This is a genomic window from Arthrobacter sp. NPDC058192 (genome assembly GCF_042883665.1).
Classification (GTDB): domain Bacteria; phylum Actinomycetota; class Actinomycetes; order Actinomycetales; family Micrococcaceae; genus Arthrobacter.
This window is the reverse complement of sequence record NZ_JBHVVJ010000018.1, coordinates 1-56,021: the sequence shown is the minus strand read 5'-3', so window position 1 is coordinate 56,021 and position 56,021 is coordinate 1. Positions and strand designations below refer to the sequence as shown.

The 56,021-nt window shown below is 65.1% G+C and carries 55 protein-coding genes and 2 pseudogenes (1 of these 57 running past the window's edge); 39 read left to right on the top strand and 18 right to left on the bottom strand.

Translation table 11 applies throughout. The features are described 5' to 3' along the window. Window positions 1–32: pseudogene (locus tag ACFVVK_RS17315) on the top strand (LysR family transcriptional regulator); it begins 966 nt to the left of the window's first position. A gap of 87 nt (window positions 33–119) precedes the next feature. Here the strand turns inward: ACFVVK_RS17315 and ACFVVK_RS17310 are convergent. Next, window positions 120–1,175 carry a nitronate monooxygenase gene (locus tag ACFVVK_RS17310; protein ID WP_390269623.1) on the bottom strand — a complete coding sequence of 352 codons (1,056 nt, stop codon included), beginning with the start codon at window positions 1,173–1,175 and terminating at the stop codon, window positions 120–122. A 36-nt stretch (window positions 1,176–1,211) separates the two neighbouring features. Here ACFVVK_RS17310 and ACFVVK_RS17305 point away from each other — a divergent pair, with 36 nt between their 5' ends. The 9 genes from ACFVVK_RS17305 (at window position 1,212) to ACFVVK_RS17265 (ending at window position 10,365) form a co-directional block, all read left to right on the top strand. Beyond that, window positions 1,212–2,234: an N-acetylglucosamine kinase gene (locus tag ACFVVK_RS17305; RefSeq protein WP_390269620.1), complete on the top strand. Its 1,023-nt coding sequence runs from the start codon at window positions 1,212–1,214 to the stop codon at window positions 2,232–2,234. Between the two features lie 29 nt (window positions 2,235–2,263). Then, the gene (locus ACFVVK_RS17300; protein ID WP_390269618.1) at window positions 2,264–2,719 is read left to right on the top strand and encodes an NUDIX hydrolase; all 456 of its coding nucleotides are present in this window, start codon (window positions 2,264–2,266) and stop codon (window positions 2,717–2,719) included. Window positions 2,720–3,039: 320 nt separating this feature from the next. Continuing rightward, window positions 3,040–4,332, top strand: coding sequence for a ribosome small subunit-dependent GTPase A (rsgA, locus tag ACFVVK_RS17295; RefSeq protein ID WP_390269615.1), 1,293 nt, complete (start codon window positions 3,040–3,042; stop codon window positions 4,330–4,332). 216 nt (window positions 4,333–4,548) lie between these two features. After that, window positions 4,549–5,640, top strand: coding sequence for an ABC transporter ATP-binding protein (locus tag ACFVVK_RS17290; RefSeq protein WP_390269612.1), 1,092 nt, complete (start codon window positions 4,549–4,551; stop codon window positions 5,638–5,640). Further along, window positions 5,640–6,404 (top strand): ABC transporter permease, encoded by a 765-nt coding sequence (locus tag ACFVVK_RS17285; RefSeq protein ID WP_390269609.1) that lies wholly within the window; start codon window positions 5,640–5,642, stop codon window positions 6,402–6,404. Before ACFVVK_RS17290 ends, ACFVVK_RS17285 begins: the two co-directional genes overlap by 1 nt. Continuing rightward, window positions 6,401–7,147, top strand: coding sequence for an ABC transporter permease (locus tag ACFVVK_RS17280; RefSeq protein ID WP_390269606.1), 747 nt, complete (start codon window positions 6,401–6,403; stop codon window positions 7,145–7,147). Before ACFVVK_RS17285 ends, ACFVVK_RS17280 begins: the two co-directional genes overlap by 4 nt. Further along, window positions 7,144–8,106, top strand: coding sequence for an ABC transporter substrate-binding protein (locus tag ACFVVK_RS17275; protein WP_390269603.1), 963 nt, complete (start codon window positions 7,144–7,146; stop codon window positions 8,104–8,106). Before ACFVVK_RS17280 ends, ACFVVK_RS17275 begins: the two co-directional genes overlap by 4 nt. A gap of 114 nt (window positions 8,107–8,220) precedes the next feature. Then, on the top strand, window positions 8,221–9,441 hold the full coding sequence (locus tag ACFVVK_RS17270; RefSeq protein ID WP_390269600.1) for a pyridoxal phosphate-dependent aminotransferase: 1,221 nt from the start codon (window positions 8,221–8,223) through the stop codon (window positions 9,439–9,441). 69 nt (window positions 9,442–9,510) lie between these two features. Next, window positions 9,511–10,365 carry a polyphosphate kinase 2 family protein gene (locus tag ACFVVK_RS17265; protein ID WP_390269597.1) on the top strand — a complete coding sequence of 285 codons (855 nt, stop codon included), beginning with the start codon at window positions 9,511–9,513 and terminating at the stop codon, window positions 10,363–10,365. Window positions 10,366–10,416: 51 nt separating this feature from the next. Here ACFVVK_RS17265 and ACFVVK_RS17260 read toward each other — a convergent pair whose 3' ends face one another. Both ACFVVK_RS17260 and xseA read right to left on the bottom strand, forming a co-directional pair. Further along, window positions 10,417–10,647, bottom strand: a complete 231-nt coding sequence (locus ACFVVK_RS17260; protein ID WP_390269594.1) for an exodeoxyribonuclease VII small subunit — start codon at window positions 10,645–10,647, stop codon at window positions 10,417–10,419. Between the two features lie 59 nt (window positions 10,648–10,706). After that, window positions 10,707–12,005 carry an exodeoxyribonuclease VII large subunit gene (gene xseA / locus ACFVVK_RS17255; protein WP_390269591.1) on the bottom strand — a complete coding sequence of 433 codons (1,299 nt, stop codon included), beginning with the start codon at window positions 12,003–12,005 and terminating at the stop codon, window positions 10,707–10,709. A 251-nt stretch (window positions 12,006–12,256) separates the two neighbouring features. On the opposite strand from xseA, the gene ACFVVK_RS17250 reads away from it, so the two are divergent. Further along, window positions 12,257–13,129 (top strand): hypothetical protein, encoded by an 873-nt coding sequence (locus tag ACFVVK_RS17250; RefSeq protein WP_390269588.1) that lies wholly within the window; start codon window positions 12,257–12,259, stop codon window positions 13,127–13,129. After that, a complete protein-coding gene (locus ACFVVK_RS17245) occupies window positions 13,126–14,214 on the top strand; it encodes a 4-hydroxy-3-methylbut-2-enyl diphosphate reductase (RefSeq protein ID WP_390269585.1) in 1,089 nt (362 codons plus the stop codon). The genes ACFVVK_RS17250 and ACFVVK_RS17245 overlap by 4 nt, the downstream gene beginning before the upstream one ends. Window positions 14,215–14,257: 43 nt before the next feature. Here the strand turns inward: ACFVVK_RS17245 and ACFVVK_RS17240 are convergent, their stop codons facing one another. Continuing rightward, the gene (locus ACFVVK_RS17240; RefSeq protein WP_390269582.1) at window positions 14,258–15,556 is read right to left on the bottom strand and encodes a DNA recombination protein RmuC; all 1,299 of its coding nucleotides are present in this window, start codon (window positions 15,554–15,556) and stop codon (window positions 14,258–14,260) included. A gap of 129 nt (window positions 15,557–15,685) precedes the next feature. Here ACFVVK_RS17240 and ychF point away from each other — a divergent pair, with 129 nt between their 5' ends. The 3 genes from ychF to ACFVVK_RS17225 all read left to right on the top strand — a co-directional run bounded on the left by ychF (window position 15,686) and on the right by ACFVVK_RS17225 (window position 18,872). Next, window positions 15,686–16,771 (top strand): redox-regulated ATPase YchF, encoded by a 1,086-nt coding sequence (gene ychF, locus ACFVVK_RS17235; protein ID WP_390269579.1) that lies wholly within the window; start codon window positions 15,686–15,688, stop codon window positions 16,769–16,771. Window positions 16,772–18,230: 1,459 nt separating this feature from the next. Further along, on the top strand, window positions 18,231–18,587 hold the full coding sequence (locus ACFVVK_RS17230) for a hypothetical protein (RefSeq protein ID WP_390269576.1): 357 nt from the start codon (window positions 18,231–18,233) through the stop codon (window positions 18,585–18,587). Window positions 18,588–18,653: 66 nt separating this feature from the next. Continuing rightward, entirely contained in the window at window positions 18,654–18,872 is a 219-nt protein-coding gene (locus ACFVVK_RS17225) for a hypothetical protein (RefSeq protein ID WP_390269573.1), read from the top strand. Between the two features lie 275 nt (window positions 18,873–19,147). On the opposite strand, the gene ACFVVK_RS17220 is transcribed toward ACFVVK_RS17225, so the two are convergent. Next, window positions 19,148–19,510, bottom strand: coding sequence for a hypothetical protein (locus ACFVVK_RS17220; protein WP_390269570.1), 363 nt, complete (start codon window positions 19,508–19,510; stop codon window positions 19,148–19,150). A 315-nt stretch (window positions 19,511–19,825) separates the two neighbouring features. Here ACFVVK_RS17220 and ACFVVK_RS17215 point away from each other — a divergent pair, with 315 nt between their 5' ends. From ACFVVK_RS17215 to ACFVVK_RS17200, 4 genes are all read left to right on the top strand, one after another. After that, window positions 19,826–20,422, top strand: coding sequence for a hypothetical protein (locus ACFVVK_RS17215; RefSeq protein WP_390269567.1), 597 nt, complete (start codon window positions 19,826–19,828; stop codon window positions 20,420–20,422). Between the two features lie 480 nt (window positions 20,423–20,902). Further along, complete coding sequence (locus tag ACFVVK_RS17210; RefSeq protein WP_390269565.1) at window positions 20,903–21,244, top strand: class I SAM-dependent methyltransferase; 342 nt, start codon at window positions 20,903–20,905, stop codon at window positions 21,242–21,244. A 37-nt stretch (window positions 21,245–21,281) separates the two neighbouring features. Further along, window positions 21,282–21,605 carry a hypothetical protein gene (locus tag ACFVVK_RS17205; RefSeq protein WP_390269563.1) on the top strand — a complete coding sequence of 108 codons (324 nt, stop codon included), beginning with the start codon at window positions 21,282–21,284 and terminating at the stop codon, window positions 21,603–21,605. A gap of 220 nt (window positions 21,606–21,825) precedes the next feature. Then, the gene (locus tag ACFVVK_RS17200; protein WP_390269560.1) at window positions 21,826–22,122 is read left to right on the top strand and encodes a hypothetical protein; all 297 of its coding nucleotides are present in this window, start codon (window positions 21,826–21,828) and stop codon (window positions 22,120–22,122) included. Between the two features lie 163 nt (window positions 22,123–22,285). Here ACFVVK_RS17200 and ACFVVK_RS17195 read toward each other — a convergent pair whose 3' ends face one another. Continuing rightward, entirely contained in the window at window positions 22,286–22,552 is a 267-nt protein-coding gene (locus ACFVVK_RS17195; protein WP_390269557.1) for a YciI family protein, read from the bottom strand. Between the two features lie 112 nt (window positions 22,553–22,664). Beyond that, window positions 22,665–22,997 (bottom strand): hypothetical protein, encoded by a 333-nt coding sequence (locus ACFVVK_RS17190; protein ID WP_390269554.1) that lies wholly within the window; start codon window positions 22,995–22,997, stop codon window positions 22,665–22,667. 177 nt (window positions 22,998–23,174) lie between these two features. Here ACFVVK_RS17190 and ACFVVK_RS17185 point away from each other — a divergent pair, with 177 nt between their 5' ends. Beyond that, complete coding sequence (locus ACFVVK_RS17185; RefSeq protein WP_390269551.1) at window positions 23,175–23,825, top strand: hypothetical protein; 651 nt, start codon at window positions 23,175–23,177, stop codon at window positions 23,823–23,825. 439 nt (window positions 23,826–24,264) lie between these two features. On the opposite strand, the gene ACFVVK_RS17180 is transcribed toward ACFVVK_RS17185, so the two are convergent. Genes ACFVVK_RS17180 through ACFVVK_RS17170 form a run of 3 tightly spaced genes read right to left on the bottom strand, consistent with a single transcriptional unit; the run spans window position 24,265 to window position 26,303 of the window. Continuing rightward, entirely contained in the window at window positions 24,265–25,032 is a 768-nt protein-coding gene (locus tag ACFVVK_RS17180; protein ID WP_390269549.1) for an SCO1664 family protein, read from the bottom strand. After that, a complete protein-coding gene (locus tag ACFVVK_RS17175; protein WP_390269547.1) occupies window positions 25,032–25,586 on the bottom strand; it encodes a DUF3090 domain-containing protein in 555 nt (184 codons plus the stop codon). Before ACFVVK_RS17175 ends, ACFVVK_RS17180 begins: the two co-directional genes overlap by 1 nt. A gap of 24 nt (window positions 25,587–25,610) precedes the next feature. After that, entirely contained in the window at window positions 25,611–26,303 is a 693-nt protein-coding gene (locus ACFVVK_RS17170) for a histidine phosphatase family protein (RefSeq protein WP_390269544.1), read from the bottom strand. Between the two features lie 139 nt (window positions 26,304–26,442). Between ACFVVK_RS17170 and ACFVVK_RS17165 the strand changes: the two are divergent. Together ACFVVK_RS17165 and ACFVVK_RS17160 are read left to right on the top strand one after the other, a co-directional pair. Continuing rightward, a pseudogene (locus ACFVVK_RS17165) lies at window positions 26,443–26,802 on the top strand (DUF6278 family protein); the annotation flags it as partial. A 427-nt stretch (window positions 26,803–27,229) separates the two neighbouring features. Continuing rightward, window positions 27,230–29,158: a glycoside hydrolase family 15 protein gene (locus ACFVVK_RS17160; RefSeq protein ID WP_390269542.1), complete on the top strand. Its 1,929-nt coding sequence runs from the start codon at window positions 27,230–27,232 to the stop codon at window positions 29,156–29,158. Between the two features lie 189 nt (window positions 29,159–29,347). Here ACFVVK_RS17160 and ACFVVK_RS17155 read toward each other — a convergent pair whose 3' ends face one another. Both ACFVVK_RS17155 and ACFVVK_RS17150 read right to left on the bottom strand, forming a co-directional pair. Continuing rightward, window positions 29,348–29,575 (bottom strand): DUF2188 domain-containing protein, encoded by a 228-nt coding sequence (locus ACFVVK_RS17155; RefSeq protein ID WP_390269790.1) that lies wholly within the window; start codon window positions 29,573–29,575, stop codon window positions 29,348–29,350. A gap of 237 nt (window positions 29,576–29,812) precedes the next feature. Then, window positions 29,813–30,109, bottom strand: coding sequence for a hypothetical protein (locus tag ACFVVK_RS17150; protein WP_390269539.1), 297 nt, complete (start codon window positions 30,107–30,109; stop codon window positions 29,813–29,815). Window positions 30,110–30,423: 314 nt separating this feature from the next. On the opposite strand from ACFVVK_RS17150, the gene ACFVVK_RS17145 reads away from it, so the two are divergent. Next, entirely contained in the window at window positions 30,424–30,804 is a 381-nt protein-coding gene (locus ACFVVK_RS17145; protein WP_390269536.1) for a hypothetical protein, read from the top strand. A 157-nt stretch (window positions 30,805–30,961) separates the two neighbouring features. Here the strand turns inward: ACFVVK_RS17145 and ACFVVK_RS17140 are convergent, their stop codons facing one another. Then, window positions 30,962–31,129: a hypothetical protein gene (locus ACFVVK_RS17140; RefSeq protein ID WP_390269533.1), complete on the bottom strand. Its 168-nt coding sequence runs from the start codon at window positions 31,127–31,129 to the stop codon at window positions 30,962–30,964. 661 nt (window positions 31,130–31,790) lie between these two features. Here ACFVVK_RS17140 and ACFVVK_RS17135 point away from each other — a divergent pair. Next, entirely contained in the window at window positions 31,791–32,132 is a 342-nt protein-coding gene (locus ACFVVK_RS17135; protein ID WP_390269531.1) for a hypothetical protein, read from the top strand. 219 nt (window positions 32,133–32,351) lie between these two features. Here ACFVVK_RS17135 and ACFVVK_RS17130 read toward each other — a convergent pair whose 3' ends face one another. After that, window positions 32,352–33,194, bottom strand: a complete 843-nt coding sequence (locus tag ACFVVK_RS17130; RefSeq protein ID WP_390269528.1) for a hypothetical protein — start codon at window positions 33,192–33,194, stop codon at window positions 32,352–32,354. Window positions 33,195–33,499: 305 nt separating this feature from the next. Between ACFVVK_RS17130 and ACFVVK_RS17125 the strand changes: the two genes are divergently transcribed. After that, window positions 33,500–33,979, top strand: a complete 480-nt coding sequence (locus tag ACFVVK_RS17125) for a hypothetical protein (protein ID WP_390269526.1) — start codon at window positions 33,500–33,502, stop codon at window positions 33,977–33,979. A 179-nt stretch (window positions 33,980–34,158) separates the two neighbouring features. Here ACFVVK_RS17125 and ACFVVK_RS17120 read toward each other — a convergent pair whose 3' ends face one another. Then, a complete protein-coding gene (locus ACFVVK_RS17120; RefSeq protein WP_390269523.1) occupies window positions 34,159–34,818 on the bottom strand; it encodes a Type 1 glutamine amidotransferase-like domain-containing protein in 660 nt (219 codons plus the stop codon). 521 nt (window positions 34,819–35,339) lie between these two features. Here ACFVVK_RS17120 and ACFVVK_RS17115 point away from each other — a divergent pair. Continuing rightward, window positions 35,340–35,885: a hypothetical protein gene (locus tag ACFVVK_RS17115; RefSeq protein ID WP_390269520.1), complete on the top strand. Its 546-nt coding sequence runs from the start codon at window positions 35,340–35,342 to the stop codon at window positions 35,883–35,885. Between the two features lie 8 nt (window positions 35,886–35,893). On the opposite strand, the gene ACFVVK_RS17110 is transcribed toward ACFVVK_RS17115, so the two are convergent. Then, the gene (locus ACFVVK_RS17110; RefSeq protein ID WP_390269518.1) at window positions 35,894–36,832 is read right to left on the bottom strand and encodes an aminoglycoside phosphotransferase family protein; all 939 of its coding nucleotides are present in this window, start codon (window positions 36,830–36,832) and stop codon (window positions 35,894–35,896) included. 85 nt (window positions 36,833–36,917) lie between these two features. Between ACFVVK_RS17110 and ACFVVK_RS17105 the strand changes: the two genes are divergently transcribed. The 5 genes from ACFVVK_RS17105 to ACFVVK_RS17085 all read left to right on the top strand — a co-directional run bounded on the left by ACFVVK_RS17105 (window position 36,918) and on the right by ACFVVK_RS17085 (window position 42,637). Beyond that, entirely contained in the window at window positions 36,918–37,439 is a 522-nt protein-coding gene (locus ACFVVK_RS17105) for a class I SAM-dependent methyltransferase (RefSeq protein WP_390269515.1), read from the top strand. Continuing rightward, window positions 37,375–37,602, top strand: a complete 228-nt coding sequence (locus ACFVVK_RS17100; protein ID WP_390269804.1) for a hypothetical protein — start codon at window positions 37,375–37,377, stop codon at window positions 37,600–37,602. Before ACFVVK_RS17105 ends, ACFVVK_RS17100 begins: the two co-directional genes overlap by 65 nt. A gap of 375 nt (window positions 37,603–37,977) precedes the next feature. Next, complete coding sequence (locus ACFVVK_RS17095; RefSeq protein WP_390269512.1) at window positions 37,978–39,759, top strand: ABC transporter family substrate-binding protein; 1,782 nt, start codon at window positions 37,978–37,980, stop codon at window positions 39,757–39,759. A gap of 179 nt (window positions 39,760–39,938) precedes the next feature. After that, entirely contained in the window at window positions 39,939–41,480 is a 1,542-nt protein-coding gene (locus tag ACFVVK_RS17090; protein ID WP_390269509.1) for an ABC transporter permease, read from the top strand. Between the two features lie 26 nt (window positions 41,481–41,506). Further along, window positions 41,507–42,637, top strand: a complete 1,131-nt coding sequence (locus ACFVVK_RS17085) for an ABC transporter permease (RefSeq protein ID WP_390269787.1) — start codon at window positions 41,507–41,509, stop codon at window positions 42,635–42,637. Between the two features lie 24 nt (window positions 42,638–42,661). Here ACFVVK_RS17085 and ACFVVK_RS17080 read toward each other — a convergent pair whose 3' ends face one another. Then, window positions 42,662–43,291 (bottom strand): PH domain-containing protein, encoded by a 630-nt coding sequence (locus tag ACFVVK_RS17080; protein WP_390269506.1) that lies wholly within the window; start codon window positions 43,289–43,291, stop codon window positions 42,662–42,664. Window positions 43,292–43,369: 78 nt separating this feature from the next. Here ACFVVK_RS17080 and ACFVVK_RS17075 point away from each other — a divergent pair, with 78 nt between their 5' ends. From ACFVVK_RS17075 to ACFVVK_RS17055, 5 genes are all read left to right on the top strand, one after another. Then, window positions 43,370–45,196, top strand: a complete 1,827-nt coding sequence (locus ACFVVK_RS17075) for an ABC transporter ATP-binding protein (RefSeq protein ID WP_390269503.1) — start codon at window positions 43,370–43,372, stop codon at window positions 45,194–45,196. A 291-nt stretch (window positions 45,197–45,487) separates the two neighbouring features. Beyond that, the gene (locus ACFVVK_RS17070) at window positions 45,488–47,128 is read left to right on the top strand and encodes an ABC transporter substrate-binding protein (RefSeq protein ID WP_390269500.1); all 1,641 of its coding nucleotides are present in this window, start codon (window positions 45,488–45,490) and stop codon (window positions 47,126–47,128) included. Window positions 47,129–47,345: 217 nt separating this feature from the next. Beyond that, window positions 47,346–48,275: an ABC transporter permease gene (locus tag ACFVVK_RS17065; protein WP_390269497.1), complete on the top strand. Its 930-nt coding sequence runs from the start codon at window positions 47,346–47,348 to the stop codon at window positions 48,273–48,275. Then, entirely contained in the window at window positions 48,265–49,260 is a 996-nt protein-coding gene (locus ACFVVK_RS17060; protein ID WP_390269494.1) for an ABC transporter permease, read from the top strand. Before ACFVVK_RS17065 ends, ACFVVK_RS17060 begins: the two co-directional genes overlap by 11 nt. An 11-nt stretch (window positions 49,261–49,271) precedes the next feature. Next, on the top strand, window positions 49,272–50,987 hold the full coding sequence (locus ACFVVK_RS17055) for an ABC transporter ATP-binding protein (RefSeq protein WP_390269491.1): 1,716 nt from the start codon (window positions 49,272–49,274) through the stop codon (window positions 50,985–50,987). Window positions 50,988–51,129: 142 nt separating this feature from the next. Here ACFVVK_RS17055 and ACFVVK_RS17050 read toward each other — a convergent pair whose 3' ends face one another. Beyond that, window positions 51,130–52,023: an SGNH/GDSL hydrolase family protein gene (locus tag ACFVVK_RS17050; RefSeq protein WP_390269488.1), complete on the bottom strand. Its 894-nt coding sequence runs from the start codon at window positions 52,021–52,023 to the stop codon at window positions 51,130–51,132. A gap of 292 nt (window positions 52,024–52,315) precedes the next feature. On the opposite strand from ACFVVK_RS17050, the gene typA reads away from it, so the two are divergent. The 3 genes from typA (at window position 52,316) to ACFVVK_RS17035 (ending at window position 55,744) form a co-directional block, all read left to right on the top strand. Beyond that, the gene (typA, locus tag ACFVVK_RS17045; protein ID WP_390269485.1) at window positions 52,316–54,244 is read left to right on the top strand and encodes a translational GTPase TypA; all 1,929 of its coding nucleotides are present in this window, start codon (window positions 52,316–52,318) and stop codon (window positions 54,242–54,244) included. Window positions 54,245–54,293: 49 nt separating this feature from the next. Further along, a complete protein-coding gene (locus tag ACFVVK_RS17040) occupies window positions 54,294–54,650 on the top strand; it encodes a hypothetical protein (protein WP_390269483.1) in 357 nt (118 codons plus the stop codon). Between the two features lie 284 nt (window positions 54,651–54,934). Then, window positions 54,935–55,744: a type IV toxin-antitoxin system AbiEi family antitoxin domain-containing protein gene (locus ACFVVK_RS17035; RefSeq protein ID WP_390269480.1), complete on the top strand. Its 810-nt coding sequence runs from the start codon at window positions 54,935–54,937 to the stop codon at window positions 55,742–55,744. Window positions 55,745–56,021: the final 277 nt, after the last annotated feature.

Sequence of the window (56,021 nt, the reverse complement as noted above, 5' to 3'; positions counted from 1 at the left end):
CTGGCTTCGTCCGGGAACGCGCGGGAAGCTGAACGACGGCGGCGTGGCGCGCGTCCCGGGTCCCCGCGCGGCGCGTCGCCCGTCCCGGGGGCGGCGGGCGAGGCACAACGCTGGCCCGCTCAGCCCAGAAGCCGCGCCACGATGTCCGCCGCCGGGCCGGACTGTGCCTGCTGCCAGCCCGCGCCAGCCCACAGGTTTAGTCGCTCGGCGTCCCCGGCGGCGGCAGCGGCGGCCCGAATCGGAGCCGTCAGGTGGTGGATGGCAGGGTAGGCCTCCGGCGCCTCGGGATGGTCCCGGACAAATTCGTTCTCCAGGGCTCTGGCCTGCCGCCCGGTGAAGGCACGGGTCAGGCGGGTCCGGGTAAAGTGCGGGTCTGCCAGGGCATCCTTGTGCAACTGCCGGGCCCCGCTTTCATCCGCGCGCACAAAGGCAGTGCCCAGCTGGGCTGCCGCGGCCCCCGCGCGTAGCACGGCGTCGAGCCCGGCGGCGTCCATCACCCCGCCGGCGGCCACGAGCGGGAGGTCGACGGCGGCCCGCACCTCGGCGAGTAACTCCGCCGTCGTGCCGCCCGGCTGGGACCTGCCCTGCTGCGGCCCGGCCGGCCGCACTTCCGGCACGGGAAGGAAGGCCCCGCTGTGCGCGCCGGCGCTGGCGTGCTGCACCACCAGCGCGTTCACGCGTTGTTCGGCCGCCTGCCGGGCCTCGGCCGCGGTGGTGACAGTGGCCAGCACCGCCGACCCAGCCCGCTGCAGGGCGCGGACGACGTCGTGGCCCGGGAGGCCGAAGGTGAAACTGACCAGCTCCACGGGATCCGCCAGCAGGGCATCGACCTTGCCCTGCCACTCGTCATCGTCATCCAGCCGGAACTCGGGGAGCTCCACACCGTAGCGCCGGGCGTCGGACTGCAGCTGCTGGCGGTACGCGCCGAGCTCGGCCAGCAGGGCTGTGGTGGGCGCCAGCTGGGCCGGGTCGGGGACGAAGACATTCATTCCGAACCGGGCACCGGATTCCCGGGTGGTGCGGATTTCCGCCTGCATGGCCGCGACGGTCTTGTAGCCGGCCGCGAGGAAGCCAAGCCCGCCGGCGCGGTGCACGGCCTCGACGAGCGCCGGCGTGGAAGTGCCGCCGGCCATGGGCGCCGCGATGACGGGAGTGCCGAAAACGTCGTGGGGCATTGCAGGCTCCTTGCAGCGATTCAGTAATCTGTTCGGGTGACTAACACTGACAACCCGCCGGCGGCGGACTCCGTTCCATCTTCCACCACCTCGACCGGCGCGGTGGAGGGGGTGGCCGCCCCGGCCGCGGGCGATGCCGCCGCCGATGCGGCCCCGGTCAGGCCCGCATCAGCGGCGAAGGACGCAGTGATCGGGCTGGACATCGGCGGCACCAAGACCCGCGGTGTCCGGTTTGAAGGCGGCGTGCCTGTGGCCGACGAATCGGTGGGCAGCGCCAACGTCCAGAATGTCAGCCCCGAGGAGGCGGCCTTCAACCTGGCGGAGCTCTTCGCCCGGATCGGCGGGGGAGCCGTAGCCCAGGTCTACGCCGGAGCCGGCGGCATCGACACCGACGACGACGCCGCGGCGCTCGCCGCGCTGATTGCCCCCCACGTGCCCGGCGCCCGGATCACCGTGGTCCATGACTCCCGGCTGCTGCTTGCTGCCGGCGGGGCCAGCACCGGCGTCGCCGTGATCGCCGGTACCGGCTCGGCCGCGTGGGGCAGGAACGGCCGCGGCGAGGAAGCCCGGGCCGGGGGATGGGGCTACCTGCTTGGCGACGAAGGCAGCGGCTACTGGCTGGGCCGGGAGGCGGTCCGGCACAGTCTGCGGCGGATGAACCAGGGGCTCGAACCGGACGCCCTCACCACGGCCCTGTTGGCATCCTGCGGCGTGGACCACCCCAACAAGCTGATCGCGCTGTTCCACTCGGCCGGGACCGGACGCCGCTTCTGGGCCCAGCAGGCGCGGCTCGTGGTGGAGGCAGCGGACGCCGGCCACGCACCGAGCCAGGCCCTTGTGGACCAAGCGGCGCGCGACCTGGCGGCCTTGGCCGAGCAGACCGTGCGGCAGCTCGGCATCGAAGGCCCGGTCATCCTGGGGAGCGGCCTCGGCATGAACGTAGTGCGGTTGCAGGACTCGTTCCGCGCGGCACTGGCCGCAGCCGGGATCACCGATGTCCGGGTCCTCCAGCAGGAACCGGTGTTCGGCGTACTCCAGCTGGTGGCTGAACAGGAGTAGCCCGGGAACCCGGCTACTACGCTGAAGGGATGAGCATGCGATTCGACACCCGGCCCGCCGCCTACGCCGTCATCATCCGCAACGCCGAGATCCTCCTGGCGTACTGGAAGCAGGACGGACGTGAAGGCTGGACGCTGCCCGGCGGCGGCCTGGACCTGGCCGAACACCCGGTGGACGGGTGCCGCCGCGAGATCCACGAGGAGACCGGTTACGACGCCGAGGTCGGCCCCATGCTGGGGATCGACGTCGGGCACTGGCCCGCCGAGGTCCGGCTCGACGGCGGCGAGCGGGACTTCCAGTCGCTGCGGCTGGTCTACGAGGCGACGATCACCGGCGGGGAACTGCGCCACGAGATCAACGGGAGCACCACGCACGCGGCCTGGATCCCGCTGGAGGAGGTCGCGGACCTGAACCGGGTCTCGCTGGTGGACGCGGGACTGCGCCTGTACCGCGAGAGGCCGCTCAACGGAAAGCTTTCCGGATAATTCCCTAGCCAGGCGTGAGCCCCTTGGCTATCCTGTAGGAACTGCGGGTCCAGCCCGCAGCCAGGCCCCTCGCCGGGGCAACCGAGCATGCCGGCAAACTCAGCCGGAAAACGACGGGAGGTGGAAGCAATGAATGCGATATTCCTGAGCGCGCAGCGCACCGATACCAGCCATGTCATTACTCCTGCCCCCTCCCGCAGCGCAGCCTAGCCCCTCCGAACACGGCCTAGCCTCCCAACGCCAGGCAGCACACATCCGCGGCAGCACTCGCCGCATCACCCCCCTGCGCCGCACCCCGGGGCCCCATCAAAGGGTTTCCGTTGACCATTAATGCTGCACCCTCGGGCGCCCAGGGCGCCTTTGATACCACTTCACCTAGCACCACTCCTTCACCTAGCACCACTCCGTCGGGTCCCGCCCAGTCCCGCGGACCCGGTCCCGCTGGGAACAACGACAACTGCGGCGCCACCGCTGTGGGTCCGGTCCGCTACGGCTACACCGCAGAGGTCGCGGAGCGCTTCGCGGCCCACCCGTTGGCGGGAGGCCACCGGCCCGGGCGCGTCACCCGGGTGGACCGCAACCTGGTCCTGGTGGCCGACGCCGACGGCTCCGCCCACCTGCCCTACCCCCGCGGCGGGGAGCTTCCAGCCACCGGGGACTGGGTATGGGTCGGCCGGAACGCGGCACGGGAGCCCGCCATCGTGGGCATCCTGCCGCGCCGGTCGGAACTGAGCCGCAAACGTGCCTTTGAGGCGTCCTCCGAGGCGCAGGTGCTTGGCGCCAACGTGGACGTGGTCGGCGTCGTCGTTCCGGTGGACCGTCCGCTGACGCATAACCGGCTGGAACGGACCCTGGTCGCCGCGTGGGACTCGGGCGCCACTCCGCTGGTGATCATCACCAAGGCCGACCTCACGAACGTGGCGGACGACGTCGTCGGAACTGTCGTGCGCCAGGCGGCCGGCGTCGCCGTCGTCACCACCTCGGCAGAGCATGGCGACGGCCTCGATGAACTGCTCCGGCATGTGCCGACCGGCGGCACCCTGGTGCTGCTGGGTCCGTCGGGCGCCGGCAAATCGACACTCATCAACGCCTTGGCCGGCGTTGCCGCCCAGGAGACCGGGGCCGTGCGCGCCGGCGACGGCAAGGGCCGGCACACCACCACCTCCCGCGAGCTCGTGCCGCTGCCCGGCGGCGCCGTCCTGATGGACACGCCCGGAGTGCGGGGCTTCGGGATCTTCGACGCTGAGGACGGCATGGAGGAGATGTTCGGCGACCTCGAGGAGCTCTTCGGGCAGTGCCGCTTCTCCGACTGCGCGCACAACCGCGAGCCCGGCTGCGCCATCCAAGCCGCGGTCGCCGACGGCGTCCTCGAGGAGCGCCGCTGGGCCAGCTACCTGAAGCTGCAGCGCGAACTCGCCGCCCTGGCCCGCCGCCATGACGCTGCAGCACGGCGGGCCTACCAACGCGAATGGCACCAGAAAATCGCGGTGGAGGGCAAGAGCCAGCGCTCAGCCGAACGGGACAGCCACGAAAACGCGCAAGAACGCGTCAGGGGGAACCGTCACGGCAAGGGGGACCGCAGCGGCAGGAAGGGCCGGGGGAGGCCCCGCTGAGGCCCGGTGCGGCTCGGCACCGTCCGGCGGGAAGCCTCTCCGGCGTCCTACCCATCCGAAATCGTTGTGTTTCCGAAGCCTTACAGGAGCCACGGCGCCGCTGACATTGTCATGGGTGCTGGTTAGTCTAGGTGCTAACTGCTTTATGGCCAGTCCACTGCCGATCAGTGGGCCGGTCCCACCGATGTTGCCGCCAACAGTTAGGTAAGCCCGGAAATGGCCGAAGCCATGATCGAGTTCCAGAACGTCACGAAGCAGTACCAGGGCGGCCAGGCCGCCGTTGACGGGCTGACCATGTCCATCGACAAGGGCGCCATCACGGTCTTCGTCGGACCCTCCGGCTGTGGAAAGACTACCTCCCTGCGGATGATCAACCGCATGGTCGAGCCCACGTCCGGCACCATCACTGTTGGCGGGGCCGACGTCACCTCGATGCCGGCGGCGCAGTTGCGGCGGTCCATGGGCTACGTCATGCAGTCATCCGGTTTGATGCCGCACCGCTCCGTGCTGGACAACATCGCCACCGTGCCCCGGCTTAACGGCGTGTCCAAGGCGGATGCCCGCAAGCGCGCGCAGGAGCTGCTCGACGTCGTCGGGCTGGACTCATCGCTTGGGAGGCGTTACCCGTCCCAGCTGTCCGGGGGCCAGCAGCAGCGCGTCGGCGTCGCCCGGGCGCTCGCGGCCGATCCGCCCGTCCTGCTGATGGACGAGCCCTTCAGCGCCGTGGACCCCGTGGTCCGCGATGAACTCCAAAAGGAGCTGCTCCGGCTCCAGCACGACTTGGCCAAGACGATTGTCTTCGTCACCCACGACATTGACGAGGCCACCGTCCTGGGCGACAAAGTGGCCGTGTTCGGCCTCGGCGGCAAACTGGCGCAGTACGCCGCCCCCCAGGACATCCTGCGGGCACCGGCGAGCGAATTCGTCGCCTCCTTCGTGGGCCGCGACCGCGGGTTCCGGCACCTTGCCTTCAGTCCGTCCGACGGCGTCACCATCCACCCCGTCTCCACGGTCACGCCCGGACAGCTCCAGACCGAAGGCGGCTCCGGGGAGTGGCAGCTGGTGGTCGACGACGCGCTCCGTCCGCTGGGCTGGGCCGGCCCCGGCAAAGGCGCGGAAATCGTTCCCGGCGGCTCCCTCTTCCGCAAGGGGGACACGCTCCGACGGGCCCTGGACGCGGCCCTGTCCTCCCCGTCGGGCCTGGGCGTCGCCGTCGATGACGAGGGACGGACGGCAGGGGTCATTGCCGCGGCCGAGGTCTTCGCCGTGATCGAATCGGACCGCAGCGTCCGGCACGGGGGGCTCTGATGGAATGGTTCCTGGCCAACAGCGGGTATGTCTTCACCCTTGCCGGCCAGCATCTTGTCCTCGCCGTCCTGCCGATGGTCCTGGGCCTGGTGATCTCCATCCCGCTGGCACAGTTCGCCCGGCAGGGCCGTGCCCGACGCTCCGCCGTGCTCACCGGGTCCTCGCTGTTGTACACAATTCCGTCGCTGGCGCTTTTCATCATCCTGCCGACCATCCTCGCAACCCGGATATTGGATCCCGTCAACGTGGTGGTCGCCCTGACCATTTACGCTGTGGCGCTGCTGGTCCGCGCTGCCCTGGACGCCTTCGATTCGGTGGATGAGGACCTCCGCCAGGCCGCGGCCGCCATGGGCTTCAAACCATTCGCCAGGTTCGTCCAGATTGACCTGCCGCTGTCCCTCCCGGTGATGTTCGCCGGGCTGCGGGTGGTCTCCGTCAGCAACATTTCGCTGGTCAGCGTCGCGGCCCTGCTGGGGATCGGGAACCTCGGGATGCTCTTCACTTCGGGCCTGCAGCGGGACTTCGTCACTGAAGTAGTGGTGGGCATCATCGCGATCCTGATTCTCGCGCTCTTCATGGACGCCGTCCTGGTGCTGCTGGAACGTCTGCTGACGCCGTGGACTCGGGCGTCCCGGCCGGCCGGGACCACGAAACCCGGTGCAGGGGACGAGGCGTCCGGTCACGGCGTGTCCGGTGATGGGGCGCCCGGTCCGCTGGGCGCCGCGGGGCTCCCCTCCGCGGCCAAGGCAGGGGGCGCGGCATGAACAACGTCGTCACGGACACCTTCGCCTGGCTCACAGATCCGGAAAACTGGAGCGGCAGCAGCGGGATTCCGGTCCGGCTGGCCGAGCATCTGGCGTACACGGGGCTCGTTATGGTGATTGCCTTGGCTATCGCGGTGCCGGTGGGACTCTACGTGGGCCACACGGGCCGCGGGCGGGTCGCCGTCGTGGCGTTCGCCGGCGCACTGCGTGCCCTACCCACCCTGGGCCTGCTCACCCTGTTCGTCCTGCTGGCGGGGATCGGGCTGATGCCGCCGATCTGGGCGCTCGTCATCCTGACGGTCCCGCCCCTGCTCGCCGGCACGTACGCGGGGATTTCCAGCGTCGATAAGAACGTGGTGGACGCCGCCCGCGCCATGGGCATGACCGAATGGCAGGTGCTGTTCCGCGCAGAGTTCCCGAACGCCCTGCCCGTGATGTACGGCGGGTTCCGGACGGGGGTGCTGCAGGTGATCGCCACCGTCTCGGTGGTGGCATACATCAACCTCGGCGGCCTGGGCCGCTACCTGTTTGACGGCCTGGTACTGTCCGACTTCCCGCAGATGCTCGGCGGCTCCCTGCTGATCGCGGCTCTGGCCATCGCCGTCGACCTTGTCCTTGCCCTCATCCAGAGGCTGTTCCTGTCACGGGGCGCCTCTGCCCAGTCGAACCGCCGCCAGCAGGCTGCGGTTGATCTCACAGACTCCGTCTACACGGAGACTGCCGTTCAAGGAGGTACGTCATGAAGGAATCCCGCCAACGAACCCTTGGCAGGCGCGCATTCGGCGGCCTGGCCGCCGGCGTCGGCCTGGCCATGGCCCTGTCCGCCTGCGGGGGCTCATCCAACCCGCTGAGCTCGGCACCCGCGAGCAGCGGCGCCCCAGCTTCCGGCGGCGCCCTGGTGATCGGCTCCGCAGACTTCCCCGAGAGCCAGATCCTGGCCGAGGTCTATGCCGGCGCCCTGAATGGCGCGGGTGTCACCGCCAGCACCAAGCCGAATATCGGCTCCCGCGAGGTCTACTTCAAGGCCGTCCAGGACGGGTCGGTCGACGTCGTTCCCGACTACAGCGGCAACCTGCTGCTGTACGTGAACAAGGACGCCACCGAGGTCTCCGCCGACGACATCGCGAAGGCGCTCCCGACCAAACTTCCGCAGGGCCTGGCCGTGCTGGACGCTTCCAAGGCCGAGGACAAGGACGCCATGGTGGTCACCAAGGCCACGGCCGAAAAGAACCAACTGAAGTCCATCGAAGACATGGCGAAGGTCTGCAGCGAGATGGTCCTCGGCGCCCCGGCGACCTTCGCCGAACGCGCCTACGGGCTGCCCGGCCTGAAGAAGAACTACAACTGCGTGCCGAAGAAACTCGAGCCGTTCAGCGACGGCGGCGGCGCCGTCACGCTCAAGGCCCTGCTCTCGGACCAGGTCCAGGTGGCGGACATCTACACCACCACCCCGTCCATCCCGGACAACGACCTTGTGGTGCTGGAGGACCCGAAGAACAACTTCATCGCCCAGCAGGTACTCCCGCTCTACAACACGGCCAAGATGACGGACAAGGCGAAGGAAACCCTCAACGCCGTGTCCAAGGTCCTCACCACGGAAGACCTCATCAACCTCAACCGTGCCGTCAGCGGCAGCCAGAAGCAGAACCCGAAAGACGCCGCTGATGCGTGGCTGAAGGAGAAGGGTCTGGTCAAGCAGTAGCCGCGAGCCGGCGGCCGGGCCGCGGGCCCGGCCGCCGGCGTCGTTGTCAATGCGAAGCCCGCTTGTGAGCCATGTCTCAACGGGAGAACATCCTTCATATGGCATATTTGATGAATGGCAGAATTCAAGCAGTCCACCAAGCTACATAATGTCCTTTACGACATCCGTGGACCGATTCTTCAGGCCGCCCAGCAGATGGAGGCGGAGGGTCACCGCATCCTCAAACTGAACATCGGAAACCCGGCCCCTTTCGGGTTTGAAGCACCGGACGCGATCCTGGTGGACATGATCCGCCACCTGCCCCATGCCCAGGGCTACAGCGACTCCCGCGGCATCTTCTCTGCACGCACCGCCGTCTCGCAGTACTACCAGACCCGCGGAATCCAGAACATCCATGTCGATGACATCTATCTCGGCAACGGCGTCAGTGAACTGATCACGATGTCGCTCATGGCACTGCTCGACGACGGCGACGAAGTCCTGATCCCCACCCCGGACTACCCGCTGTGGACTGCCTCGGTTGCCCTGGCCAGCGGCAAACCCGTGCACTACCTCTGTGACGAGGAGTCCGGCTGGCAGCCCGACCTTGAGGACATGGAAGCGAAGATCACCCCCCGCACAAAGGGCATCGTGGTGATCAACCCGAACAACCCGACCGGGGCGGTGTATCCGGAGGCGACGCTGAAGAAGATCGTCGCCCTGGCCGAGAAGCACGGCCTCGTGCTGTTCGCCGACGAAATCTACGAGAAGATCCTTTACGAAGACGCGGTGCACGTAAACCTCGCCTCGCTCACCGGTGACGACGTCCTGTGCCTGACCTTCAGCGGGCTTTCCAAGGCCTACCGGGTCTGCGGATTCCGGGCCGGCTGGATGGCCATCTCCGGGCCGAAGAAGAGCGCCGCGGACTACCTCGAGGGCATCAACCTGCTCGCCAACATGCGCCTGTGCGCCAATGTGCCGGCCCAGCATGCCATCCAGACTGCCCTCGGCGGCTATCAAAGCATCAATGACCTGATCCTGCCGGGCGGACGCCTGCTCGAGCAACGAAACAAGGCCTACGAGATGCTCAACGCCATCCCCGGCGTCAGCACGCAGCAGGCCCGCGGGGCCATGTACCTGTTCCCGCGGCTGGACCCTGAGGTCTACCACATCCGCGACGACGAGAAATTCGTCCTGGATTTGCTCCGCGAGCAGAAAATCCTCCTTTCCCACGGCAGGGCATTCAACTGGGTCCGGCCGGACCACTTCCGGATGGTGACCCTGCCCAACGTCAAGGACCTCGAGGAAGCAATCAACCGGATGGCGGACTTCCTGAGCCGGTACAAGGGGAACTAGGCTTCGGTCAGCAGCGCAACGAGGCTTTCGCCTCGGGACCACGGCTGCACCGACCGGAAAGAGGCATTGATGGCAAACTCCGCGACATTCGATGACCATCCCTCGAAGCTCCTGGGAGTCGGGAAGGGCTTCAGCCTGGAGAACCTGGACCCAGGCTCGACGCCCGGCTTCGACGGCGACAAGCCCGACGGCGAGCAGCTGCTGGAGGAGCTGGACGGCAAGCTCGCCGAGCTGCAGGAACAGCTCTTCGCGGAGTCCCGCTTCGGGGGGACCAAACGGATCCTGCTGATCCTGCAGGCCATGGACACCGCGGGCAAGGGCGGCATAGTCACGCATGTCATGGGCGCCATGAATCCGCACGGTGTGCAGATGAAGTCCTTCAAGGCGCCCACTCCGGAGGAGAAGTCGTACGACTTTTTGTGGCGGATCGAGAAGGAAGTGCCGGGCGCCGGGATGGTCGGGGTCTTCGACCGCTCACACTACGAGGACGTCCTGATTCACCGCGTCCACCGCTGGGCCAGCCCCGAGGAACTGGAACGCCGGTACCAGGCCATCAACGAGTTTGAAGCCCGCCAGACCGCGGCCGGGACCAAGATCGTCAAGGTGATGCTGCACATCAGCCGCGACGAGCAGAAGGAGCGGCTGCTGGCCCGGCTGGAGAACCCCGCCAAACAATGGAAGTACAGCGGCGGCGACCTGAAGGAACGGGCCTTTTGGGCGGACTACATGGACGCCTATCAGAAGGCTATCGACAGGACCAGCACCGAGCACGCCCCGTGGCACGTCGTCCCCGCCAACAAAAAATGGTACGCCCGCATCGCCGTTCAGCAGCTGCTCCTGGAAGCCCTCCAAAGCATGGAACTTAAGTGGCCGGTTCCGGAGTTCGACGTCGACATGGAACGCGAACTGGTGCGGCGGTCCTGAACTGGGGTCCTGAACATCGGTCCTGAAGACTGGGGCTGAGGACCGGGGTGCCTAGCTCTTCTCCGCCGCGTGCTCGCGGGCCGCGGCCAGCCTCTTGCGGGCGCCCTCCAGCCACTGTTCGCAGCGCTTGGCCAGCGCCTCGCCGCGTTCCCAGAGGGCGAGTGACTCCTCCAGGCTGGCGCCGCCGGCTTCCAGCTTGCTGACCACGCCTACCAGCTGCTCGCGGGCGTCCTCGTAGCTCAGTGCTTCGATGTCGCCGTTCGGAATCGGTTCTGCTGCCACGGGGGCCTCCTTGAATGTCGGGGTGCTGATGGATGTAACGGGGCGGGTGCTGGCCTGGGTCACTCTGCGGCCCGCTCCTGGCCGCCGGTCGACTGCGCGGTGAAGCGGCCCCCGGCTACCCGGACGGTGAGGTCCGTGCCGGCGGGCGCCTGCGCCGGGTCCCGCACCACGTCCCGGTGCGTGCCCGGGCCGGCTGTGGAGTCGGCTGCTGAGGCCGCCAGCTGGACCACCGCATAGCCGCGGTCGAGTGTTTTTTGCGGAGAGAGCGCCCGCACCTGGGCCTTGAGGTGGACGAGCTGGTCCGCGGCCCGCACCACGGCGGTGCTGACGGCCGAGTACGAGCGGACCTTGAGCCGTTCGACGTCCTCGTGGCGATGGGTGATCATGACGTCGGGGGACAGCAGGACCGGGCGGGAGCGCAGGGACGCCAGCCGGTCGCCCTCGCGCTCCACGAGCCGGGTGACGCCGCGCCGGAGATGATCGCGCGCCTGCCTGACCCGGGCAAGTTCCTCGGCCACATCCGGAACGATCCTCTTCGCGGCGTCCGTAGGGGTTGAAGCCCTGAGGTCGGCGACGTCGTCCAGGATCGGCCGGTCGGCTTCGTGCCCGATGGCGCTGACGACGGGCGTCGACGCGTCCGAGACGGCCCGGATGAGTTCCTCACTGCTGAAAGGCAACAGGTCCTCGAGGGCGCCTCCGCCGCGGGCAATGACGATGACGTCGACCTCGGGCCGGGCGTCGAGCTCCCGCAACGCCGCGACCACTTGGGCGACGGCGGTGTTGCCCTGGACCGCGACTTCGCGGATCTCGAACTCGACGGCGGGCCAGCGCAGCGCCGCGTTGCGCAGCACATCCTTCTTGGCATCGGAATCCCGCCCGGTGATCAGTCCGATCCGGTGCGGGAGCAGGGGGAGCCGTTTCTTGCGGGAGTCGGCAAAGAGCCCTTCCGCCGCGAGGGCCTGGCGCAGCCGCTCTATCCTCGCCAGGAGATCGCCCAGCCCCACTGGGCGGATGTCCTTCACCGACATGTTCAGCCGGCCCGTCTTGAGCCAGAATTCGGCCTTGATCAGCGCCACAACCCGGGAGCCGCGCTCCAGCGGAACGTCCTGGCGGTCCAATACCGTAGTCCAGACCGAGCCCGGCAACGAGATCTCGGCGTCGATATCGCGCAACGTCAGGTAGGCGTTGCTGCCGCGCCGGTTCAGCTCGATCACTTGCCCCTCGACCCACGCCGAGGGGGCGCGGTCGATATGCATCTTGAGCTTCTGGGACAGCAGCTGCAGCGGCCAAGGGTTGTCCGGGCTGGTTTGAGCCGCAGTGGCCGGTAGCGTGGTGGCTGCCGCCGCGTTCTCAGGCATGGGTGGTCTCCGGGGCGGAGTGTGCCTTGTGCATATGCGTGCGTGTCCTTTGCCTGTTTCCGTTGCCGCGTGTCCCGTAACTGCGTGTCCTGCCTTGGACTGCCGGTGCGGGCCTCCCCGGCGGGGGGCCGCGCCGGCAGCGGGCGTTCTCTCGTTCAACTCTATCCATAGCTCTACCACCGGGGGCCGACTTTATGGCCTCCCCGCCCCCACCATAGGATGGGAGATCCCAACGACTCCCTAGGAATCCTTTGCGCACATTTGTCTCCGCCGCCGCCGTACTCGTCGGACTCCTGATGGCAGCCGTCGCCGTTCCAGCCATGTGGGTAGACCGGAACATTGTCCAGGAAGAAGGCTTCGTCGTCCTGACCGCCCCGCTGGGCAAGGACCCGGCCTTCCAGCAGCGGCTGGCCACGGCCGCCGTCGACAGCCTGGCGTCGGCCGCCCAGATCCCCGAAGCCCTCACCGAACTTGCCCGGCCGGTCCTGGACAGTGCGGCACAGTCGCTTACCGGGCTGCCGGGCTACTCCGACGCCTGGGCCGAGACGCTGCGCAAGAGCCACCGGCTCACGTTTGCCGACCCCAACACCCTGCCGCCGGAGGCCGACGGGGGCTCGTCGCTGACCCTGGACGTGGCGCCGCTCGTTGGCCTGGTGGCGAAGCAGGTTTCCGACGCGACCAAGCTTCCGCTGCAGGCTCCCGGCCAGGTGCTGATCCACATGGGCCAGTCCAACCAGCGCCAGCTCATCGCGCAGGTCACCGCCTTCGCGCCGATGGGCTACGCCGTCGCAGTCGGCGCCGGCATCGCCTTCGTGCTTGCGCTGGTTGCGGCCCGGCGCCGGGGGACCGTCCTGGCCGGCATCGGAGTCGGTCTGCTGGTGCTGGCGGGGCTATGGAAACTGGGCAGCGACCTTGCCGGCGCCGCCGTCGCCGGGACGTCGAGCGGCAACGATGTAGCGGAGCTCTTCAAGAACGAGTTCGTCGCGGCGTGTTCGGCCGGCTTCGGCCAGTGGATCGTCGTCGCTGCCGTGGCGGGAGCCGCCCTGCTGGTCGTGGGGATCGCTGTCGGTGTTGCCGAGGGCCGCAGCCGGGGCAAATCGAACACCGGTAGCATGGGAGCATGACCACCACCGCTGTCTCCGTTCCGATGCCATCCGTTCCGCGCCGGCGGCGTTCACCGGAAGACGTTCTGGCGGTAGCCCCTGTCTCCGGTCCCAAGAAGGTCTTGCTGGCGGCCCCTCGCGGCTACTGCGCCGGCGTGGACCGCGCGGTCATTGCGGTGGAAAAAGCCCTGGAGCACTACGGCCCGCCCGTCTACGTCCGCAAACAGATCGTGCACAACGTCCATGTGGTCAGCTCCCTGGAGGAGAAGGGCGCCATCTTCGTCGACGAAACAGACGAGGTCCCCGAGGGTGCCCTGTTGATCTTTTCCGCCCACGGCGTCTCGCCTGCGGTCGTGCAGTCCGCCGAGGACCGCGGCCTGCGCACCATCGACGCGACCTGCCCGCTGGTCACCAAGGTGCACCGCGAGGCCGTGCGGTTCGCCAAGGATGACTTCGACATTCTGCTGATCGGCCACGACGGCCATGAGGAAGTCGAAGGCACTGCCGGCGAAGCGCCCGAACACATCCAGATCATCAACGGCCCGCATGAGGTCGACAAGGTCACGGTCCGCGACCCCGAGAAGGTCATCTGGCTCTCGCAGACCACCCTGAGCGTGGACGAAACGATGGAGACGGTCCGCCTCCTCAAGGAGCGGTTCCCCACCTTGCAGGATCCCCCCAGCGACGACATCTGCTACGCCACCACCAACCGGCAGGTGGCCATCAAGAAAATCTCACCCAAGGCAGACCTCGTGATCGTGGTCGGGTCCGCCAACTCGTCGAACTCGGTCCGGCTCGTGGAGGTGGCGCTGGAATACGGTGCCAAGGCCTCCTACCGTGTCGATTTCGCCAACGAGGTCGACGAGGCGTGGTTTGAGGGCGTCGCCACTGTGGGCGTCACGTCGGGGGCCTCGGTCCCGGAGGTGCTCGTCAAGGACGTCCTGCGGCTCCTGGCCGACTACGGCTACGGATCGGTCGAGGAAGTCGTCACGGCGGAGGAAGACCTGCTCTTCTCGCTGCCGAAGGAACTCCGGGCCACCCTGAAGCAAGCCGGCGACGTCTCCCGCGCCCTTGGCGGCCGCGGAACCCGCACCGAACGGTCCTAGGCGCCGGCCGGTGTGAGCACGCCGGTGCGGCGCCCTTTCCGGCTTACGCCGCTGACTCCTCCGATTCAACGTTGTCCGATTCGAGCGCTTCAGCTTCGACCCTGTCCGATCCGGCTCTTTCCGGTCCGAGGCCGGCCTGCAGTTCCGGTGCGGCGACCGCCCGAGGCGTGACCTCGACAGCGGGGGGAGTGACCAGGCCGGTGGCTTCCAAGGCGTTCAACTTCCGGGCAGTGGGCAGGACCCTCGCCTCGAGCGTCCCGACCATGGAGTTGTACCGTTCCACCGAGGTCTTCAGCGAGGACCCCAGCTTCGTAACGTTCTCGCCGAGCGTGCCCATCCGGTCGTAGAGCTGCCGGGCGAGCTCGAAGAGTTCCCGGGCGCTGTCCGTCAGCACGTCCTGCCGCCACGTGAACGCCACGGCCTTCAGCACCGCGAGCAAGCTCCCGGGCGAGGCCAGGACGACGTTCTTGGACAGCGCATAGTCCAGCAGTCCCGGGTCGGCCGTGAGCGCGGTGGCCAGGATGGACTCCGCGGGAAGGAAACAGATGACGAGCTCCGGTGAGTTGCCGGGGATATCCCAGTATTTCTTGTTGCCGAGGGCATCCACGTGTGCCTTGAGGGCCTTGGCATGGGCGGCCAGGTGCACCTGCTGGTTTTCGGACACCTGCGTGGGCTGCTGGCCGGCCCGGGATGCGCCCAGCTCCTGCGCGGCCAGATATGACGCGAGGGGAACCTTCGCATCGACCACGAGCTGTTTGGCGCCGGGCAGCTGCACCACGAGGTCCGGCCGGACGCTGCCGTCCGAGCCTGCGCCGTGGGCCTGCCCGCTGTGGACCTGCTCATGGAAATCGACGTGCCGCAGCATGCCTGCTGCCTCCACCACCCGGCGGAGCTGGACCTCACCCCACTGGCCGCGGGCGCTGTTGGAGCGCAGGGCCGATTCCAGGGCATGCGTGGAGCGCAGCAGCTGCTCGTCGGACAGCCGGGCCTCCTGCAGCTGCTGGGCCAGCTGGCCGTACTGCTCCAGCCGGTCGCGTTCCAGCAGGGATACCTGCTGCTGCACGGCCGCGAGTTTTTCCGCCACCGGGGCCAACGCCCGCAGCACACTGCCGTCCTGGTTCCGGGCGTCGCCGAGCTCCCTGTTCTGCGCCGCGAGCAGGCGCCGCTCGGCGTCGGCCGCGGCGAACTGGGCGCTGACCTCGGAAAGCCGCGCCGATACGCCGTCGAAGTCTTGTTCCACGGCGACGGTGCGGCGCCGGAGCAGTACGTAGACCACCGCGGCGCCGGCGACTGCGCCGACGACCAGCATGAGCAGGGAAAGAATCAATGCAAAAACGTCCATGCCTTCACTCTGGCACGCCCCTGTGACAGTTTCCGCCCGACGCCCTGAGGGCGGCACGGCAGTCCGGGAAGCGGGCCGCGGACCAGGGCCGTCGCGGAGCCCCGGCTAAAACCGGTAGAATTACTCCTCGTGGCTCTTACTATTGGCATCGTCGGACTGCCCAACGTCGGCAAATCAACTCTCTTCAACGCACTGACCCGCAACCAGGTGCTCGCCGCGAACTATCCGTTCGCCACGATCGAGCCCAACGTTGGTGTCGTGAACCTGCCGGACCCGCGTCTTGCCAAACTGGCCGCCGTCTTCGGATCCCAGCGCCTGCTGCCCGCTCCCGTGTCCTTCGTCGACATCGCCGGGATCGTCAAGGGCGCGTCCGAGGGTGAAGGCCTGGGAAACAAGTTCCTCGCCAACATCCGCGAGGCGGAGGCCATAGCCCAGGTTGTCCGCGTCTTCGATGATCCCGACGTCATCCACGTCGACGGCAAGGTGGATCCTCGCTCGGACATGGAGACGATCAACACCGAGTTGATCCTGGCTGACCTGCAGACGATCGAAAATGCGATTCCCCGGATCGAAAAAGAAGTCAAGATCAAGAAGCGGGAAGCCGCCGAGCTGGCTGCCATCAAGGCGGCCCAGGCCGTGCTGGAACGTGGCGACACCATTTACTCCTCGATCCAGAGCGACAAGCTGGAGATGGAGCACCTCAAGGAGCTCGGCCTCCTAACCGCCAAGCCGTTCATCTACGTGTTCAACGCGGACGAGGGAATCCTTGGCAGCCCGGAGAAGCAGGAAGAACTGCGGGCGATGGTTGCTCCCGCGGACGCCGTCTTCCTCGACGCCAAGCTCGAATCCGACCTCGTTGAACTCGACGAGGAAGAGGCCCGCGAAATGCTGGAAATGAACGGCCAGGACGAATCCGGGCTGGACCAGCTGGCACGCGTCGGCTTCCACACCCTCGGGCTGCAGACCTACCTGACCGCAGGACCCAAGGAAACCCGGGCCTGGACCATCCCGCAGGGGGCCACCGCACCGCAGGCCGCCGGCGTGATCCACTCCGATTTCCAGCGCGGCTTCATCAAAGCCGAAGTCGTCTCCTTCGATGACCTCATCGACGCCGGGTCCATGGCGGAGGCGAAGTCCCGAGGCAAGGTTCGGATCGAAGGCAAGGAATATGTAATGGCTGACGGCGACGTCGTGGAATTTAGATTTAATGTATAGATTCTTCGCCTGAATCGGTACAAATGCCGCCCTCCGTGCAAACGCATGAGGGCGGCATTTTTTCTTGTAAAAGGATTGATGCTCTTCCTCAGCTACTCAATGGCCCGCGACTACAGCGAGGCGCGATACAGGCCGTTCGCCCGGCAGGATATGGTCTCGGTTGCCCGTTGTTATGAACGATGCTCACAGAGATATGGTGTTCTCACCCAGGTACCTATGAAAAACCCGTTCAGCACAGCGTCTTCCTAAGAACCGCCGCCGGCATTCTCAAACCCGGACGCAAAAGTCGCGGCCTCGGTATTCACCCAGGAACACGCCGCGGGTGAATCCAGTTCCCATGCGTACCGGACGCTGCCGAATGCGGTGCGGGGGTGCGCTAGTCTGATCGGCGTGGAACGCATAAACATGGATGACGCCGCAACGCTCGTGACCCTGCTTCACGATGGGCGGCGCTCCTCGTCGCTCGGTGAGCTGCTGCCGGGGTGGGACATGCTGCAGGCCGACGTCCCCTCCCAGGAAAGGGTTGAGACGGCGATAGCGATCCTCGTCGGTTCCGGCCTTGCCGAGGTCGACTCATCCTGGGGGATGCGGCTTACGGAGCAGGGCGTGCAGCTCCGGCGGTCCGTGAAAGGTGCCCGGGGGATGCGGTCGATCCCTGGGGCAATCAGCGATCTACTGGGAGGCCGACAGTTGAGCCGTGCAACGCTGAGTTTGCCGCACGAGGTCTTTAATGCGGCGCGCGAGGACTATCTGGCCGCGGCCCAACGCAGGGCTGAGCGCCAATCGCGACGCCGTTGGTGGTGGCCCGACCCATCCAGGCCTCGTGCAGCGAAGCCGTTACGCTAGGGCCGCCGTAGCGCCGCTGAGCAATGGTGCTCTTCCAGTAGCCGACCATGATGGTCGTCCGCCCGAACCATTGCTGGTAGCCGAGCAATCCGGCCTCCGACGTCCCGGCCAGGTGGGCAAGCGCTCTGGGTTTGGAGAGTCGGATAGGCGGAAAAATGCGCATGAGGGTCCGCGCATGCGTGAGCAACCTTCACCGCGCCCGGACTTGTTATGTGTTGGCGTGATCCGTCGTCCATCTTCAGACGCTAGTCGCTTACGTAACGTGGTTGAATTTAGGTTTGCGGTCTAACTTCTGGATGGTGTTCTGGTTCGGCCTCCTCATTGTCTCCGACCAGGTCCGTGCCCTTTGAGGCGACACAACAAGCCCGCTTCTCGCGATGAGATGCGGGCTTGTTCTCTGTCTACCCCAGTTTCAGGGATCAAATTTAGTGTTCCGTGCGGTTTTGTCCCGAACCCGTGCCAGCGGGGCCCATCCAGCCCACGACGCCTCCTCTCTGGCCGTCGAACGGGTTACGGCGGCAACTTCCTTGACGACAGTGAAGAGCATGACCCTTAGAGAGATCACGGCAGGGCGTGATCGCCCCGGGGAATCACTAAGAGGGGGGAAATCCGAATGACGGACTTTCACACGGCCTTTAGCGCGGCCGCCCGGCGACTCGTCGATGCCAGAATGCAAGCCCTGCTTCGCCAGAAGGAAGCTGAAATTAAGTGGCGGGCGGAGTATGAGCCGGTCGTCCGGAAAGTCGCGAACGAAACCGCGCGCTGGATGGCCGAAGAGGTTGCGAAGATGCTGCTCACGGAAGATGAAGTGGGGGAGAAGTTGGCTGATGCGCTCCGTGAGCGTCACGCAGTCGCCGATCCGCTCGCCTCGGAAATCGTCGCAACTGTGCGATCGGTTGTGTCCGCGGTAGTGGCGGAAATCTTTGATGGACCTGGCGAGGATTCGGACGCAGGCCCGCTAGTCCCCTAGGCGACGATCGTTTCTGAGGCGTCTTCGCTTTGCGCAGATGGCACCACAGCCCATGCATCCTCCTTCATGCTGATCCAAGTGAATGCGAGGAAGAGACCACCCACGCCGGCCTGGCTGTGGGCGTTGGGGGCTCTCGTCAGCGCTCTCATCTCCTCCTCCCAGCTGCTCGCGTTCAGCGCGCTCACGTCGATGCGGGGCATCGCTGCGGTGGCCGGACTTGTGATCTTCCTCGTCGGGATCGTCGCTTTCGTGCGGGCACTTCGGCGTAAGCGGAACCGTTCGTAACGGTGCAGAACGAGGACCGGAAACTCCGCGCGCAATCACGCACAAGGATCGCGGGCATAGCGGAGGCAGCCTGTGATCTACCGCGTCGTCTGCAGAGGTCGTAGACCCTGGTACTTGCAACCATGTTCCACAGCAGCGAACGGGGTTCTCGGCTACTCGCTCGATGAGGTTATTCGGCCACGGAACGTGGTGGTGGAGTTCCGCTTCAATGTTTAGGTTTCAAGTGGTTGCCTGAGGAAGGCCCGGGGTGCTGATCGCATTCCGGGCCTTTCCTGTTAGGGGAGCCGGTCCTCTACGTCAAGATCCTTGAGTATGGAGGTGAGCGTGGAGTTGAATGCTCGGAGCTCACTCACGTTCATGTACAGGTTTGCACTCCCCATCGGGTCATCCTCCGCCTCATGGAACTGGAGTTCTATGAGGGGCTCCTCGCCGCCTTCTTCTTGGTAAGCCTGGAAGGTGGCCCACGAGATTTCCCATGGCATTCCGTCTTGCATAAAAGCCGACGTTGTTCCCGGAGCGGGACTAACCCGCTCCGGCCTGCCGTTGTTGTAGATCAGTAGACTCGTGTGGCAGGATTCCTCCTCGCCATCGCTTGTGTGGTCATTACCCCAAGGCTTGCAGTGCGGTGATGCGGTCATATCGTCCCCCGTTAGTTGGTCCTTAAGGCATAGGCTATTGGCAATACCGTCGTTTCTCGGCGTGGTAGTCCGGTGATCCCGATCGTCTACTCCGCGTTCTGTAGACCGGCTCGTGCATTCTTCATAGATGGTGTTTCGCTCTTGGGGCCAAAGCCAATCCGACAGATATTTGCCATCGCGTCAAAGTTTGGTTAATAGCGTAATAGCTGGTCATCAATATGGAGTGCTCCGATATCCTTTTTCAAAAGAGCCCCTGTGCCGGTACGGCATATTGGACGCCCCACACCCTATTTCGGCATTGGAGAGAGACAAGGCATGGATCTGACTCGCGCAACATCCCTGCTCGAGATCGGCCCAGCGCTCGACCATGCTGGCATGACCTGGAGCTATGACGACGATGGTGACGTCCGGATTCGATTCCGATCGGGGCAGCAGCCTTGGATCGATGTCGTCTTTTATGAGTTCTATTCCGTCAAGCAAGACTTCTCCATGCGCGGTCAATTCCTCAACGGTCGTGCCGTTCCACAGGCGAACGGTATGACGCGGTGGGAGGTACCACTAGAGTCTGGCCACACGCCCACAGCAGTGGCGCAGAAGGTCGTCACCATTTACCTGATGCCTAGGCCTGGCGGCGTAAGTGTTCAGATCCATGCGGCGATTGCACCCCTCGAACAACCGCGTCCGATGCACATTAAAATCAGGCCCGAAGATCGGCAAGTCAGCAGGATCGAGAAGGATTTCCCGGGCTTCGTTCGTGCGGGAGACTCCGAGCAGGTTTGGATGTCGACGCGCGTTGGAGGAACCCGGGTCGCTGAGACGGATTTCTGTGACATGGTCATGACGGCCGCAGAAGTCGGCCTAGCCATGTTCGATGGCCCGTTCACGGGCTGGCTTTTCCCGAGAGATGTGTAGGTCCGCGTCTGTTGCCGACCGCCTCCGCACGTAAAGGTTAATCAGTTACGGAACGTGGTTGAGTTCCGCTTCAACGTGTAGTCGAGTTCCGGTTCAGCGTCTGTGGGCCAATCACCGCCATCCACGACACGTCTGAATACGGCAGAATGTCCGGCATAGAGATCAGCCCGTCGCCCGAAGGCGACGGGCTGATCTCTTTTCAATGAATGGTCGCGCCACTGCTCGACGAGCGCTGCCTCGGGTCGACGCGCACCGTGGCGGCCCGGGTCCGCGCGGAGACCATCGGCAGCAGGTAGGGGCTCCGACCGTGGGACGCCCACGGTGCGCACGCCTTCGCCGACGCCGGGTTCGTTGCCGTATGCCTGGTGGTGTCGATGTTGCGGACGCAGGAACCGGCGGCCCAGTGCGGTTTGGGCGATCAGGTTGTTAGGATCGAGCCGACCGTCCTGACCATGAGCCTTCTCCTGTGAGCGAGGATCAGTGAACGCCGACCACTATGACAGTTTCGCCGAGAGCTACTCGGCGGAGAACGAGTCCAGCCTCCTCAACGCCTACTACGAGCGCCCGGCGATGGTTGGCCTCGCCGGCGACGTCTTCGGCCACCGGGTCCTGGACGCAGGGTGCGGCTCCGGGCCCCTGTCCGCGGCACTGGGCGCGAAAGGCGCGATCATGACCGGCTTCGATGCCAGTCCAGCGATGCTCGAATTGGCAAGACAGCGATTGGGCGCGACAGCGGACCTGTTCGTGGCCGACCTCAGCAAGCCGCTCCCTTTCGCCGATGGCTCCTTCGACGACGTTGTCTCATCTTTGGTCCTGCACTAAGGAGGACTGGGCAGGACCGCTTGCCGAACTGAGGCGCGTGCTGAAGCCGGGCGGTCGCCTGATCCTGTCGGTCAATCACCCCACGGTCAGCGTGGTCACCCAACCAAACGAGGACTACTTCGCCATCCGGCAGTACTCGGAGGAGTACGAGTTCGATGGCGAGCCTGCGGTCCTGACCTTCTGGCACCGTCCACTCCACGCGATGATCAGCGCCTTCACGTCGGCGGGATACCGCGTGGCCACCGTGAGCGAACCAGAGCCATCTCCAGACACGCCGCACGAACTCCTTCCCCCGCGCATCCTCAACGGTGAGAAGACAGCGTTCCTGTCCTTCATCTTCTTCGTCCTCGAAGCCGGCTAAACGTAGAGGAGTGGGGTGAGAGCATGGGCCGCGGAGACACTCCCGTCGAGATGGTCCATTGCGATGAGCAGAGGGTTCTCTATGACGGGGCATGGTTGAATTCAGATTTAATGCATCCGGTGAGGCCCCGCCTCATTAATACCTGGCGATTTTGTGTCTGACGACCGCCGGTCCCTGGTCTCAAGTTATCCACATATGGCAGGATTCTGGCCTGCGCAGCGTGCGCCCGCTCAGAATCGTCACCGCTGAGGACGGGACTCTGGTCCGTGAGCAGTTCCTGGCCCTGACCCGCCGCGTGGCCGCAGCGGTCCTGCTGGAGATCACGGGCGTGGACTCTGTCAGCCGCGACGCGGTCCGAGTCTTCAGTGAGCCTCGACCGTCACGGCCTGTGCGATCCCGGGCAGCACGCCTGTGGACCGCGTCATTGCACACGGTCGGCGCGGGCTGCCGCTGGCCCAATGCCCGAGCCGGTACGTCTCCGACGAACAAGAAGCCCTCGCATGGCTCCGTGACTTGATCACGACGGCCGGACCCGCCATCCCGTAAAGGGAGGCAGAGCCGCACTCGGGGGAAGAGCCCCGGGCCGGTAGTTTGTTCGGGGCCCGGCGGTGGCCGGTGTCGGGGCTCAGCTGTGAATGCCGCAACCCGGTGGGCCTGTTGGTCCCAGCATTAGGGGGCACTCACCGGAAAGTCTGCACGTTCCATTCTCGGATGTCGCTCGGGTTGACGACGGACTCGGTGACGAAGGGGTCGTGCGCGAGGAACTCCACTGCCCGTTCTCTGCTTTCGAAAACTGCCATGGAGCCGTTAGCGACAGGATCGTCGAAGGTCCCGATGGCCAGCAGGCCGCCGTTGTGGGCGAATTGTTCGACGTAGGCGTGATGGCACGGGTAGACCTCGCGCAGGCGCGAAGGATCTTTGGTTGCGTAGAAGACCACGAATTCCATAGTGCCGACAGTAGCCCCTCCAGGAACTCCTCCGGGGACGGGCATCCAAGGATTCGGCCGAGAGACGACAGCCTGCCGGGGCGTTTACGGGCGCCGATGTCGTTGGCGCAGGTCAATGGTGAGTGGACCCAACGAAGTCCAGGGCCTCCCGCGCCAGTGCCAGCCAAGACTCCTTGTCCTCGGCGGTCACGGTGAGCCATTCCTTCATTGGGTGGCCCTTTCCGGCATCGAAGGGCTCGCCGGCTCCGGCCCCGACCAGCGCGAGGACCCGGGCAGGTGGCAGCTTCACGACCAGCTTGCCGCCCGAGACCATGGCAAAAATCGAGCTGTTGACCTTCAGCGCGGACGAACCGAAACCGCGCCGTCCGGATTCACCCGGTACGGTGACGCCAGGGCTCGCGGCGAATTCCTTGACCAGGATGTCGAAGCGCTCCTCGGGCAGCATGGGATCATCCTCGCTCCCGGGAGCGAAGTGGACAACCCCGAACCTGGACCGGGCAGGGCCGTCCCCAGTGGCTGTTGATGGTGTGGCGATCGTTTGACCGGCGCCGCGCCAGCTTTGACTCTGACGACGTCCGGCGTCGATTGCTGGCGAGGCTGGGGATGGCGTTGAATGTTGCCTATGGTCGACTGGCTTCTACTCTCCAACCTCGGTACCGCTCTCGGTACAACGGTGCTCGCCGTCGCGACGTTCATCTCGACTAGGTCGGCCAACCGTTCGGCGCGGCTGGCCGAGCGCGCACTGCTGAACGGGTTGCGCCCCATCCTGCTGCCTTCCAACTGGTCGGATGCCCCGCAGAAAGTGCGCTTTATGGAAGGCAAGTGGATGGTCGTGCAGGGTGGCCACGCCGCCCTCGAGATTGCCGACAACACCGTGTACCTGGTGATGTCTGTGCGCAACGCCGGCACAGGGGTGGCGATCCTGCACGGCTGGCATCTGCCACCGGACGCCAGGGCTCCGCTGGCACCAGTCGAGGAGTTCCACCGGCTGACACGCGACATCTACGTGCCGTCCAACGACGCCGGTTTCTGCCAGGTCGCCATCCGGGACCCGGAGTCGGCCGACTACCGTAACGCCACGGTTGGAGCCGCCGGCGACGACGGCTTCGCCGTTGACGTGCTTTATGGAGACGCCGAAGGATCTCAGCGCGTCGTCTCGCGGTTCTACATCACACCCGGACCCGCAGGCCTTGGCCACGACGAGGCCGACACCGGGTGGCTGCTGATGGTCTCGCGCCACTGGAACCTCGATTTGCCGGCGCCGCGCGGCTGAGCCCGGAGCCCTACCGCGAATGGACTTCCACAAGGGATCGACCTACGAGGGCACGAGTTCGTATCGATCCGCTATCTCTGCGGTATCGAGAACGACGTCGAGAGCCGCGAAGGGCCCGCCCTCGGGCTGCACGAGAGCTACTCGTTCAGCGATACCGACGGGGTGACGACTCTCATCGTCGCGCTCGAGGTGCCCGAGGTCGCCCGGTCAGGGTTCGGCTTACGGCAACAGAGGTGACATTTAGCGCCGCGAAAAAACACCGCCACCTCTCGCTGTGTCACAGCCCAAAAACTGCTCTGCGATTCACACGTACCGGGGTGCACGTGTGGACGGATTCCCCGAGTTCGAGGGCAGAAACGCGAACCGTAGCGGGTCCTGACCCGGCCTGCCCACCCACACACTGCCGAAACAGCCTGCGAGGTCCGTAGCCGTAATTCCCTTAGAACAGCGGCCAGGGCACGGCCGGCATTTCACCGCTCGGAGCCGGAAACCGCCCTGCCAAGCGCAACCGGGCGCAGCGCGCGGCGAGCGATGCGATTTCTTCGGCGCTGAGCAAGTCCGCTAGGTTTCGGCCTAGCCCGCCGTGCAGTTCTTCGCTGACACGATCAATGCCGTCGCGTTCCTCGGCGGTCAGAGCGTCTCCCAGCCATCCCCACAGGACGGTGCGCAGCTTGTGGTCACGGTGAAAGGTGAGCCCGTGGTCCACGCCGTGCCGGTGTCCGTCGGTCATGGCAAGAATGTGGTCGCCTTTGCGGTCGGCGTTGTTGACGACGACGTCGAACACCGCCATGCGTCTGAGCGCCGGCGAGTCTTCGTGAACGAGGGTGACCATCCGTCCGTTCTCGTCTCGTCCCTCGAGAACGTGTTTCCAGCCGGTCTCCGGCACGTGGGCGGCCGCGACCAGGTTCACGGCGCTTTGGGCGGGGTCTGGCTCCTTCCAGAGCTGCACCATTCCTTCGCCCATCGGACCATCGCGCAGCCAGGTGTGCGGCACGATGTCCCCGCCGAAGACCTGCGAGACCAGGGAGGCGGCCACCTCCCGGTGAGCCAGGGTGCCGTGGGGAAAATCCCGCAGCGGACTTTCGCCTGCTATTGGCTTATAGACGACCATCACGTCGCCGATGCTGCCCAGGAATGTAGCGTTTGAAGCCGTCGTGATGCGGCCGGTGAGCGTCAGCTCGGCGGTCACTAGGTCCGGCGCCGGCATCAGGCCTCGGGAAGGGTGCAGATGTGCCCATCGGCGTCTATGGGGTAACCGCAGAGCGGGCACGTGGGACGCCCTGCGCCAACGATCTCCCGGGTGCGCTTAGCGAATGCGCGCGCGGTGCCGACCGGCATTCGCACCAGCAGCATTTCGGGCGCGTGAGCGTCGTCCTCATCACGCGATACGTCGTTGTCATCAGCATCGACATCAGTGATCGGATAGGCCTCTACGACGATCTGCGCCGTCGTCGGGTCCCAGCCCAGGCTTATGGCGCCGGTGCGAAACTGCTCTTGAACGGCCTCGAGTTGGTCGTTGTCGACAAGTTCAATGGGAGTGCTCGTGGGAACGCTGAAGGGGTTCCCCTCGACGGTGATGAGCTGGTCGAGAATTTCGTCGATCTTCTCCGCGAGCAGAGCCGACTGCTGCTTCTCCAGGGCAATACTCACGATCTGCGTCCCTGCGCGCACCTGCAGGTAGAACGTGCGCGCCCCCGGAAGACCAATGGTGCCAACGACGACCCGATCAGGCCAGGCAAACTCGTGAACACGTGTAGGCATGTCAGTATTTTAGGCACATGAGGTTCATGGCGCCTTTTGCCCTGCACCGCCGCCCACCGGCGCATCGCCAGAGTGGATGCCGTTCGACAGCCACGACAGATCACCCGCGTCGGTGTTGGTCGCGTAGACGCTCGGCCGACTGGCGCCGTAACGCACGATCGATACGGAGGCGGGGCCCACGGTAATACGCTGGAACAGGTCAAGGTGCATGCCGAGCGCGTCGGCGAGGATTGACTTGATGATGTCACCGTGACTGACCGCCACCCACACGGCCCCTGGCCCGTACTCGGCTTCGAAGGCTGCATCGTGGCGTCGAATCGCTGCCACCGACCGAGCCTGCATCGCGGCCATGGATTCACCGCCGGGAAAGACGACGGCGGACGGTTGCGACTGTACAACCGGCCACAAATCCTCGGTCGCGAGATCACTGAGCGTGCGGCCCTGCCACTGGCCGTAATTGCACTCGGTGAGATCGAGATCGACCGGCGCGTACGGCGTGCCCGCCTGGCGATCGAGGATGTGCTGGGCAGTCTGCTGACAACGCTCAAGAGGGCTCGACACCACCCCGACTACGGGCACGGCCGCGAGCCGGTCTCCAGTCAGAGCCGCCTGCTCGCGCCCGGTCTGGTCCAGGCTGACGCCGACGGCCCGACCGGCCAACAGTCCCGTGGCATTGGCTGTGGTGCGGCCGTGCCGCACGAGAATAACTGTCGCCATCCACCCAGCCTAACTACCCGCTCGATGGCGGTGTGAACCCGCTTCCTGAACTATCTACACCCGGAAGCCAACAGCACCATCTTGACGAAAATCCTAGGGGGCCTACTTCCATTCTCTCGGGGACGAGCTTCCACGCTCCAAAGAGGATCCTGCCGCAATCGATCACCTCATAGATGGGCTCGATGACCGAACCACTCTGGCAGAGCTAGTCCGCGCCATCGGCATGTTTTACGGCGACCTTCTCACGCACACCGTTCCAGGGGCGCATTGGGAAGTCTTTGAAGAAGGCAGCCCGTGCGTCCGCGTGGCCCGAAACACCGCGGATTCCGTAGTTTCTGTCGCCGCAAGACGCCTAGACAAAGGGACACCGACTCTCCTACAGAACTATGCGCACGCATTGGAAATCGTGACCTCAGAAACCTCATCGAATACGGCCCGGTATGGGTTCCGCCAACGGGAGGTGTTCCGTTTACAGGGAGTGGGGTCGGTGCCATCCTGAGCTCACCGCGGTCGCTTGGACTGTGTACATCCACTCATACCCCCGCTGTGGACAACCGAATACGACTGGGACGGTCTGGACCCCGAGGCTTTCAATAACTGGCACGGGGATCTGATCCCGACTGTCCCTAATGATGCGGAACGCAAGAACCTCGCGGACCTGATCCCTGCTTGGGAGAGCGGCGTGGACACCATTATCGTGTTGCCGTACGCCGGGTATTTCGCTAAACGCATTAGCCCTCGCCACCTCGCAGTGTCGGCAGCAACTCGAAATGAGCCCACCACCTACAGCAGGGCTTTGCGGGAAACTACGCCGTAAGACACGCCCGCCAAAAAGGCCTGAGTCGGGTGCGCTGACCCCTGCTTTCGCCGTTCTGTGAGCAGCGGAGCCTGGAGCCGGTTCCAACGCGGGGGAGCATACTGGGATAGTGAGGATCGGGGCGGAACCAGAGCCTTGGAGAAGGCGGCCCGGGGCAGGCACGAGCCCGTACCCGCCGATCGCCGATTACGGGTTCTTGTCCGATTGCGAGGGCAACTGCTTGATCGCGCCGAGCGGGCAGGTGGAGTGGATGTGTGTGCCGCGCCACGACTCGCCCAGCGTGTTCTCCACGATGCTCGACCGTGCTGCGGGCGGCTTCAAGGTGGCGCCCCACGGCGTCCGGGAGCCCACTGCACGCCGCTATCTCCCCGGCAGTCTGATCCTCGAGACTACCTGGCAGACTAGGACGGGCTGGCTGATCGTGAGGGATGCCTTGGTGATGGGTCCGTGGCACCATACCGAAGCGAGGGCAAGCCGATACCGCCGGCCGCCGACGAATTACGAGGCGGAGCATTGCCTGCTGCGCACCGTCCGGTGCGTCAATGGTGCAGTTGATCTGTCTGTGCTGTGCGAGCCGGTCTTCGACTACGGCCGGCGTCGGGCACGGTGGGAGTTCTCCGGTCCCGGATACGGGGAAGTCGTTTCCGTCAGCGGCCACGAGGGGGATCCGGTCCTGCGTCTGACCACCGACCGCCGGCTGGGCATCGAGGACTCAATTGTGGTCATACGCAGCCGGATGATCGAGGGCGACCAGGCCTTCATCGCTCTCTCGTGGGGGTCGCTGCCGCCGCCGCGGACGTGGGAGGAAGCGACGCGCAAGCAGTGGCAGACCACTGAGTTCTGGAGGCAATGGATCACAGGGGGCGAGTTTCCCGACCACCCATGGCGGGAGGCGCTGCAACGCAGCGCGCTGACGTTGAAGGGCCTCACCTACGCACCGACTGGCGCTCTGGTCGCGGCGCCCACCACGTCGCTGCCGGAGGCACCCCGGGGAGAGCGGAACTGGGACTACCGGTATACATGGGTGCGCGATTCCACGTTCGCGCTTTGGGCTCTCTACACCCTCGGCCTGGACCGGGAAGCTGATGACTTCTTTGCCTTCATCCGCGACGTTGCCGCCGAGGAGGACCTGCAGATCATGTACGGCATCGACGGCGAAAGGGACCTTCCCGAGGTCACTGTCGAGGGGCTCGGCGGCTACGACGGCGCCCGTCCCGTCCGGATCGGCAACGCTGCCGCGCGCCAGCGGCAACTTGATGTGTGGGGCACCATGCTGGACTCGGTCTACCTCCATGCCAAATCCCGTGACCAGCTCTCCGAACCGCTCTGGCCCGTTCTGCTCCGCCAGGTCGAGCAGGCTGCCGCCCACTGGCGTGACGCCGACCACGGGATCTGGGAAGTCCGTGGCGAACCGAAGCACTTCACCTCCTCCAAGCTCATGTGCTGGGTCGCCCTGGACCGTGGTGCCCGGCTCGCACGACTGCACGGTCAAGCCGATTACGCCCAGAAGTGGGACACCATCGCCGAGGAGATCCATGACGACATCTGCCGCAATGGTGTCGATGACCGCGGTGTGTTCGTCCAGTCCTACGGCACGACGAACCTCGATGCCTCCCTTCTCCTTGTCCCCCTTGTCCGGTTCCTGCCCGCCAACGATCCTCGCGTGCGCGCCACCGTCCTGGCCATCGCCGATGAACTCACCCGGGACGGCCTTGTCCTGCGCTACCGCCCCGAGCAGACCGACGACGGACTCAGCGGTGACGAGGGGACTTTCACGACCTGCTCGTTCTGGCTCGTCTCTGCCCTTGTCGAGATCGGGGAACTGGTACGCGCCAAGGCGCTGTGCGAACGTCTGCTCTCCCTTGCCAGTCCCTTGGGCCTCTACGCTGAGGAGCTGGATCCGGTGAGCGGCCGTCACCTCGGCAATTTCCCGCAGGCGTTCACGCACCTGGCCCTCATTAATGCGCTCGTGCACCTCATCCGCGCCGAAGAAAGCAGCCGCGCGGCGCTCTTCGCCCCGGCACACCGCCACACCTGACAGCTGGGCGGTTGCGGCGCGCTATGGAGGTTTCCCCCGACCAGAGCGCAGGATCCAGCCGGCACGGAAGCGGAGCCGCCGCACGTCCACGGCCACGTCGTCAGCGCCGCCGACAGTCATTCCAAAGATTTCTATTGCAGAGGGACACCCTCCGGCGGGGCCGGCACAGTGTGCCGGCCCCGCCTGGGGTTAACCCGGGACGTTCCGGGGATCGTTGCCGTGGCTGTTCTTCTGCCCGATCTGGCCGTCTTGGTTCTTTATGACGTGCTCGACACCGTCGCGGGTGGCGGCGTTCCGGCCGTCGGCCACCGCCTCGTCCTTGGTGGCGTAGGAGGCGCCAAACGCCCGGCCGGTGCCTTCGCGGCGGTTCTTCCACTGGCCATCTTCGTAGTAAGTCTCAACGTCACCCTGGGCCATCACACTGCCTTTCTGTCACGGAACACCCGCCACGCTACACATCCCTGCGCACGCCACCTTCGCGACCGGCCGCCGGGCAGACGGAAAATAAGGAAGCCTCCCTGTGAAAGCCGCGCCTCCGGGCGCGGAACCGTGCCTCTCACCAGCTGGCGAGCAGGGGAGTTTGGGCTGGTGGTCCCCAGCTCCGGGGAACCTGCGTGTGCACGCGGGCGTGAAGGGCTGCCGGCGCCCTGTGGGTCAGGCCCCTGTGTGTCCTGCTGCTGCCCGCTCGACCGTGTCAGCCGGGATACCTGCTTCCAGGGCGGCCTTGACCTGCGTGTCGCGGGCGGTCTTTGCCTGGTCCAGGGCCCACTCCGCGGCCTCGACTTCCCCGGCCCGGGTCACGACGGCAACCAGCAGCTGCTCATGCAGCACGGAGGAGCCGGCCCCTGCCGCGGCGTCGTGTCCCGCCGTCCCGTCCGGCGCCCCGACGGCGTCCGGCTCAACCTGGGCGATGGACAAAGGGAGGGTACTCGTGTCGGTGAACGGGTCCATGGAGGGCCTGCCTAGGTGTCGAAGCGATCGTCCACAAACACGCGGAAAACAGGTCTCTGGGGCGAGTGATCAGAAGGGTTCTGCTGCATCAGAGACTACACGGGCAGGAACTAAACATCGCAAAGCTCGTGGGCACTCCACTCCGCGGCGGGCCCTTTCCCTGCACCCGGCACCAACCGCTTTGTGTCCCTGCCGGGGACACGGAGGCGGGGTGCGTTCCCGATGTTGCGGATTCCGGCTTCAGGTTCCTCCCAGAGAGCCGGGCTAAGGTCCCGACGGCGGGATTGTCCCGCCGCTTTCTGAGGAGAACAAACGTGGGACCGATAAAAAGCCTGTGGGCGATGGTGCAGGGCGACCCGGTTTTCATGCGGAAGGTCAACGGCTGGCTCGCAGTCTTCTGGATCCTGATGATTCCCCTCTCGCTGATAATGGGCTGGCTGGACTCCGTCGTGTACGTCTCGGCGCTGTCCCTGTGGGCCCTCGTTTCGGGCCACTGGTCGGCATGGCAGGCGGCCCGGGTTGAAGTTGCCCAGGTGGAGGACGCGAAGAAGCGCGACAAGGAAGACCTCGTCGCCGAAGTCGTCGCGGCTCTTCTCGCCCGGACCAACGTGGAACCGGCAGCCGGGCGCTCCTATGACCCGGCAGTTTCCTCTGAACCGGCCCGTACAGCAGACCGATTTACCAGCAGCCACTGAGCCGTCGCGCCCGTCCACGCGGGGCAATTGTCATGCCGGCAGGCGGGTCACCCGCGCTCCGCTACCTTCGGACCCCGAACACCAGGCGGGGCACCCTCCGAACCCCGCCGCGGTTCGCAGAATGGTCTCAGCCGGATGGCGGCAGAATCGGAAAGCACTATGAACGCACGGGCTTCATGCCCATCCTGCGCAGGGCCGCTACCGCGAACACGACGGCGAGCGGCAGGGCGACGATGACGGCGCTCAGCCACGCCCCCGTGCCCTGCCAGCCGTGGACGACGGCGTTGAGGGCTTGGACGCCGGTCGCGGGCGTTGGCAAGAACAATTAACGGGAATCCTGGCGATGTTCCAGTCCAGCAAGCTCCGGGTGTGACCTGTCCACAGCCGGGGGCAATTGGGCTTGTCCGCCGGTGGTCTTGGCTCGGGGGCCGGCGCTGTCAACCTGGGCCTCGCCGGGGCCAATCGCGGCACTGGTCACCTGCCTGTCCAATGCGGGCAACAGTTGCCCTGCAACCGCTTCCGGTAAGGGATCACCACGGTGAACATGTCCTCTTTTCGTGGGCGGGACGAGACAGAACATCTGGATGTCCTCCTGGACTTGCCGACAAATGGGCAGGTCCCTCCGGGAAAGTGGGGAAGAGCGTGCATGTCCTCCTGGACGGCTCACGAGTGGACATTCCGCAGATGAAGGGCCGTAAGAATGAGCATGTCCAGTGGGATCAAGCAGGTCATGGGCATGTCCGTTTGGGAGGGGCGCCCGGGGGCACGTCCGTCGGGGAGAGGTGCGAAGGAGCATGTGCGCAGGAAGGGGGGGGCCGCAAACGGCGGCTGCTAATGAACCATGTAAGCCGGACGGTGCGATCCGGCGATGCATCCGGTGAGACGATCCTCTTTAATATTTGAGGACCGTCGGTCCGTGGCCTCGAGTTATCCACACAGGGCAGAATTATGGCCGGCGCAGCGCCTTGCCCGCTCAGAATCCTCGTATGGGAATCAGATACTACGCGTACGCATTCGACAGCGATCAGACCGGGAAGGCACTTGCTGACCCACTCACCGTGATCGGCTCCGACCCGTTCGCGGACGCGTGCGGCCTCGAACCTGGCTTCACGCAGGGCGTCACAGACTTCCGGCAATCCCTGCCGGAGCGCGACCTCCTCTACCTCGACAAGGCATGGCCGTACCTGCAGCGCCTCACCGCCCCGCGATCTTCAGGCACTGCAGCCAGAGCGGCCTACCGGATGTTCGAAGGGCAGGTGACATACGCCGACGATGGTTTTACCTGGTGCCCATGGGTGCGCGCACTCTACCTCACGAGGTCGCACTGATAGCCCGGGACCTTGAGACTATCAGCGACCACGACATCGAAGCCGCCCTGAGCGGGTCCTACTCGGCTGGTCAGTTGCCGGAATCCGAGTTGGCCTACGCCACCGCGTTCCTTTATAGAGCCAGAGGCTTCGTCCACGCGGTGGCCTCGGACGGGCGCGGATTCGCCTACTTGATCGGTTGACAGCGGTTCAGCAGCAACGGGCCCACGTTGGATGTGATCATGACGGTGTTCGGTGCGCCGGGGCAAACACTAAGACGTTATTCGGCAACGGAAGGAGGACGAATTTAGCTTCAATGTATAGCTCTTGTTCGATACGCTTGTCCGTGGACCGGAGCAACCTGATGTCCGGGATGCCTTTGCGCAGCATCAGGGCACGGTCCAAGCCCATTCCAAGGGCCAGCCCAGTGCATTTGGCGGGGTCCAGACCGGCTTGTCGGAACAGGTGCGGGGCCATGAGACCGCACTCGGCGAGTTCGAGCCATTCCCCGTCCATCAGAACATCGACCTGTAAGCCCTGCTCTGTGTAGGGGTGGACGGCCGGGACTGCGTGCCACTGGGCACCGGGAAGCACAGCTTGCACGAGGGCCGCGATCATGTCCTGAAGGTCACCGGCGGTGAGGTGAACCCGCGAGCTGACTCGCCACAGGTCCACTTGGTGCGGCGTTCCGACATGGGTACGGTCGATGGAATCGCGCCGGTAAACAACACCCGGGATAGTCCAGAGCTCGTCAATGGATCCGGCAGGGTCCAAGGCTCGAAGTAGCGACGGGATGGAGGCCGAGGCGTGGCTACGCAGCATGACCGTTGGGCTGATGTAGCGGGAGTATCCTTGGTCCCGTGTCACATCCGATGCACTGAAGCCGAGGTGGTCGTAGTTGTCGACCACGCTGACTAAGGGGCTGTGGCGGATGAGCCGGTCGGCAATATTCCACCGGCTGCTGAGCGTGTCGGTGACGGCTTGCAGGAGCGTCTGCATTGCATGGGGCCCGCTGCTGGGATCTGAGAGATCCCGGATGGTCAGAGCGTCATGGAGTTCGGTGGGAGTAAGGTAGTTCGGCATGGTGGTCCTTGGATTGGATGTGAGGAGGGGTGAAGTTCTCCCCCGACTCAGATCCGGCGCCAGGACCTAGGCGCGCGCCATCAAGCCCTCGCGACCGGAAACCGGTCGGGGGCAAGTAAATCGGCGCGTAGGCAACATGAGGCCGAGTATACCCCTGCAATTTCGACGAGAATCCTCACGGAACGGGCTGACCAGAGGGAATGACCATGCAAAGCGGAGTGGTTCGGTGCCCGGTAAAGGACCCCCTATCGGCCAGCCGCCCACGGCACGGGCGGAAAGCTTTTGCGCATCGGTAGGCTAAGCCCATGGCATCGGGGAACGCGGCACAGCCGCATGCGGCTCAGTCGCACAGGGTGTTCCTGGATGCGTATGCGTTCATCAAAGGCTGGCTGATCGCCACGTCGCTTTGGGTGGGCGTGCTACTGCTCCTGGTGGCGGCAGGCTACGGCGTGCCCGCCGCGCGCGACGGGACCGACGCCGGCCACGTGTGGGGCCTGTTGGGCATGGTGATTTTCTATGGTTTGGGGGTTTCCCTGGTGTTCGCGGCGCCACTGGCTTGGGTGTTGGCCTATCTTCTGCGCCCGGTCCGGAATCAATGGATCCACATCGGAGCTTTTTTCGTGGTTCCCACCCTCGTGTTCTGGCTGCTGGGAAGCGTCTTGGGCTTCGGCTGGCAGCCCTGGCTACTGATCCCATGGGCTACTGTTGGCGCAGCGGCGGCCATTGGCCGTTGGGCAATCCGCAAGGACGTCGTTGTCTCGAATTCTGCAGCTCGCCCGTCCTGACCGCCCGATGCACCCGAACGTCCGTAGGGGATCCGTCACCGGACGCTGCGGCCTTAGGTGAAGGAGTCAACAAGGTCGGGGGCAGTCCCAACCTGCCCGTTTTCGCTGCAGGCAATCCCTGTTCGTCCCGTCCCTGCCGTGCACAAAAGCTATGCGACGTCACAAATGCTGGGCACCTATCACCCGAATTTCTTCCATTGTCCTTCGGAAACCACCTCGACGGAGCCGCCGGCGACCTTGATAGCTGTCTGTTCGTCGATGGCGTAGGCAGGGACGCCTATGTCGGCGGCCCACCGCTCTGCGTGGGCCAGGGTGTTGCTCGGGAAAGCGTCCAGGTGCGGAAAGATCGAAAAATCCACAACCCCCAGGGTCCGATCATCCGGAGCGGACGGCCACTCGACGAAGTATTCCCCGATCCGGGGCGTCATCACCATGCTTCCGGCACTCACTCCCACCCACACCGTGTCGGGAAGTGACGGCAGCAGTTCGGCCAGCCCGGACTCCCGCATCCAATGGGACAGATACGTCGCGTCGCCGCCGTCGACCAAGAGCACGTCGGCCTCCCGAAGCCAAGGGACCCACCGATCCGCGCCGATGGTAGGCAGCGCGGTGAGCTCGAGAACGCCGAGCGACGCCCAGCCCAGGCCGGACAAATGACGGAAGTCGTGCTCGGCGGTCAGGAGGCCCCGCACCGATGCCGGTCCGCACATCGGGTGACCCCATTGCGCTGTCGGGACGACCAGGGCGCGGCACTCGGCGACCGGCTTGTCGAGAAGCTGCACGAGCGCCGAGTGGATGCTCGGGTTCGTCACGCCGCCTGAGGTAAGCAAGAGCTTCAAACGTGCCTCCAAATTCGCGTGGATGGTGGATGCGCGCCGTGCCGCGGGAACGGGCCGGAACTCGCCGACAGATCCGGTAAGCACGCCAGCCTGGTGCTCGGCCCTTCAATAGGTACACACCCAGTAAAAGTTTGTCCACAGTTCGGCATGGACGCAGACCTCCCGTTGGTCTGTCCGTCCATGAGATAGATACCGCCCGGCACTGGCCGACCCCGCTGACTGTCCCGGTTAGGGATCCCTGAACGGGACACTTTCAGGCACGTCTCCGGAAGCAGCGGTCTTGGATCAAAGCCCACTTCGTGCCTCAAGGTCTTGGCCAACTCCGACGGACGACCGAACAATCAGGGGCAGAGGATGATTCTTAGGTTAGGTTTCTTTCATCCGGGCGGGTGCCCGCGAATGGAGGGGGACCATTGCAGACGTCGAACGGGGACCCGGTGAGGGGACAGCCAGTTGGGGGATCCGGTCGTTATGCGTCGGTGCGGCCCGCCATAACGCACCGGTCGGCATCGGCCCGACCGGTGGCCGCAGGCGTGTGGATATGCGCCGCCGGCACGCTGGCGTGGTTGTTAGTTGCTGGAGATCTTAATGCCGCGATACGCGCTGCGCCCTGGCTGGTTCTGCTGTCCTGGTTTGTCTACGCGTCTCAGTGGCGGCCGTGCCTGCGCATCGACGGCTCTGGGTTTGAGGTGATCAATGGTTTGCGCGACCACCAGATACCGTTTGGGGCCGTGAAGGACATCGAGGTTCGGTTCACCACAGCCATCTGGGCGGCCGGCAAAAAGTACGTGAGCTGGGGCGCTCCGACCCCGCCGTCCGCATTCGGCTCCGGATTTCAGAATGAAGTAAGCCTTAAGAGCGGTCCTTTCACCGTGCTTCCGAGCAACGAACGCATCAGCCGGCCGGAGACGAGGACCGGACGTGAGGCCATCGTCGCCGCGTGGCAGGACGCCCGCGCGGCCGGGTTCACCTCCACATGTGAGGTTGTTGTCTCCACATGGAACGTGCCCGTGGCCGTCGTCGGACTGCTGGCGATTCTCTCTGTGATCGCCGCAGCTTTGGTCTAGATGCTGGCCTACGTGCAACGGTCGAGTCCGTTTCTGCCGGTAAGCCCTGCAAATACTGGGTCATTGAGGATGCGCGCCAGGGTGGTCTGCCCGAGCGTGCTCATCCCTGGGTTCGTCTCGCGGTAATACCACACCAGGCCCATTGCCTGCTGGAATGCCCACGCGGCTCCACGCCACCACTCCAAGTCACCGCAAGCCAGCTCACCGCGGAGGACTGACCTCCTTTCGTCATCGAGCATGTGCCATGCGGCGACAAGATCGAGTGATGGGTCAGCCGGAGCGAAACCTCCGCCATCCAGCACGCCGACCAATCGGTCATCCTCGACGAGGAGATTGCCGGGAATCAAATCACCGTGCGTCATCACGTCGGGGTCGGCATTCGGCAAGCTCCGGAATTCCGCCCAGAGTGCGCGGAGCCGATCGATCGGAAGCAGTCCATCACTTTCTCGGAAACAGACCTCCATCCACGCCTCGGAATCATGAAGGTCTCCGCCACGCCCCGAGCCGGCGAAGTGGCGTCCCTTCGTGTCGGCAGCGCGAAGCGAACGTACGAGGTTCACGAGGTCATGGGCAAACATTTCGGAGTGCGCTAGGTGGTGGGGTGTCGCGACAGCGCCGTGTATCCAGGTCTGAACAGTCCACGGCAAGGGATAGCCGTAACCCGGATCGCCCATGGCCACAGGCGCCGGTGCCGCGACCGGAGAATGTGCCGCCAACTCACACATTGCCGCGGCTTCGCGGGCGAGCTCCGCCCTCATATCGGCTGGATCGGCGGAGCGCAGTGGGAATCGAGCCGTAAGGTCGTCACCGATGCGAAAGATGGCGTTCACTGTGCCGTCTGTCGTGACGCGGCGGACGCACTCGAGGCGCCATTCCGGAAACTGATCGATGATCAGCCGACGCGCGACTTGCTCGTCAATGTGCAACTCATCGTCGTGCATAGCCATGCTGGCTACGCTAGCTGCTTGGCGCGACCTCCCTGCTGGAGGACGCAAGCTCCGGGCGAATTTCGCTCGTGGGTAGGGTCTAGCTGTGAGCGATTACGATGCCAGGCTCGTTGACCTGTACGACCACGACAATCCGGATGGGCCGGACCACGACTTCTTCGATGTTGGGTGCGGGACTGGCATCCTGACAGTTACTTTCGCCGGGGAGGGACGGAGTGTTGTTGGCGTAGACCCGTCGGAGGCGATGCTTGCGTTCGCGCGACGGCGGCAGGGATCGGACGCCGTGGACTGGATGCTGGGCGACAGCCGCGCCATCCCTCCCAGGTATTTCGATGTCGCCGTGCTGACGGGCAATGTCGTCCAGCACATCCTTGATCCGGAGTGGCAACGCACGTTGCTGGATCTCCACGCTCATCTGCGAACAGGCGGAGTGTTGGCCTTCGACGCCAGGAACCCCGCAGCCCGTGCGTGGGAGAGCTGGGGGTCGCAGGAGCGTTCTCGCCGCGACACCCCCACATGGGCCGCTCGTCGAGTGGGCAGACGTGGCCGAGCCCGACGAAGGCGTCGTTACCGCCAGGTTCCACAACCAGTTTCTGCAAACCGGTGAAAGCGTGACCGAGACGGCCCGCTTCGCGTTCCGCCACGCTGACACCCTTGGACAGCAGCTCGCCGCAGCCGGCTTCGAGGTGGATGCCGTGTACGGAGACTGGGCGCGCACGTCATTCACCCCTGGCGCATCTTTCATGGTGTTCATTGCACACGCCAGCTGACGAATCGGCTTACGGCGGCAGAGGTGACAATTAGCGCCGCATCCGCCGCCCCGGCCGGGCGAAATCCGGCCGAGTAACACGGGATTAACTTAGGAGGCCCCGATTTCCGGATCGGGCTTTTCCTGTGCTGCGGCCCTTTTCTCCCCGGGTACCCGAGCCACAAATTTCCGTGCCCGCGTGTTCCCGCGAAACCCGGCCAATGTTGCAGCTCGATAACGAACTTTACTGTGAGTCAACTTTGGTGGCCCGCAAAGGCAGTTGAGGTTTACGCTCATGCCATGTGAGACGTCCCACACTGCCGCTGGGGGAGTGTGGACGTCTGGCCGGCGCTGTCGGCGCCGGGTCTCACCCACACCACAGAAACAAGGAGGCGGAATGCGCTTGGGTCGTATTTCCAAAGCAGTGGGCGTGGCGGCAGCGGCTGCCATCGCCCTCAGCGCCTGCGCGGGCAACAGCGGGGGGACAACCCCGTCCACTGCGGCCGCAGCAGGCAAGCAAGGCGGATCGGCAACCGTAGTAGAGGTCAACGCGTTCAACACGTTCAACCCGAACACGGCCGACGGCAACACTGACATCAATTCAAAGATCAGCTATGCCACCCACTCGGGCTTCTACTACATCGACAATAAGCTCAACGTTGTCCGCAACGAGAAGTTCGGCAAGATGGAAAAGGTCTCCGACAATCCGCTGACAGTCAAGTACACCATCAACGACGGCGTGAAGTGGTCAGACGGCACGCCCGTCACCGCGGCCGATCTTCTGCTGCAGTGGGCAGCCTTCTCCGGCTACTACAACGACGCGAACGCGGAAGCCAAGACGGGCACGTCCTACTTCTCCTACGCCGGTGACCCCACCGGTATTGGCCTCACCGACTTCCCGGAACTCGGTGACGACGGCCGAAGCATGACGCTGAAGTACTCCAAGCCCTTCGCCGACTGGGAAATCGCCCTCGGCGGCCCCGGCATCGACATCCCGGCCCACGTCCTCGCCAAGAAGGCAGGCCTGGCGGACACCAAGGCGTTCGTCGACCTCCTCAAGGGTATGCCCCGGGGCGACGCCAAGGCCCCCAAACCGGTGAACAAGCAGCTGAAGACCATGGCTGACATGTGGAACACCGGCTTTGACACCAAGACACTGCCGGCCGATCCGAGCCTCTACCTCTCTAACGGCCCCTTCGTCGTCAAGAGCATCAACCAGGACCAGTCCCTGACCATGGTCAAGAACCAGGACTACAACTGGGGTCCGACAGCCAACCTCGACGAAATCACCGTCCGCTACATCGGCGAGGCGCCCGCCCAGGTCCAGGCGCTCAAGAACGGCGAAGCCGACATCATCGCCCCGCAGGCGTCCTCCGACACCGTGGAGCAGCTCAAGGCCCTCGAAAGCCAGGGCGTGACGGTCGACGTCGGCAACCAGCTCGCGTACGACCACATCGACCTGAACTACTCGGGCCCGTTTGCCGACAAGAATGTGCGCGAGGCGTTCATGAAGGCCGTGCCGCGTACGGACATCGTCGACAAGATCGTCAAGAAGCTTGACCCGAAGGCTGCCCCGCTCGATTCCCAGCTCTTCGTTCCGGATCAGGCTCCCTACAGTGACTCCGCGAAGAACAACGGCTCCTCCGCCTACCAGGGCGTGGATATCGAGGGTGCCAAGAAGCTCCTCAACGGTGCCACCCCCTCAGTCCGCATCATGTACAACAAGGACAACCCCAACCGTGTCGACGCCTTCTCCCTGATCAGCGAGTCCGCCACCAAGGCCGGCTTCAAGATCATCGACGGCGGCCTCGGCAAGTCTGACTGGGGCAAGGCTCTCGGAGACGGCACCTACGACGCGACCATCTTCGGCTGGACCAACTCCGGTGTCGGCGTGTCCGGCGTCCCGCAGATCTTCAAGTCCGGCAACGACTCCAACTTCAACAAGTTCAGTGACCCGGCAGCCGACAAGCTCATGGACGAACTGATTGTCACCACCGACAAGAGCAAGCAGGATGATCTCATCCGCCAGATCGACAAGATGATCTGGGATTCGGCCTACGGCCTTCCGCTGTTCCAGTCGGTCGGCGTTGACGCGTACAGCGACCGCGTCACCGGTGTGAAGTACATGCCGAACCAGACCGGCGTTTGGTGGAACTTCTGGGAATGGGCGCAGAAGTAGCCCGCGACCGCTAGTAACACTGCTGGAAAGGCGTCGGGACCAAAGTTTCTTACGGTCCCGACGCCTTTCTGGCGATATCCTGACGATGCCGTGGTCTTGCCGCCACGCCGGCGGGAACCGGCCAGACTCCGCGACCGGTCCGGGCGATCCCTGGGCCCGAATTCCGAGGTTCTATTTCAATGGTGACCTACATCTTCCGGCGGCTTGTGACTGCCGCCTTCATCCTTCTCGGCGCATCGTACTTTGTGTATCTCCTGACATCGGCGTCCGGCGATCCACTGGAGGAATTCCGCGCCAACCCCACGCCTCAGAAGCAGGCGCTCATGGACGCGAGGACCGAGCTCCTGCAGCTGGACACTCCGGCCCCCCTGCGGTATTTCAAATGGTTCGGCGGCGCGGTGCAGTGCCTCGTTCCGTTCGGGAACTCCTGTGACCTCGGGAAAAACATCGCCGGCCAGCCCGTAACTGAAGCCCTCGGCAACGCGCTCATCCAGACCCTGACGCTGGTCACCGCGGCAACTGTGCTCGCCATCCTGATCGGCATCACTCTGGGCATTGTCACGGCCCTGCGGCAGTACAGCACCTTGGATTACGGGGTCACGTTCATGGCCTTCCTGTTCTTTTCCCTGCCGATCTTCTGGGTGGCCGTCCTTCTTAAGGAATTCGGCGCCATCGGATTCAACAACTTCCTGCGAAACCCCGAGGTGCCGCTGACAGTTGCGCTCGGCATCGGCGTCGTGGTCGGGGCGGTGACAGCCGTAGCGGCGGGCGGGCCCATGAAGCGTCGGCTGCTGGGCGGAGCCGTCGCATTCGCCTTCGTCACAGCGGTGCTCATCTACTTTTCCGCCACCGAATGGTTCAAGACCCCGGGCCTTGGCCCTGTGGTCATCGCAATCGCCGGTGTGGGCATCGCCTTCGCCGTCACCCTGCTTTCCGCCGGGCTGAAAAACCGCAAGGCCCTGCAGTCGGCCCTGATCGCCGTCGGCGTCGGCGTCGTGCTGTATTTCCTCCTGCAGCCGCTGCTCAACGAGGCCACATTCGTCATGATCGTGCTGCTGGCGGTCGCCTTCATCCTGATCGGCCTCGGTATCGGCTACCTGATGGGCGGCTACGACCGCGGGCAGTCCATGCGTGCCGCGGCGATCACCTCGTTCCTGGTCGGCTTCCTGATTCTGCTGGACCGGTACATGCAAGCCTGGCCCAGCTACTTCAACAACAGCCGGGTTCGCGGCCGGCCGATCGCCACCATCGGGGCCAGCACGCCGAACATTCAGGGCGACTTTTGGGTCCTCGGCCTGGACTCCTTCACGCACCTGATCCTGCCCACCCTGGCCCTGATCCTCATCTCACTGGCCAGCTACACTCGGTTCACCCGCTCCTCGATGCTGGAAATCATGAATATGGACTACATCCGCACGGCCCGGGCCAAGGGCCTGAGCGAGCGGACCGTCGTCATGCGCCACGCCTTCCGCAACGCCCTGATCCCGATCGCCACGATCGTCGCCTTCGACATCGGAGCACTGATCGGCGGTGCCGTCATTACCGAAACCGTCTTCTCGGTCCGCGGTATGGGCTTCCTGTTCCTGGACGGGATTGCGCACGTCGATCCCAACCCGGTCATGGGCGTCTTCATCTGCGTCGCCATTACGGCCATGGTCTTCAACCTCATCGCGGACCTGGCCTACTCCGCACTGGATCCGCGCGTAAGGGTAAAATCATGAGCCAGCCAAGTCAGCAGGAAGCAATCATGGCCGAAGATGCAGCCTCGCGGATGTCAGCCGCGGCCGGCATTGAGCCGGTCCTGGAGGCCAAGGGCCTTAGCCAGGGCCAGATCGTGCGGAAGCGGTTCCTCGGACACTCCGGTGCCATCATCGGCCTGGTGGTCTTCGCCCTCATCTTCATCGTGGCCTTCACCTCGGTGGGGTTCCTCGGCATTCCGGGCTGGTGGAAATACAACCACGAGCAAGTCTCCCCGCTGGTCAACGACGGCGCGCCAACGTCTTCGCTGTGGCCGCTGGTGTGGGGCGAACATCCTTTCGGCCAGGACCGGATCGGCCGCGACGTCTTCGCCATGACCATGCGCGGCGCCCAGCAGTCGATCACCATCATGGTCGTGATCGGCCTCATTGCCGGGCTGATCGGCGTCGTGGTCGGCGCCATCGCCGGCTACTTCCGCGGCTGGGCCGAGGCCATCCTGATGCGGCTGACCGACGTCATTATCATCATTCCGGCGCTGCTGCTGGCCGCCGTCATGGCCGCCCTCGCCAGCCGCCGGGACCAGGGGAGCTGGTTCGCCTCGTTCGCCAGCACCAACGGCGTCCTGGCCCTCGGAATCTTCCTGGGCCTGATCAGTTGGGTCGCCCTGGCCCGCCTGATGCGCGGTGAATTCCTGTCCCTGCGTGAGCGCGAGTTCGTCGATGCGGCCCGGATTTCCGGGGCGAGCAATGCGCGGATCATTTTCAAGCACATCCTGCCCAACGCCGTCGGCGTCCTGATTGTCAACGTCACGCTGACCATGTCCGCGGCGATCCTGACCGAAACGGCGCTGAGCTACCTCGGCGTCGGCGTCAAAGCCCCGGACACCTCCCTGGGGTTGCTCATCTCCCAGAACCAGCAGGCCTTCTCCACCAGGCCGTGGCTCTTCTGGTTCCCGGGCATGTTCATTGTGCTGATCTGCCTGAGCATCAACTTCATCGGCGACGGCCTGCGCGACGCCTTTGATCCGCGGCAAAAGAAGTTCAACGCCAAGAAGGCGAAGGAACACGGCGGTCCCGCGGTACAGGCCAGCGCTGTCACCGGCCTCGACGGGCCCGAGCACGAGGGCTTCCGGCCGGGGACTCCGGCTGACGGGCCGGCCGACGGAACACGGGGGAACTAGATGCCTGCCCCCTGCAGGTCCGTGCTAGCCGGCGGTCACGGCCAAGTAGCTCGCGGCCAGGAGCAGTACGACGGCGCCAATCGCCACCCAGCGGACGGTGACGGTTGCGGCGGTAGGCACGGCGTCCCCGGCAGCGAGCTGCCCGCCCTCCACCAGCTCGTGCCATCGGGACCGCACCAGCATGGCAGCCTGGCCGGAGTCCGTGCTCCTCAGATCGCCGGGACGCACCGACTTGCCGGGGCCGTAAGTGGTTGCCGGCAGGCCGTGGAGGTCTTCCGGGCGGGCGTGGCGGCCGCCCCAGATGCCGGGAGCAGGCGCGGCCCAGGACGTGTAGCTCTTCTCTGCGGTCACCAGCGTCAATGCAAAGCGGGTATCTACGTGCACCAGCGCGGCCCACGGAACCACGATGGAGCGGAACGGATTTTCCAGGGTGACGCCGGCGTCGTGGACCACCACGGACGGCATCCAGAACAATTGCCAGCCCAGAAAGGCAATCAGTGCCAGCGGGGCGATGCCACCCAGCGCCCCCGGACCCGCCATGACCACAGTGGCCACCGCGCCGAAGGCGGCCACCGCCCAGGCCAGCCACGCAAACCACTTGTTGGTCCGTGCTTTGAAGACTTCGGCATTTCCGGCGTGCGGCGCAGAGCTCATGCCCCCAATAATTCAGTATTCCGAGCCGCAGCACTAATCCCCGGTGCGCCGGCGGCCCGGGCGGAAGGATAGCCCATCATGACTGACTTCATTACCCTCGATCCGCCAGCGTCACCTGTGCCTGGCAAAGGCGAAACCGTCCTGGAGGTCCGGGACCTCAGCGTGGATTTCGGCGTGGACAAGAAATGGATCCCCGCCGCGATAGGCCTGAACTACGAGGTGCGGGCCGGTGAAGTGCTCGCCATCGTGGGGGAGTCCGGGTCCGGGAAGAGTGCCAGTTCAATGGCGCTCCTGGGCCTGCTGCCCAGTAACAGCCGTGTGACAGGAAGCGTCAAGCTCGCCGGCCGAGAGCTGCTGGGCACCAACGAGGCCAACATCCGTGCAGTGCGCGGCAAGGACGTCGCCGTGATCTTCCAGGAGCCGATGACGGCCCTGAACCCGGTCTACACCGTGGGGTCGCAGATCGTGGAAACTGTGCGCCTGCACAACGAGGTATCGCCGGATGAGGCCCGGATCCGCGCCTTGCAGATGCTGGAACTGGTCGAACTGCCCGATCCGGAAAAAGCCTTCCGGTCTTACCCGCACCAGCTCTCCGGCGGGCAGCGCCAGCGTGCAATGATCGCGCAGTCGCTCTCCTGCGACCCGAAGTTGCTGATTGCCGATGAGCCCACCACGGCCCTCGATGTGACAGTCCAGGCTGAAATCCTTGACCTCATGCGAAACCTGCGGAACAAACTTGATAGCGCCATCGTGCTCATCACGCACGACATGGGTGTGGTGGCCGACCTCGCCGACCGGATCGCCGTCATGCGCAAAGGCCTCATCGTGGAAACTGGGACAGCCGCGCAGATCTTCCACAATCCGCAGCACGAATACACGCAGGCGCTACTCGCCGCCGTCCCGCACCTGGGCCAGGGCGGCGCTGATGCGGCGGCGGACGTGGACGTCACGGCCGCTCTCGCCGCCGCCACACATGCCGAGATCCACTCCATCCCGGAAGACGAGTTGCTCCGGCGGGAGCGCGAGAACGCCGCTGCCCTGGCTGCAGCCGAGGCGGCGAAGCCGAAAGGCGAACCGGTGCTGGAGCTCAGCGATGTCGCCATCGAGTACCCCAAGCAGGGCCGGGTGCCGGCCTTCCGTGCCGTGGAAGGGGCCAACCTGGTCATCTATCCGGGACAGGTGGTCGGCCTGGTCGGCGAGTCGGGGTCGGGCAAGACCACCATAGGCCGGGCCGCCGTCGGCCTGCTGCCGGTGGCGGCAGGCACCATGCGGGTCGTCGGGCAGGACATCTCCGCCGCCAAGCGGAACGGCCGCCAGCTCCACGAAATGCGCAAGCATGTCGGCGTGGTCTTCCAGGATCCGTCCTCGTCGCTAAATCCGAGGCTGCCCATCGGCGAAAGTATCGGGGAGCCGATGTACCTTGCCCGGGTCGCGAAGGGCGCGGAACTGCAGCAGCGCATCGAGACGCTGCTGGACCAGGTCGAGCTCCCGCGGGACTACCGCAACCGCTACCCCCACGAGCTCTCCGGCGGCCAGAAGCAGCGTGTGGGCATCGCGCGGGCCCTCTCGCTCAAGCCTAAGCTGATGGTCGCCGACGAGCCCACCTCCGCCCTCGACGTCTCAGTCCAGGCCAAGGTGCTTGATCTCTTCCAGAACCTGCAGAAGGAGCTGGGGTTCGCCTGCCTGTTCGTCACCCACGACCTCGCCGTGGTGGACGTGCTCGCGGACCGGATCTGCGTCATGCAGCGCGGCCGGATCGTGGAACAGGGGACCCGGGACCAGATCCTCCGCAACCCCCAGGAGCCCTACACGCAACGGCTTCTGGCTGCGGTTCCGCTGCCGGATCCGGACCGGCAGCGCGAGCGCCGCGAACTGCGCGCGCAGCTGCTCTCCGGTGCCAGCTGAGGCCTGAAGCAGGCAGGTTTTCTGGGCATTTTGGGTTAATCCGCCGTAACCAGGAGGCGGGCGGGGTGCGAATACTACCAGTCAGTAACGCATGACCTGAAATGCTGTGCGCTTGACTTTATCGGTCATGAAGTTGTCGGGTTACGGTTTGGCAACAGAGTTCCAACATTTGGACTCTTTGGGGCTAGGCTACTTCGAATGTAGGCCACGTCACAGGGGATAGCCCTGTGCCTGCTTACGGGGAAGCACAAGTTTTTCCCTCATGAACTCCCACAACTCATAGGAGGCGGAATGCGTTTTGCGCGCACTTCCAAAGCACTGGGCGTGGTGGCTATCGCCGCCCTCGCCCTGACCGGATGCGGGGCCAGCGGCTCCGCCACCGGTAGCGGCAGCACCGGCGGAGACACCAGCAAGGTGATCCTCGCCGACGGCTCCGAGCCCCAGCGTCCCCTCATGCCGGCCGACACCAACGAGGTTGGTGGCGGCAAGGTCATCGACATGATCTTCGCGGGTCTGGTCAGCTACGACCCCAGCGGCAAGCCGGTCAACGAACTCGCCGAGTCGATCGAGGGCAAGGACGGCCAGCACTTCACCATCAAGGTCAAGAAGGACCAGAAGTTCACGAACGGCGAGGCCATCACGGCCAAGACCTTCGTCGATTCCTGGAACTTCGGCGCCGCAGCCAAGAACGCCCAGCTCAGCGGCGGTTTCTTCGAAAGCATCAAGGGCTACGACGAAGCCAGCGCAGAAGGCTCCAAGGTCGAGACCATGTCCGGGCTGAAGGTCGTTGACGACCAGACGTTCACCGTTGAACTGAAGCAGCCGGAATCTGACTGGCCGCTTCGCCTGGGCTACACCGCGTTTGTTCCGGTTCCCTCCGGCGCCCTGAAGGACCCGAAGGGCTACGGCGAGAAGCCGGTCGGCAACGGCCCGTACAAGCTTGCGGACGGCGGCTGGCAGCACAATGTGCAGATCCAGCTCGTTCCGAACCCGGACTACAACGGCCCGCGCAAGGCCAAGAACGCCGGCGTGACCTTCAAGATCTACCAGAACGATGACTCTGCCTACCAGGACCTGATGTCCAACAACCTGGACATCCTGCAGACCATCCCGACCAGCGCTCTGAAGAACTTCAAGTCCGACCTCGGCGACCGCACCATCAACAAGCCGTACGCCGGCAACCAGACCATCGCCATCCCGGAATACCTGCCGGAATGGAGCGGCGAGGCGGGCAAGCTCCGTCGCCAGGCGATCTCCATGGCCATCAACCGCGACGAGATCACTAAGGTGATCTTCAACGGCGCACGCCAGCCCGCCAAGGACTTCACGGCTCCCGTGCTTGACGGCTACACGGACTCGATCCCCGGCGCGGAGAACCTGACGTTCAACGCCGACAAGGCCAAGGCAGCTTGGGCCAAGGCCGACGCGATCAAGAAGTGGGACTCCAACGAGACCTTCACCATTGCTTACAACGCCGACAAGGGCGGACACAAGGCCTGGGTCGAGGCAGTGGTCAACCAGCTCAAGAACACGCTCGGCATCAAGGTTGAAGGCAAGCCGTACGCCACCTTCAAGGAAGCCCGCAACGACGCCACGGCCAAGACGCTCACCGGCTCCATCCGTGCCGGCTGGCAGGCAGACTACCCGTCGCTGTACAACTTCCTCGGCCCGATCTACAAGACCGGTGCCGGCTCCAACGACGCTAACTACGCCAACCCGACGTTCGACAAGGCCGTCTCCGACGGCCTGAACGCCTCGTCGGTCAGCGACGGCAACAAGGCCATGAACAAGGCCCAGGAGATCCTTCTCCAGGACCTGCCGGCCATCCCCCTGTGGTACCAGGTTGCCCAGGGCGGCTGGAGCGACAAGGTCAGCAACGTCGACTACGGCTGGGACGGCGTCCCGCTGTACTACAACGTAACCGGTAAGTAACAACAAAACGACGGCGGGGGCCGCCCTTACTGGGGCCTCCGCCGTCGTTGTGCTTCCCCCACTTCTACAAATGCCCGGCTCTTCGGGCGAACTTTTCGCAGCCCTGCCGCCGTGAGTGAACCGGCGCCGGCCTGCATCCATAGTGAAAAGGTTCTTTGATGAACAACTCCGCCGCATCCCTGGACAGGATGCCTGCCAACGAGGGTGTGACTTGCTGATGTCGACATACATCCTCAAGCGTTTCCTGCAATTGATTCCCGTCTTCCTGGGCGCAACACTGCTGGTCTATTTCCTGGTCTTCAGCCTGCCCGGTGACCCCATCGCGGCCCTCTTCGGCGACAAGCCGGTGAACGAGGCCGTGGCAGCCAAGCTGCGTATGCAGTACCACCTGGACCAGCCGTTCTGGATGCAATACCTGCTTTACCTCAAGAGCATCTTCACGTTTGACCTCGGCCAGGACTTCTCCGGACGCCCCATCGCCGCAGTGCTTGGCGAGGTCTTCCCCGTCACGGCGCGGCTCGCCATCATGGCCCTGATCTTCGAGGCTTTTTTCGGCATCATTTTCGGCCTCATCGCCGGCCTGCGGAAGGGCAAGCTCTTTGACGCCACGGTCCTGGTCGCCTCCCTGGTGGTGATCGGCATCCCGATCTTCGTTTTGGGCTTCCTGCTGCAGTTCACCATCGGCGTTCAGCTCGGCTGGGCTAAACCGACCGTCAGCTCCGCGGCGACCGTCCAGGACCTCATCCTGCCGGCGATTGTGCTGGGATTGGGATCGTTCGCCTATGTCTTGCGCCTGACCCGCACCAGTGTCATCGAAAACATGAACGCCGACTACGTGCGCACCGCCACCGCCAAGGGACTCTCCCGGTTCCAGGTGGTCCGTGTCCACATCCTGCGCAACTCCCTGATTCCCGTCATCACGTTCCTCGGCGCCGACCTCGGTGCCTTGATGGGTGGGGCAATCGTCACGGAAGGAATCTTCAACGTTCCGGGCGTAGGCAACCGGCTCTACCGGGCCGTCCTGTCCGGGGAAGGGCCCACGGTGGTCTCGATCGTCACCGTCCTGGTGCTGATCTACTGCCTGTCCAACCTGCTCGTTGACCTGCTTTACGGCTGGCTTGACCCGAGGATCCGTTATGACTCCTGATAACACCACCACCGCACGGCACGCCTCTTCCCTCCGCCCGGCCCGCCGGACGGAGCACTTCGTGGCCGATGTCTCCGAGACCCCGCTCCAGGTAACGGACCGGGTCAAGGACGAAGCCGCGCCGCTGAGCCTTTGGGGCGAGGCCTGGAAGAACCTGCGCAAGCAGCCGCTCTTCCTCATCTCCGCCTTCCTGATCCTCGTGGTCGTCGCGGTCTCCCTCTTCCCGGGACTGTTCTCGCCGATCGACCCGACCGCGGAGGCCTGCCAGCTGGCAAACTCCGACGCCGGCCCCGCAGCGGGCCACCCACTGGGCTTCACCCAGCTGGGCTGCGACGTCTACGCCCGCGTCATCTTCGGTACGCGGTCCTCGGTGACGGTGGGCCTGCTGACCACCATCGGCGTGCTGCTGATCGGTGGCATCATGGGTGCCGTGGCCGGTTATTACGGCGGCTGGATCGACTCCGTCCTGGCCCGCATCAATGACATTTTCTTCGCCCTTCCCCTGATTCTGGGCGCGATCGTGCTGATGCAGCTGCCGATGTTCCGGTCGAACAAGACCGTGTGGACGCTGGTGCTCATCCTGATCATCTTCGGCTGGCCGCAGATTGCCCGCATCACCCGCGGCGCCGTCGTTGAGGTCCGGAACGCCGACTTCGTCACGGCTGCCCGCTCGCTGGGCGTCTCTAAGTTCGGGGCCCTCATGCGCCACGTCCTGCCGAACTCGCTGGCTCCGATCATCGTCGTGGCCACCATCTCCCTGGGCACGTTCATCGTGGCCGAGTCCACGCTGTCCTTCCTGGGCATCGGGCTGCCGGCCAGCGTCATGTCCTGGGGCAATGACATCGATGCGGCGAAGGCCTCGCTCCGGTCCAACCCCATGCCGCTGATCTACCCGGCAATCGCGCTGTCCATCACCGTCCTGAGCTTCATCATGCTGGGCGATGCCCTGCGTGATGCCCTCGATCCCAAAGCCCGCAAGCGATGAAAGGGGACACCATGAGCGCCTCTGTTGACTTCCAGGAAGCTGGGCACGCCACTGAGCGCCCGCTGCTTGAAATCAAGGACCTGGCCATCGGGTTCACCACCAGCAACGGCGAGGTCAACGCCGTCCGCAACGCCCACCTCACCATCATGCCGGGCGAAACCGTCGCGATTGTGGGCGAGTCGGGCTCCGGCAAGTCCACCACGGCGCTGGCCGCTATCGGCCTGCTCCCGGGCAACGGCCGCGTCTCGGCAGGGCAGATCCTGTTCGACGGCGAGGACATCTCCAACGCCGGCGAAAAGCGGATGATCGAACTGCGCGGCAACAGCATCGGCATGGTCCCGCAGGACCCGATGTCCAACCTGAACCCGGTGTGGAAAATCGGCGACCAGGTCCGCGAGACGCTGAAGGCCAACGGACTGCCGAGCGGTCCCGACGACGTCGCGAAGGTCCTGTCCCAGGCCGGACTGCCGGACGCCGCCAGCCGGGCCAAGCAGTACCCGCACGAGTTCTCCGGCGGCATGCGCCAGCGCGCGCTGATCGCGATCGGGCTCTCGTGCCAGCCGCGGCTGCTCATCGCGGACGAGCCCACCTCGGCGCTCGACGTCACCGTGCAGCGCCAGATCCTTGATCACCTGGACAAGATGACCACGGAACTGGGCACCGCGGTGCTGCTGATCACCCACGACCTCGGCCTCGCCGCCGAGCGCGCCGACCAGGTGGTGGTCATGTACCGCGGCCAGGTCGTCGAATCCGGGCCGTCGCTGGAACTGCTGCAGAACCCGCAGCACCCGTACACCCAGCGGCTGGTGGCCTCGGCGCCGTCGCTGGCGTCCCGCCGGATCCAGGCCGCCAAGGAACTGGGCGTCGAGACTGAGGACATGCTCGCCCCGAGCGAGACCGGCGTCGTTGAGCCAGCCAAGTCCGACGACGTCCTGCAGATCCAGAACCTCAAGAAGGTCTTCAAGCTGCGCTCGGGCCTGGGCAAGTCCACGGACTTCACCGCCGTCGACGACGTCTCCTTCAGCGTCAAACGGGGAACCACGACGGCGATCGTGGGGGAGTCGGGGTCCGGCAAGTCCACGGTGGCGCAGATGGTCCTGAACCTCCTGGCGCCAACATCCGGCAAGATCGTCTTCGACGGCGTCGACACCTCGACGCTGAACAGCAAGGAGATCTTCGCCTTCCGCCGCCGGGTGCAGCCGATCTTCCAGGACCCGTACGGTTCCCTGGACCCGATGTACAACATCTTCAGGACGATTGAGGAACCGCTGCGGACCCACAAGATCGGGGACAAGGCCAGCCGCGAGAAGAAGGTGCGGGAACTGCTGGACCAGGTGGCACTGCCGCAGTCCACCATGCAGCGGTACCCGAACGAGCTCTCCGGCGGCCAGCGCCAGCGCGTCGCGATCGCCCGTGCCCTTGCCCTGGACCCCGAGGTGATCATCTGCGACGAGGCAGTCTCGGCCCTGGACGTGCTGGTGCAGGCGCAGGTGCTGAACCTGCTCGCCGACCTGCAGTCCCGCCTCGGCCTGACGTATCTGTTCATCACCCACGACCTCGCGGTGGTCCGGCAGATCGCCGACCACGTGTGCGTCATGCAGAAGGGCAGGCTCGTGGAGACCGGTTCCACGGACGACGTCTTCGATGCCCCCCAGCAGGACTACACCAAGGCTCTGCTCAACGCCATCCCAGGAGCAGGCCTCATGCTGCCACCGGAAGTGGCCTGAGCCGCCGGGATTAGCAGCAACCGCCACATGGCAGCAAAGGAGCCGGTGCACCGCCCCAAACGGGCGGACACCGGCTCCTTTTTGCATTGGGTTCCCTGTGTTCGGTTCCGTGTCGGTCCCCGGCTCCGGGGTTCCCTGGGTGCTAGCGGGACGGGTGCGAGGCTGTGCCGTTGGCCCGATAAGTAAGTTCCAACCACTCCAGCCGCTGGCCGAAGATGACGCCGAGTGCAGCGTGCCCTTGCTTGTTCAGGTGCACGCCGTCCGCCATGGAACCGGTGAGGTCATATCGGGTGAGCCAGTCTCCGGCGCTGACGAACGTCAGCCCGTGCCGGTTGGCGATCCGGCCCAAAAGTGCGTCCACCTCGGTGCGCCGGCCGCCGCCGTACTGGGCGCCGCGCGCGAGCGTGCCGACCATGAGCAGCCGGGCGGCGGGATACCGCTGCTGGATGCTGGCGATCAGCCGGTCGGCGTTGGCCACGATCTGTGCGTCGGAGGCGCCGCGTCCGGCGTCGTTCCCGCCGCCTTCGATCACCACCAGCGGAGGGGTGCCGTACGGGAGTTTCCAGTCACCGCGCTGGAGCGCGTCGATGAAATTGCCCGTTGTGCCGTTCGACGCCACGAATCCCGTGCCGCCCCGTCCGCAGAAGAAGACCTTGTAGCCAGCCGCGGCCAGGCCCTGTCTGGGCCACCCGTAGGACGGCTCCGACTGGGAGTCGCCAATCAGCACGGCGGTATTGCTCGTGCCGTTAAGGATCACCTCGTCGCGGCCGTTGGCAGGATTGCGGTAGACGGAACCGGCCGGCAGGCCGGCGGGGTCGACGTCGGGACCAATCCGCGTCTTCGCTGGGGACCCTGCTGCGACCGCCCCGCCCGCGCCGACAGCCGGGACGCTGCCAAGTTGGTTGGCGGTCAAAGGCGCGCCTGAGGAATCCGCGTCCGGCGCAGAGGAGGAAGGGTACTGCCCGCAGCCGCCAAGAGTAACGCCTACGGCGACCATCGTTGCGACAAAGCGGAACAGGGCCGAGGCGGTTCGCATGAATGTCTCCGGGCTTGCTTGCTGCTATCAGAGCAATGATGGGGCATGGGCGCCGGAAAAACCAGTGACTTTACTCACAGGTAATAATTCCTTTCGCTGTGTCCCCTTGCCGCCGGCCGCCAGGGGAAGGCCGGTGCACCGGGCCGGCGGTCAGGCATTTTAGGCCAATAAATGGCCTAGCCCTTAGACTTGTATCAGGCGCCCTGTGTCGAATGGGTGCATCCGTCGTGCGTTCCGGTTGGAAATGTCGCGATACCACAGCTGACTTCACCACTGAATCGAGCAATAACGCATGTCTGAAACCACCACCAACACTGCGGTAGCGACTGCATCGCGCAGTGACCTGCGCAACGTCGCGATCGTGGCCCACGTTGACCACGGCAAGACCACTCTGGTCGACGCCATGCTCAAGCAGACCAACTCCTTTGCCGAGCACAACCACCTCGAAGACCGCGTCATGGACTCCGGTGACCTGGAACGCGAAAAGGGCATCACCATCCTGGCCAAGAACACCACGGTGGCCTACAACGGACCGTCCTCTAAGGGCGAGACCATCACCATCAACGTGATCGACACCCCCGGACACGCCGACTTCGGCGGTGAGGTGGAGCGCGGTCTGTCGATGGTGGACGGCGTGGTCCTCCTCGTCGACGCGTCTGAAGGCCCGCTGCCGCAGACCCGCTTCGTGCTGCGTAAGGCCCTTGCCGCGCACCTGCCGGTGATCCTCCTGGTCAACAAGACCGACCGCCCCGACGCGCGGATCGAAGAAGTTGTCCACGAGTCCATGGACCTGCTGCTGGGACTGGCATCCGACCTCGCGGACGAAGTTCCGGATCTGGACCTGGACAAGATCCTCAACGTTCCGGTCGTGTACGCCGCCGCCAAGGTTGGCCGCGCATCCCTGGAGCAGCCCGCCGACGGCACCGCCCCGGAGAACGAGGACCTCGAGCCGCTCTTCAACGCCATCATCGAGCACATCCCCGCTCCGACCTACAACCCGGAAGGTGTCCTGCAGGCGCACGTCACCAACCTGGACGCCTCCCCGTTCCTCGGCCGCCTCGCGCTGCTGCGCATCTACAACGGCACCCTGCGCAAGGGCCAGACCGTGGCCTGGGCCCGCGCTAACGGCGAGCTCAAGAGCGTGAAGATCACCGAGCTGCTGGCCACCAAGGCGCTGGACCGCGTTCCGGCCGAATCCGCCGGCCCCGGCGAGATCGTCGCCGTCGCCGGCATCGAGGAAATCACCATCGGCGAGACCCTGACCGACGTCGAGAACCCGCAGCCGCTGCCGCTGATCACCGTTGACGACCCGGCCATCTCCATGACCATCGGTATCAACACCTCCCCGCTGGCCGGCAAGGTCAAGGGCGCCAAGGTCACCGCCCGCCAGGTCAAGGACCGCCTGGACAAGGAACTGATCGGTAACGTCTCCATCAAGGTGCTCCCCACCGAGCGTCCTGACGCCTGGGAAGTCCAGGGCCGTGGCGAGCTCGCGCTGGCCATCCTGGTCGAGCAGATGCGTCGCGAAGGCTTCGAGCTGACCGTGGGCAAGCCGCAGGTTGTCACCAAGACGGTCGACGGCAAGGTTCACGAGCCGATGGAGCACATGACCATCGACGTGCCGGAAGAGTACCTCGGCGCCGTCACCCAGCTCATGGCCGCCCGTAAGGGCCGCATGACCAACATGGCCAACCACGGCACCGGCTGGTGCCGCATGGAGTTCATCGTTCCCGCCCGTGGCCTGATCGGGTTCCGCACCAAGTTCCTCACGGACACCCGCGGCGCCGGCATCGCAGCCTCGATCTCCGAAGGCTACGAGCCGTGGGCCGGCCCGATCGAATACCGCACCAACGGTTCGATGATCGCGGACCGCGCCGGTGTGGTGACCCCGTTTGCGATGATCAACCTGCAGGAGCGCGGCTCCTTCTTCGTCAAGCCCACCTCCGAGGTTTACGAAGGCATGATCGTGGGCGAGAACTCCCGCGCCGACGACATGGACGTGAACATCACGAAGGAAAAGAAGCTCACCAACATGCGTGCAGCCTCCTCGGACACCTTTGAAAACCTGACGCCGCCGCGCGATCTGACTCTCGAAGAGTCCCTCGAATTCGCCCGCGAGGACGAATGCGTCGAGGTCACCCCGGACGCCATCCGCATCCGTAAGGTCATCCTGGACACCAACGAGCGGGCCAAGGCCAACCGCGCCCGCGCCAAGGTCTGATCCCGGCCTCCGGGTATTCGGCTGAAACGTGACTAGGAGAGCTGCCGGTATGGCAGGCGGCATTGCCGCCGCCGTGCCGGCAGCTCTTTTTGTTGCCCTGGCCGGCACGGCGCTGCACCGCCACGGTGTGCTGCTCGGCGGCGTGCAGATTCCCTGGGGGGCGGCGGCGGCCCTGCTCCTGCTGGGTTCGGCCGAGCTGTGGCTGGCCGCTGCCTTCCGCTCCGTCATCCCGACGGCGGCGTGCGGCGCTCTCTGCTATGTGCTGGCCGGCTGGTGGTCCACACTGGAGGCGGGCAAGCGCCTGGTCATCGGTGACGCCGCGGGAAACATCTGGGTCTTCGGCATTGCCGGCGTCACCGTCGCCATGCTCGTCTGGTGCCGCCGGTACCGGTTCCCCGCAGGCTAGGGCCGCTCCGTTCCGCCGCAGCAGCGTCCCGGCCGCATCCCCGGGGGGACATGTCCCTTTTTGAGTCCCTCGAGTGGGCAAAATGGCAGCATGTCCGGCGCAGTGCCCGCGCGCGGGACATGTCCATTCCTCACCACCGGACATGTCCCTGCCGTGCTCCGATGCCGGGACTTGCCCGTCTGCGTTCGTGCCGGTGACCCGGCCGGCCGACAGCCGCGTGCCTGTTTTCCACATAGCGCGGGATCTGACTACCAGGCCGTGGTGTACGACCCCAGCATGAGTGCATGGCCAACATCATCGACGTGCTCTCCAAATACGACGGCGTCACCCGCGCCAAGTACATTGCCGCTGCGGGCGTCTCCCACAACCAACTCAAGTACGCGATGGCCGCGGGAACCGTGTCCCGGGTGGCCCGCGGCGTTTACGCCTTGCCCGGCGCCGACGCGCAGCTGATTTCCATTCGCTCGCTGCCAGCAGAACCGGGCTGCATCACTGCGGCCCATTTCGGCGGCCTGTGGGTGCTTCACGCCCCGGCGCAACCGCACGTGGCCCTGACGCACAGCAGGAGTTACCAGGGCTTTGTCTGTCACAGGTCATCCACGCCGCCGACTCTCTTGGACACCGTTGTCCAATGCCTGCGCTGCTTGCCCGAACCGGACGGGCTGATCGTTGCCGAGTCCGCCGTCGTGCTTAAGGGTCTGCCACTGAACGCATTGCGCCGACGGCTCGATGGCCGGAACGATGCACGGGAACGCCGAATCGTGTCGGAAATTGTCCCGCAGTCGCAGTCGCTTATCGAGTGCCTGGCCCGGTTTCTTCTCGTGCGCGCCGGCTTTCATGTCGAGTCGCAGGTCAACGTTCCGGGCCTCGGACACCTGGACCTGATGGTCGATGGCCGCGTGGGTATAGAGACGGACGGTGCCGAGTTCCACATGGACAGGACCAGCTTCGAGGAAGACCGGCGCCGTTGGAACGTCACCACGCGCCGGGGGATACCGACACTGGTCGTGACCTATCCGCTGCTACGGGACCACCCTGAGGAATTCATCGCCATGGTCCGCGAAACGCTGAACAGGCTCTCCGCCGCTGCATAAACGGACGTATTAACCTCCAGGCGCCCCTCGCCCTGTACCGCTCAGCGCCCTCGATAGCTCCACCACCACTGGACATGTCCCGCGCTGCGTTGATCTACCACTGGACATGTTCCGCGCTGCGTTGATCCACCATTGGACATGTTCCGCGCTGCATTCATCCACCACTGGACATGTCCCCCTTGGGGGACTGTCTGAATAACGGTGTGTGAAGGTCCGGCCTGATCCGAAAGGAGACGGCCGTGTCAGAGTCCACGACCGAGATAACAGGGGCGATGAT

Bases quoted from the DNA above. Each gene is read 5' to 3' on its own strand.
- ACFVVK_RS17240 (WP_390269582.1), bottom strand. From the start codon at position 15,556: ATGGACGTTTTTGCATTGATTCTTTCCCTGCTCATGCTGGTCGTCGGC.
- ACFVVK_RS17065 (WP_390269497.1), top strand. From the start codon at position 47,346: ATGTCGACATACATCCTCAAGCGTTTCCTGCAATTGATTCCCGTCTTC.
- ACFVVK_RS17280 (WP_390269606.1), top strand. From the start codon at position 6,401: ATGAACAACGTCGTCACGGACACCTTCGCCTGGCTCACAGATCCGGAA.
- ACFVVK_RS17155 (WP_390269790.1), bottom strand. From the start codon at position 29,575: ATGGCCCAGGGTGACGTTGAGACTTACTACGAAGATGGCCAGTGGAAG.
- ACFVVK_RS17150 (WP_390269539.1), bottom strand. From the start codon at position 30,109: ATGGACCCGTTCACCGACACGAGTACCCTCCCTTTGTCCATCGCCCAG.
- ACFVVK_RS17195 (WP_390269557.1), bottom strand. From the start codon at position 22,552: ATGGAATTCGTGGTCTTCTACGCAACCAAAGATCCTTCGCGCCTGCGC.
- ACFVVK_RS17225 (WP_390269573.1), top strand. From the start codon at position 18,654: ATGCTGATCCAAGTGAATGCGAGGAAGAGACCACCCACGCCGGCCTGG.
- ACFVVK_RS17230 (WP_390269576.1), top strand. From the start codon at position 18,231: ATGACGGACTTTCACACGGCCTTTAGCGCGGCCGCCCGGCGACTCGTC.
- ACFVVK_RS17070 (WP_390269500.1), top strand. From the start codon at position 45,488: ATGCGTTTTGCGCGCACTTCCAAAGCACTGGGCGTGGTGGCTATCGCC.
- ACFVVK_RS17050 (WP_390269488.1), bottom strand. From the start codon at position 52,023: ATGCGAACCGCCTCGGCCCTGTTCCGCTTTGTCGCAACGATGGTCGCC.
- ACFVVK_RS17190 (WP_390269554.1), bottom strand. From the start codon at position 22,997: ATGCTGCCCGAGGAGCGCTTCGACATCCTGGTCAAGGAATTCGCCGCG.
- ACFVVK_RS17170 (WP_390269544.1), bottom strand. From the start codon at position 26,303: ATGGCGACAGTTATTCTCGTGCGGCACGGCCGCACCACAGCCAATGCC.
- ACFVVK_RS17035 (WP_390269480.1), top strand. From the start codon at position 54,935: ATGGCCAACATCATCGACGTGCTCTCCAAATACGACGGCGTCACCCGC.
- ACFVVK_RS17285 (WP_390269609.1), top strand. From the start codon at position 5,640: ATGGAATGGTTCCTGGCCAACAGCGGGTATGTCTTCACCCTTGCCGGC.
- ACFVVK_RS17290 (WP_390269612.1), top strand. From the start codon at position 4,549: ATGGCCGAAGCCATGATCGAGTTCCAGAACGTCACGAAGCAGTACCAG.
- ACFVVK_RS17180 (WP_390269549.1), bottom strand. From the start codon at position 25,032: ATGCCGGCGCCGGACCTAGTGACCGCCGAGCTGACGCTCACCGGCCGC.
- ACFVVK_RS17300 (WP_390269618.1), top strand. From the start codon at position 2,264: ATGAGCATGCGATTCGACACCCGGCCCGCCGCCTACGCCGTCATCATC.
- typA (WP_390269485.1), top strand. From the start codon at position 52,316: ATGTCTGAAACCACCACCAACACTGCGGTAGCGACTGCATCGCGCAGT.
- ACFVVK_RS17055 (WP_390269491.1), top strand. From the start codon at position 49,272: ATGAGCGCCTCTGTTGACTTCCAGGAAGCTGGGCACGCCACTGAGCGC.
- ACFVVK_RS17215 (WP_390269567.1), top strand. From the start codon at position 19,826: ATGGATCTGACTCGCGCAACATCCCTGCTCGAGATCGGCCCAGCGCTC.
- ACFVVK_RS17175 (WP_390269547.1), bottom strand. From the start codon at position 25,586: ATGCCTACACGTGTTCACGAGTTTGCCTGGCCTGATCGGGTCGTCGTT.
- ACFVVK_RS17110 (WP_390269518.1), bottom strand. From the start codon at position 36,832: ATGGCTATGCACGACGATGAGTTGCACATTGACGAGCAAGTCGCGCGT.
- ACFVVK_RS17270 (WP_390269600.1), top strand. From the start codon at position 8,221: ATGGCAGAATTCAAGCAGTCCACCAAGCTACATAATGTCCTTTACGAC.
- ACFVVK_RS17185 (WP_390269551.1), top strand. From the start codon at position 23,175: ATGGTCGACTGGCTTCTACTCTCCAACCTCGGTACCGCTCTCGGTACA.
- ACFVVK_RS17245 (WP_390269585.1), top strand. From the start codon at position 13,126: ATGACCACCACCGCTGTCTCCGTTCCGATGCCATCCGTTCCGCGCCGG.
- ACFVVK_RS17085 (WP_390269787.1), top strand. From the start codon at position 41,507: ATGGCCGAAGATGCAGCCTCGCGGATGTCAGCCGCGGCCGGCATTGAG.
- ACFVVK_RS17310 (WP_390269623.1), bottom strand. From the start codon at position 1,175: ATGCCCCACGACGTTTTCGGCACTCCCGTCATCGCGGCGCCCATGGCC.
- ACFVVK_RS17130 (WP_390269528.1), bottom strand. From the start codon at position 33,194: ATGCCGAACTACCTTACTCCCACCGAACTCCATGACGCTCTGACCATC.
- ACFVVK_RS17060 (WP_390269494.1), top strand. From the start codon at position 48,265: ATGACTCCTGATAACACCACCACCGCACGGCACGCCTCTTCCCTCCGC.
- ACFVVK_RS17075 (WP_390269503.1), top strand. From the start codon at position 43,370: ATGACTGACTTCATTACCCTCGATCCGCCAGCGTCACCTGTGCCTGGC.
- ACFVVK_RS17220 (WP_390269570.1), bottom strand. From the start codon at position 19,510: ATGACCGCATCACCGCACTGCAAGCCTTGGGGTAATGACCACACAAGC.
- xseA (WP_390269591.1), bottom strand. From the start codon at position 12,005: ATGCCTGAGAACGCGGCGGCAGCCACCACGCTACCGGCCACTGCGGCT.
- ACFVVK_RS17040 (WP_390269483.1), top strand. From the start codon at position 54,294: ATGGCAGGCGGCATTGCCGCCGCCGTGCCGGCAGCTCTTTTTGTTGCC.
- ACFVVK_RS17080 (WP_390269506.1), bottom strand. From the start codon at position 43,291: ATGAGCTCTGCGCCGCACGCCGGAAATGCCGAAGTCTTCAAAGCACGG.
- ACFVVK_RS17090 (WP_390269509.1), top strand. From the start codon at position 39,939: ATGGTGACCTACATCTTCCGGCGGCTTGTGACTGCCGCCTTCATCCTT.
- ACFVVK_RS17095 (WP_390269512.1), top strand. From the start codon at position 37,978: ATGCGCTTGGGTCGTATTTCCAAAGCAGTGGGCGTGGCGGCAGCGGCT.
- ACFVVK_RS17125 (WP_390269526.1), top strand. From the start codon at position 33,500: ATGGCATCGGGGAACGCGGCACAGCCGCATGCGGCTCAGTCGCACAGG.
- ACFVVK_RS17135 (WP_390269531.1), top strand. From the start codon at position 31,791: ATGGGAATCAGATACTACGCGTACGCATTCGACAGCGATCAGACCGGG.
- ACFVVK_RS17275 (WP_390269603.1), top strand. From the start codon at position 7,144: ATGAAGGAATCCCGCCAACGAACCCTTGGCAGGCGCGCATTCGGCGGC.
- ACFVVK_RS17265 (WP_390269597.1), top strand. From the start codon at position 9,511: ATGGCAAACTCCGCGACATTCGATGACCATCCCTCGAAGCTCCTGGGA.